This window comes from uncultured Methanobrevibacter sp. (genome assembly GCF_902801725.1).
Classification (GTDB): Archaea; Methanobacteriota; Methanobacteria; order Methanobacteriales; family Methanobacteriaceae; genus Methanocatella.
Window position 1 is genome coordinate 1 of record NZ_CADCJB010000002.1, and the last position, 57,671, is coordinate 57,671.

55 protein-coding genes, 1 tRNA gene and 1 pseudogene (1 of these 57 running past the window's edge) are annotated in these 57,671 nt (G+C 34.5%); 24 read left to right on the forward strand and 33 right to left on the reverse strand.

Annotated elements, in window-relative coordinates; translation table 11 throughout:
* The 3 genes and pseudogenes from QZV68_RS00380 to QZV68_RS00390 form a co-directional block, all read left to right on the forward strand.
* Positions 1–1,019, forward strand: a pseudogene (locus tag QZV68_RS00380) (V-type ATP synthase subunit B); the annotation flags it as partial.
* 28 nt (positions 1,020–1,047) lie between these two features.
* On the forward strand, positions 1,048–1,734 hold the full coding sequence (locus tag QZV68_RS00385; protein ID WP_296877488.1) for a V-type ATP synthase subunit D: 687 nt from the start codon (positions 1,048–1,050) through the stop codon (positions 1,732–1,734).
* Between the two features lie 147 nt (positions 1,735–1,881).
* On the forward strand, positions 1,882–2,031 hold the full coding sequence (locus QZV68_RS00390) for a hypothetical protein (RefSeq protein WP_296877489.1): 150 nt from the start codon (positions 1,882–1,884) through the stop codon (positions 2,029–2,031).
* Here the strand turns inward: QZV68_RS00390 and QZV68_RS00395 are convergent.
* From QZV68_RS00395 to dnaG, 5 genes are all read right to left on the reverse strand, one after another.
* A complete protein-coding gene (locus QZV68_RS00395) occupies positions 2,015–3,187 on the reverse strand; it encodes an ATP-grasp domain-containing protein (protein ID WP_296877491.1) in 1,173 nt (390 codons plus the stop codon). The genes QZV68_RS00390 and QZV68_RS00395 overlap by 17 nt on opposite strands.
* A 29-nt stretch (positions 3,188–3,216) precedes the next feature.
* Positions 3,217–3,288, reverse strand: a tRNA-Gln gene (locus QZV68_RS00400).
* Positions 3,289–3,348: 60 nt separating this feature from the next.
* Positions 3,349–3,735 carry a DUF1284 domain-containing protein gene (locus tag QZV68_RS00405; RefSeq protein ID WP_296877493.1) on the reverse strand — a complete coding sequence of 129 codons (387 nt, stop codon included), beginning with the start codon at positions 3,733–3,735 and terminating at the stop codon, positions 3,349–3,351.
* Positions 3,736–3,782: 47 nt separating this feature from the next.
* On the reverse strand, positions 3,783–4,385 hold the full coding sequence (locus QZV68_RS00410; protein ID WP_363136734.1) for a biotin transporter BioY: 603 nt from the start codon (positions 4,383–4,385) through the stop codon (positions 3,783–3,785).
* A gap of 224 nt (positions 4,386–4,609) precedes the next feature.
* On the reverse strand, positions 4,610–5,851 hold the full coding sequence (gene dnaG, locus QZV68_RS00415; RefSeq protein ID WP_296877498.1) for a DNA primase DnaG: 1,242 nt from the start codon (positions 5,849–5,851) through the stop codon (positions 4,610–4,612).
* A 446-nt stretch (positions 5,852–6,297) separates the two neighbouring features.
* Between dnaG and QZV68_RS00420 the strand changes: the two genes are divergently transcribed.
* From QZV68_RS00420 to QZV68_RS00430, 3 genes are all read left to right on the forward strand, one after another.
* The gene (locus QZV68_RS00420) at positions 6,298–7,041 is read left to right on the forward strand and encodes an RraA family protein (protein ID WP_296877500.1); all 744 of its coding nucleotides are present in this window, start codon (positions 6,298–6,300) and stop codon (positions 7,039–7,041) included.
* A 111-nt stretch (positions 7,042–7,152) separates the two neighbouring features.
* Positions 7,153–7,440 carry a Gar1/Naf1 family protein gene (locus QZV68_RS00425; protein ID WP_296877502.1) on the forward strand — a complete coding sequence of 96 codons (288 nt, stop codon included), beginning with the start codon at positions 7,153–7,155 and terminating at the stop codon, positions 7,438–7,440.
* 17 nt (positions 7,441–7,457) lie between these two features.
* Positions 7,458–8,417: a transcription initiation factor IIB gene (locus QZV68_RS00430; RefSeq protein WP_296877504.1), complete on the forward strand. Its 960-nt coding sequence runs from the start codon at positions 7,458–7,460 to the stop codon at positions 8,415–8,417.
* 46 nt (positions 8,418–8,463) lie between these two features.
* Here QZV68_RS00430 and QZV68_RS00435 read toward each other — a convergent pair whose 3' ends face one another.
* Genes QZV68_RS00435 through QZV68_RS00445 form a run of 3 tightly spaced genes read right to left on the reverse strand, consistent with a single transcriptional unit; the run spans position 8,464 to position 12,375 of the window.
* Positions 8,464–10,362 carry an MJ1255/VC2487 family glycosyltransferase gene (locus QZV68_RS00435; RefSeq protein WP_296877506.1) on the reverse strand — a complete coding sequence of 633 codons (1,899 nt, stop codon included), beginning with the start codon at positions 10,360–10,362 and terminating at the stop codon, positions 8,464–8,466.
* Positions 10,363–10,411: 49 nt separating this feature from the next.
* Entirely contained in the window at positions 10,412–11,299 is an 888-nt protein-coding gene (locus QZV68_RS00440; RefSeq protein ID WP_296877508.1) for a DMT family transporter, read from the reverse strand.
* Positions 11,296–12,375, reverse strand: coding sequence for a hypothetical protein (locus tag QZV68_RS00445; RefSeq protein WP_296877510.1), 1,080 nt, complete (start codon positions 12,373–12,375; stop codon positions 11,296–11,298). The genes QZV68_RS00440 and QZV68_RS00445 overlap by 4 nt, the downstream gene beginning before the upstream one ends.
* Before the next feature lie 42 nt (positions 12,376–12,417).
* On the opposite strand from QZV68_RS00445, the gene QZV68_RS00450 reads away from it, so the two are divergent.
* Positions 12,418–13,227 carry a sulfite exporter TauE/SafE family protein gene (locus tag QZV68_RS00450; RefSeq protein WP_296877512.1) on the forward strand — a complete coding sequence of 270 codons (810 nt, stop codon included), beginning with the start codon at positions 12,418–12,420 and terminating at the stop codon, positions 13,225–13,227.
* Positions 13,228–13,312: 85 nt separating this feature from the next.
* A complete protein-coding gene (locus QZV68_RS00455) occupies positions 13,313–14,602 on the forward strand; it encodes a TIGR02710 family CRISPR-associated CARF protein (RefSeq protein ID WP_296877514.1) in 1,290 nt (429 codons plus the stop codon).
* Between the two features lie 44 nt (positions 14,603–14,646).
* Here QZV68_RS00455 and QZV68_RS00460 read toward each other — a convergent pair whose 3' ends face one another.
* From QZV68_RS00460 to QZV68_RS00495, 8 genes are all read right to left on the reverse strand, one after another.
* Complete coding sequence (locus QZV68_RS00460; RefSeq protein ID WP_296877516.1) at positions 14,647–14,853, reverse strand: hypothetical protein; 207 nt, start codon at positions 14,851–14,853, stop codon at positions 14,647–14,649.
* A 27-nt stretch (positions 14,854–14,880) separates the two neighbouring features.
* A complete protein-coding gene (locus QZV68_RS00465) occupies positions 14,881–15,726 on the reverse strand; it encodes a hypothetical protein (protein ID WP_296877518.1) in 846 nt (281 codons plus the stop codon).
* Position 15,727: 1 nt separating this feature from the next.
* A complete protein-coding gene (locus QZV68_RS00470; RefSeq protein WP_296877520.1) occupies positions 15,728–16,051 on the reverse strand; it encodes a YbjQ family protein in 324 nt (107 codons plus the stop codon).
* Between the two features lie 8 nt (positions 16,052–16,059).
* Complete coding sequence (locus tag QZV68_RS00475) at positions 16,060–16,251, reverse strand: DUF2116 family Zn-ribbon domain-containing protein (RefSeq protein WP_296877522.1); 192 nt, start codon at positions 16,249–16,251, stop codon at positions 16,060–16,062.
* 14 nt (positions 16,252–16,265) lie between these two features.
* Positions 16,266–17,054, reverse strand: coding sequence for a TatD family hydrolase (locus QZV68_RS00480; RefSeq protein ID WP_296877524.1), 789 nt, complete (start codon positions 17,052–17,054; stop codon positions 16,266–16,268).
* 8 nt (positions 17,055–17,062) lie between these two features.
* Positions 17,063–17,740 (reverse strand): UMP kinase, encoded by a 678-nt coding sequence (pyrH, locus tag QZV68_RS00485; protein ID WP_296877527.1) that lies wholly within the window; start codon positions 17,738–17,740, stop codon positions 17,063–17,065.
* A gap of 127 nt (positions 17,741–17,867) precedes the next feature.
* Positions 17,868–18,551 (reverse strand): MIP family channel protein, encoded by a 684-nt coding sequence (locus QZV68_RS00490; protein WP_296877529.1) that lies wholly within the window; start codon positions 18,549–18,551, stop codon positions 17,868–17,870.
* A gap of 62 nt (positions 18,552–18,613) precedes the next feature.
* A complete protein-coding gene (locus QZV68_RS00495; protein WP_296877531.1) occupies positions 18,614–19,744 on the reverse strand; it encodes an adhesin in 1,131 nt (376 codons plus the stop codon).
* Positions 19,745–20,206: 462 nt separating this feature from the next.
* Between QZV68_RS00495 and QZV68_RS00500 the strand changes: the two genes are divergently transcribed.
* Both QZV68_RS00500 and QZV68_RS00505 read left to right on the forward strand, forming a co-directional pair.
* Positions 20,207–25,183, forward strand: a complete 4,977-nt coding sequence (locus QZV68_RS00500; protein ID WP_296877533.1) for a hypothetical protein — start codon at positions 20,207–20,209, stop codon at positions 25,181–25,183.
* Between the two features lie 267 nt (positions 25,184–25,450).
* Complete coding sequence (locus tag QZV68_RS00505) at positions 25,451–25,891, forward strand: hypothetical protein (RefSeq protein WP_296877535.1); 441 nt, start codon at positions 25,451–25,453, stop codon at positions 25,889–25,891.
* A gap of 9 nt (positions 25,892–25,900) precedes the next feature.
* On the opposite strand, the gene QZV68_RS00510 is transcribed toward QZV68_RS00505, so the two are convergent.
* A complete protein-coding gene (locus QZV68_RS00510) occupies positions 25,901–26,482 on the reverse strand; it encodes a ZPR1 zinc finger domain-containing protein (RefSeq protein WP_296877537.1) in 582 nt (193 codons plus the stop codon).
* Entirely contained in the window at positions 26,475–27,419 is a 945-nt protein-coding gene (locus tag QZV68_RS00515; protein ID WP_296877539.1) for a 3H domain-containing protein, read from the reverse strand. Before QZV68_RS00515 ends, QZV68_RS00510 begins: the two co-directional genes overlap by 8 nt.
* Positions 27,420–27,604: 185 nt before the next feature.
* On the opposite strand from QZV68_RS00515, the gene QZV68_RS00520 reads away from it, so the two are divergent.
* The gene (locus QZV68_RS00520) at positions 27,605–28,657 is read left to right on the forward strand and encodes a DUF1611 domain-containing protein (RefSeq protein WP_296877541.1); all 1,053 of its coding nucleotides are present in this window, start codon (positions 27,605–27,607) and stop codon (positions 28,655–28,657) included.
* A 5-nt stretch (positions 28,658–28,662) separates the two neighbouring features.
* Positions 28,663–29,244 (forward strand): cell division protein SepF, encoded by a 582-nt coding sequence (sepF, locus tag QZV68_RS00525; protein WP_296877543.1) that lies wholly within the window; start codon positions 28,663–28,665, stop codon positions 29,242–29,244.
* 1 nt (position 29,245) lies between these two features.
* Here the strand turns inward: sepF and QZV68_RS00530 are convergent, their stop codons facing one another.
* Positions 29,246–30,142, reverse strand: a complete 897-nt coding sequence (locus QZV68_RS00530; protein ID WP_296877545.1) for a TDT family transporter — start codon at positions 30,140–30,142, stop codon at positions 29,246–29,248.
* A gap of 51 nt (positions 30,143–30,193) precedes the next feature.
* Entirely contained in the window at positions 30,194–30,949 is a 756-nt protein-coding gene (locus QZV68_RS00535; protein ID WP_296877547.1) for a TatD family hydrolase, read from the reverse strand.
* 185 nt (positions 30,950–31,134) lie between these two features.
* On the opposite strand from QZV68_RS00535, the gene QZV68_RS00540 reads away from it, so the two are divergent.
* The gene (locus QZV68_RS00540) at positions 31,135–31,911 is read left to right on the forward strand and encodes a winged helix-turn-helix domain-containing protein (protein ID WP_296877548.1); all 777 of its coding nucleotides are present in this window, start codon (positions 31,135–31,137) and stop codon (positions 31,909–31,911) included.
* 9 nt (positions 31,912–31,920) lie between these two features.
* Here QZV68_RS00540 and glyS read toward each other — a convergent pair whose 3' ends face one another.
* The 5 genes from glyS to tfrB are packed head-to-tail and all read right to left on the reverse strand — an operon-like array spanning position 31,921 to position 37,450.
* Positions 31,921–33,615, reverse strand: coding sequence for a glycine--tRNA ligase (gene glyS, locus QZV68_RS00545; RefSeq protein WP_296877550.1), 1,695 nt, complete (start codon positions 33,613–33,615; stop codon positions 31,921–31,923).
* A 12-nt stretch (positions 33,616–33,627) separates the two neighbouring features.
* On the reverse strand, positions 33,628–34,215 hold the full coding sequence (gene dcd / locus QZV68_RS00550; protein ID WP_296877552.1) for a dCTP deaminase: 588 nt from the start codon (positions 34,213–34,215) through the stop codon (positions 33,628–33,630).
* Between the two features lie 13 nt (positions 34,216–34,228).
* Positions 34,229–35,056, reverse strand: a complete 828-nt coding sequence (locus QZV68_RS00555; protein WP_296877554.1) for a DUF362 domain-containing protein — start codon at positions 35,054–35,056, stop codon at positions 34,229–34,231.
* The gene (locus tag QZV68_RS00560) at positions 35,053–35,961 is read right to left on the reverse strand and encodes a TrmJ/YjtD family RNA methyltransferase (RefSeq protein WP_296877556.1); all 909 of its coding nucleotides are present in this window, start codon (positions 35,959–35,961) and stop codon (positions 35,053–35,055) included. The genes QZV68_RS00555 and QZV68_RS00560 overlap by 4 nt, the downstream gene beginning before the upstream one ends.
* A gap of 13 nt (positions 35,962–35,974) precedes the next feature.
* A complete protein-coding gene (gene tfrB / locus QZV68_RS00565) occupies positions 35,975–37,450 on the reverse strand; it encodes a fumarate reductase (CoM/CoB) subunit TfrB (protein ID WP_296877603.1) in 1,476 nt (491 codons plus the stop codon).
* A gap of 108 nt (positions 37,451–37,558) precedes the next feature.
* On the opposite strand from tfrB, the gene iorA reads away from it, so the two are divergent.
* The 5 genes from iorA to QZV68_RS00590 all read left to right on the forward strand — a co-directional run bounded on the left by iorA (position 37,559) and on the right by QZV68_RS00590 (position 41,304).
* Positions 37,559–39,454 (forward strand): indolepyruvate ferredoxin oxidoreductase subunit alpha, encoded by a 1,896-nt coding sequence (gene iorA, locus QZV68_RS00570; RefSeq protein ID WP_296877558.1) that lies wholly within the window; start codon positions 37,559–37,561, stop codon positions 39,452–39,454.
* Positions 39,455–39,458: 4 nt separating this feature from the next.
* Positions 39,459–40,043, forward strand: coding sequence for an indolepyruvate oxidoreductase subunit beta (locus tag QZV68_RS00575; protein ID WP_296877560.1), 585 nt, complete (start codon positions 39,459–39,461; stop codon positions 40,041–40,043).
* 54 nt (positions 40,044–40,097) lie between these two features.
* A complete protein-coding gene (locus QZV68_RS00580; RefSeq protein WP_296877562.1) occupies positions 40,098–40,376 on the forward strand; it encodes a hypothetical protein in 279 nt (92 codons plus the stop codon).
* A 233-nt stretch (positions 40,377–40,609) separates the two neighbouring features.
* Positions 40,610–40,780 carry a hypothetical protein gene (locus QZV68_RS00585; protein ID WP_296877564.1) on the forward strand — a complete coding sequence of 57 codons (171 nt, stop codon included), beginning with the start codon at positions 40,610–40,612 and terminating at the stop codon, positions 40,778–40,780.
* Positions 40,781–40,896: 116 nt separating this feature from the next.
* Positions 40,897–41,304 (forward strand): hypothetical protein, encoded by a 408-nt coding sequence (locus QZV68_RS00590; RefSeq protein WP_296877565.1) that lies wholly within the window; start codon positions 40,897–40,899, stop codon positions 41,302–41,304.
* 18 nt (positions 41,305–41,322) lie between these two features.
* Here QZV68_RS00590 and QZV68_RS00595 read toward each other — a convergent pair whose 3' ends face one another.
* Positions 41,323–41,754, reverse strand: coding sequence for an amino acid-binding protein (locus tag QZV68_RS00595; RefSeq protein ID WP_296877567.1), 432 nt, complete (start codon positions 41,752–41,754; stop codon positions 41,323–41,325).
* Positions 41,755–41,762: 8 nt separating this feature from the next.
* The gene (locus QZV68_RS00600; protein ID WP_296877570.1) at positions 41,763–43,064 is read right to left on the reverse strand and encodes a phenylacetate--CoA ligase family protein; all 1,302 of its coding nucleotides are present in this window, start codon (positions 43,062–43,064) and stop codon (positions 41,763–41,765) included.
* Between the two features lie 209 nt (positions 43,065–43,273).
* Here QZV68_RS00600 and QZV68_RS00605 point away from each other — a divergent pair, with 209 nt between their 5' ends.
* Together QZV68_RS00605 and QZV68_RS10235 are read left to right on the forward strand one after the other, a co-directional pair.
* Positions 43,274–44,884: a sodium:solute symporter gene (locus QZV68_RS00605; RefSeq protein ID WP_296877572.1), complete on the forward strand. Its 1,611-nt coding sequence runs from the start codon at positions 43,274–43,276 to the stop codon at positions 44,882–44,884.
* Complete coding sequence (locus QZV68_RS10235) at positions 44,884–44,997, forward strand: symporter small accessory protein (RefSeq protein ID WP_363136729.1); 114 nt, start codon at positions 44,884–44,886, stop codon at positions 44,995–44,997. The genes QZV68_RS00605 and QZV68_RS10235 overlap by 1 nt, the downstream gene beginning before the upstream one ends.
* A 184-nt stretch (positions 44,998–45,181) precedes the next feature.
* Here the strand turns inward: QZV68_RS10235 and QZV68_RS00610 are convergent, their stop codons facing one another.
* Entirely contained in the window at positions 45,182–46,924 is a 1,743-nt protein-coding gene (locus tag QZV68_RS00610) for a hypothetical protein (RefSeq protein ID WP_296877573.1), read from the reverse strand.
* Positions 46,925–47,149: 225 nt separating this feature from the next.
* On the opposite strand from QZV68_RS00610, the gene QZV68_RS00615 reads away from it, so the two are divergent.
* Complete coding sequence (locus tag QZV68_RS00615; RefSeq protein WP_296877575.1) at positions 47,150–47,332, forward strand: hypothetical protein; 183 nt, start codon at positions 47,150–47,152, stop codon at positions 47,330–47,332.
* A 94-nt stretch (positions 47,333–47,426) separates the two neighbouring features.
* Here the strand turns inward: QZV68_RS00615 and QZV68_RS00620 are convergent, their stop codons facing one another.
* Both QZV68_RS00620 and QZV68_RS00625 read right to left on the reverse strand, forming a co-directional pair.
* Complete coding sequence (locus QZV68_RS00620; RefSeq protein WP_296877576.1) at positions 47,427–48,947, reverse strand: hypothetical protein; 1,521 nt, start codon at positions 48,945–48,947, stop codon at positions 47,427–47,429.
* Between the two features lie 242 nt (positions 48,948–49,189).
* Positions 49,190–50,629, reverse strand: a complete 1,440-nt coding sequence (locus QZV68_RS00625) for an ATP-binding protein (RefSeq protein WP_296877578.1) — start codon at positions 50,627–50,629, stop codon at positions 49,190–49,192.
* A 763-nt stretch (positions 50,630–51,392) separates the two neighbouring features.
* Here QZV68_RS00625 and QZV68_RS00630 point away from each other — a divergent pair.
* Positions 51,393–51,698: a transposase gene (locus QZV68_RS00630; RefSeq protein ID WP_363136736.1), complete on the forward strand. Its 306-nt coding sequence runs from the start codon at positions 51,393–51,395 to the stop codon at positions 51,696–51,698.
* 159 nt (positions 51,699–51,857) lie between these two features.
* On the opposite strand, the gene QZV68_RS00635 is transcribed toward QZV68_RS00630, so the two are convergent.
* A complete protein-coding gene (locus QZV68_RS00635) occupies positions 51,858–51,998 on the reverse strand; it encodes a hypothetical protein (RefSeq protein WP_296877581.1) in 141 nt (46 codons plus the stop codon).
* A 10-nt stretch (positions 51,999–52,008) separates the two neighbouring features.
* Between QZV68_RS00635 and QZV68_RS00640 the strand changes: the two genes are divergently transcribed.
* Positions 52,009–54,198, forward strand: coding sequence for an Ig-like domain-containing protein (locus QZV68_RS00640; protein WP_296877582.1), 2,190 nt, complete (start codon positions 52,009–52,011; stop codon positions 54,196–54,198).
* A gap of 224 nt (positions 54,199–54,422) precedes the next feature.
* Positions 54,423–55,625 carry a DUF3427 domain-containing protein gene (locus QZV68_RS00645; RefSeq protein ID WP_296877584.1) on the forward strand — a complete coding sequence of 401 codons (1,203 nt, stop codon included), beginning with the start codon at positions 54,423–54,425 and terminating at the stop codon, positions 55,623–55,625.
* A 60-nt stretch (positions 55,626–55,685) separates the two neighbouring features.
* On the opposite strand, the gene QZV68_RS00650 is transcribed toward QZV68_RS00645, so the two are convergent.
* Positions 55,686–56,318 carry a hypothetical protein gene (locus tag QZV68_RS00650; RefSeq protein WP_296877586.1) on the reverse strand — a complete coding sequence of 211 codons (633 nt, stop codon included), beginning with the start codon at positions 56,316–56,318 and terminating at the stop codon, positions 55,686–55,688.
* 106 nt (positions 56,319–56,424) lie between these two features.
* Positions 56,425–57,671 carry the 3' portion of a hypothetical protein gene (locus tag QZV68_RS00655; protein WP_296877587.1) on the reverse strand. 682 nt of this gene lie beyond the right edge of the window, so 1,247 of the gene's 1,929 nt are visible here — the last part of the coding sequence; its start codon lies beyond the right edge, outside the window — the gene reads right to left on this strand; the stop codon is at positions 56,425–56,427.

Here is a 57,671-nt window from a genome sequence, read left to right on the forward strand (position 1 = left end):
ACTGGTATCTCTACCATTGACGGAATGAACACATTAGTAAGAGGACAAAAACTTCCTATTTTCTCAGGATCTGGTTTACCTCACAACGATTTAGCTGTACAAATTGCAAGACAAGCTAAAGTATTAGGTGCAGACGATGAGTTTGCAGTAATTTTTGCTGCTATGGGTATTACAAACGAAGAAGCAAACTTCTTTATGAGAGATTTCGAACGTACTGGAGCTTTAGAAAAATTAACAGTATTCATGAACTTAGCAGACGACCCTGCTATTGAAAGAATCTTGACTCCAAAAATGGCTTTGACTACTGCTGAATACTATGCATTTACATTAGGTATGCAAGTATTAGTTATCTTAACTGATATGACCAACTACTGTGAAGCATTAAGGGAAATTTCAGCAGCAAGGGAAGAAGTACCTGGAAGAAGAGGTTATCCTGGATACATGTACACTGACCTTGCAGGTATTTATGAAAGAGCAGGACGTATCGACGGTAAAGAAGGTTCCATTACTCAAATGCCTATCTTAGTTATGCCTCAAGACGATATTACTCACCCAATTCCTGATTTAACCGGTTATATTACCGAAGGACAAATTGTATTAAGTAGGGAAATCTCAAGGAAAGGTATTTATCCTCCTGTAGACGTACTTCCTTCACTTTCTCGTTTGATGAGTGGTGGTATCGGTGGAGACAAAACTAGGGATGACCACAGTGGTGTATCTGACCAACTTTATTCCACAGTGGTGTATCTGACCAACTTTATTCTGCATATGCAGAAGGTCGTGAATTAAGAGACCTCGTTGCGGTTGTAGGGGAAGAAGCACTTACTGAAAGGGATCAAAAATTCTTAGAATTTGCTCAAGCATTCGAAGACCAATTCATTACCCAAAGTAAAGATGAAGACAGAACTATCTTTGAAACTTTAGATCTTGGTTGGAGTTTACTTAAAATCTTACCTAAAACTGAACTCAAAAGGGTTAAAGAAGAATTTGTTGAACAATACCTTCCAAAAGATGACTAGTCTCATTACAGTATATGTAGGTGATTAAATGGCACAAGATATTATAGATGGAATTAATCCAACTCGTATGGAATTATTGTCCCTTAAAAATAGGACAAAACTTGCTGTTAAAGGGCATGGTTTGCTTAAAGAGAAAAGGGATGCTTTAATTAAAGAGTTTTTTGATATCTTGGATCGTGTCAAAGGTATTCGTGAAAATGCAGAAAAAAGTCTAAACGAAGCAAATGATGCTTTACTTGAAGCTCAAATTGCAATGGGTGATTTAGCTGTTAGAAAAGCAGCTTTATCTGTAAAAGAATCCATTGATGTTGATATTACTTCAAGAAGTGTTATGGGTGTTGCAGTACCTGTTACAAATGTCAAAATGGAAGAAAGGTCTATTATTGACAGAGGTTATGGATTCTCTGACACCACTATTCAATTAGACGAAGCTGCTAAAAAATTCGAGGAATCTGTTAAGTACTTAATCGAACTCGGTGAAGTGGAAAAAACAATTTTCTTACTGGCTGAAGAAATCGAAGCTACTAAACGTAGGGTTAATGCTTTGGAACATATTATGATTCCAAGATTCCAAAATACTGAAAAGTATATTGATATGAGACTCCAAGAAATGGAAAGGGAAAACTTCGTAAGATTGAAAATGATTAGATCCACTATTGAGAAGAATGAAAAAGCGGCTGCTGAAGCTGAAGCAGCTAAAAATGTAGAAGCTTAAATTTTTCTTAATACTTCTCATTTTCTTCTATTTTTTTATTATTTTTTAATTGAAGCTTTAAAATTAGTTTATTTTTAAAAAAAGTTTATTTGTTTAATTTATTGTAAAATTTTTTTTTACTAGAAATTTCGAGAAATCGGTGTTAAAATGAAAAGAAATCCAATTGACCAATATATGAAAGACCCAGATAATAAAGCTAATGTATTTATTTGGATTACTCGTGCAATGATTATTACTACTTTAATGATAACAATCGGAGCAATTTTATTTATTATGCATCTTATTGGTCTTTTTTAGCTATGCTATTTACTTTTTCACTGGTGAATTCTACTTTTTCATATAATTTTTCAAAACTTTCATCTGCATCGATGATTGTCAGCAGAGGTTCTGATTTTTCGGTGATTGAGCCTATGTGAGGCAGGTCATAAATGTTGTCCAGGTCAATTTTTTCATATTTCATTCTGGCTGGTGAATAGATTATTTTTTTGTAGGCATATCGTTTTGCCTTTGGAATTTCAACAATTTCTCCTTGACATGCCCTGATATGTGCATCAAGCATATTGATTCCCAATGATTTTTCAATGCATTCAAATGTTCCCTGAAGTCTTGGATTTATTTCAATGACATATAGTCCATTCTCATTAAGGATGTAGTCAACACCATTTGATCCTGTCAGTTTGAATTTTTGAGCTAGATTTTCGGATGTGGCAATCATGTCTTTATTTATTTTGCCGATGTCTTTGACTTTGCTCATTATTGACTCTTTTGTTAATGGCAGAATATTCCCAACATATACGAAACTACTGTTTTTTTCAAAGTCGTTTATTGTCAGCAATCTTGAGTTCATTATTGTTTTTGCACTTTTTTCATTTGCAAGAACCGATGAACTCAAGCTGATGCCGTCTACATATTCTTGAAGGATGAATTCATTGGTGTTAAATTGAATATCTCTATCATTATCCAATACATTAATACCATACCCTCCACTTCCTTGCACAGGTTTTAAAATAAATTGGGTGTCCGGGTAATTCCTACATATCTCATCAGCTTCACCTATATCATTTATACTAAAAGTCATAGGAGTTAAAAATTCATCTTTGATTTTTTTGTAAAATTTGTATTTGTCCTCAATATTTCCCACATCATGGTTTCCCAAAATCTTTCTTTGATCCTTTTTTGAAAACTCTGATGGGGAAATGCCTGAAATGGGTATGATGTAGTCTACCTCATCAATATAATCTCTTGAAATTTCTAAAATGCTTTGGCTATCGAATCGGTCTTCAAAAATTCCACAGCTTTCTCCATCTTCCTCCTTTAGAATGATTTTCTGATTTTTGATGGTTGGAGTATCTGAAGTTGAAAAATAACTTGTGGAATAAATCGTATAATCTAGCTTTAAAGCACTGTTAAGCATACTTCTTGTATCAATTCCAATAAGTAATAGCTTTTCCATAAAATATCAATAAAAATAGTTAATTGAAATAGTCCCGAGCGGAGTCGAACCGCCGTCTCCGGGTCCAAAGCCTAGAAGGATTACCACTACCCTACGGGACTATATTTGTTGTATTACAACATTTAATATATATTTATCATGTAGTATTTAAAAGTATCGGTTCATAGATTTTGATAAAACAAACATTCATCATGCCACATGCAGTTATAACATATTTCTCTCACGCTTTCCTTTGAATTAAAAATATTTTCAACCTGGTTAAATAAATCCAAGCTATTATATTCTTTTGTTGTATCTAAATGAGTCAATACTTCATTATCCATTGAGATAATTCTTTCATTTGCCGATTTGTCTTGACATAAATTATTTTTTAAATTGGGACATGACCTGCAGATGTCATCAGGGGAGTTTGTAAGCAAAACTGTGGTGCCTTCTGATTTTCTTTCATTGTTAATTTTTGTCATGTTTTTGACAAAATTTTCATCATATCCATATCCTTGAAAGCCCTGGAGGCATAGTAGATGATGGCCTCTTAAAACTAGTTTCATAATATCAAATATAAAATAAATAAAAAAAGAAAAGGTGTATAACCTTTTTAGTCTTTTGGTAAAAATATCTTGGATACTGAAGCAGCACCTAATATTTTAACAATATCTCCAGCAATGAATGGAACAAGACCCATCATCAAAAGGTCATAAATACCTAATGGGGTTCCTGCAAAACTGGACCATAATGCAAGACCTGCAAGTCCTGGAATGTAAATTAATGCGAAGTTTGCAACGCCAATTACAACAACCATTTTTTTGAAACTGCGTGCATCAGCATATTTGTCCCTAATTGCTCCGATGAAGTAGGATGCAATTATGAATCCAATTAAAAATCCACATGTGGATCCTAAGAATGTTTCAAGACCTCCGGTCATTCCTCCAAACCATGGAACAAATGCAATACCTAAAACAACATATAATACTTGGCTTAAACATCCATATTTTTTACCTAAAAGTAAACCAGAACACAACACTGCGAAAGTTTGTGCAGTTATAGGAACTGGAGTCCATGGGAGTGGAATAATAAGCTGAGCCATTATACCGGTTAAGCATGCCATCATTAATGACATAAGTATTTTAGTTGCAGTACTAGCATCGTCAATTCTTTCGAAAATATTTTTTCTAGTACTATAATAATTATCCATATTGATATTCATTTTTATCCTCCAATTTCTAAATCCTATAGTATATTTGTTAATTGTATTATATATTATTTTTGAAATTCAAATTATTTTATTGTATTAAAATTAGTGAAGGTAATATAAAATTGCTTAATTGCCATGTTTTGAATTTTTAACAATTAATTTAGAAAAAAAAGTTTTTTTAAAATAAGTAAATGTGGAAATAGAAAGTCTATTTCCTTAAATATTAATGATTAGTCTATAGTTATTAATTTCACGTCTTGTGGTTTTTTAACTATATTCATTGATTTGAAAGCAACCAATTTTTTAATTCCTTTTTGGGAAGCCACATCAACTAATCTTTGGCTGATTACTCCATCGAATATGACACTGTCGGCAGTTCCTTCAATTCCTTTGATTTCTTCGTAGATATTTTCTACTTCTACCTCTTTTGTCATGTTCAATGCTTCATCCAATATGGCTCCACTGCCGGTTCCTTCAAATTCTTTTAACATATCTTTCATTAAGCTGACTTCATCATCTTCGACAGCCGGCTCTTCAACAACTTCTTCACGAGGAGTGAATTTTTGATGTTTTTTGGAATTTTTATTTTGATATTTCTTATGGTTGTCCTTTTTGGAACCGTGTGAATCGTTCAAAATGTTGTAGGTTGCTAAAAACTGTGCTGTAGGAACTTTATCTCTAAGTGCGACCAGAACTTCATCTTTTTCCAGGTCTTCAACTTCTTTTCCTTTTGGAGCACGTGTAATGTAGTCAACATCACCAATCTGCAAAAGTTCTTTTAGGATGAGTTCTCCGCCTCTGTCACCGTCTACAAATGCAGTGGTGGTTCTTTTTTTACTTAATTCTCCAATTGATTTAGGAACGCTAACACCTTCAACAGCTACGGTGTTTTTAATTCCATATTTAAGTAAATTTAAGACATCACTACGTCCTTCAACTACGATGATTGCATCGGATGTGTGGATACTAGGACCAGCAGGTAAACGATCATCTCCATATTCAGAGATTTCGTGAACTCTCATTGCTTCCCTTACCTCTTCAATCATTTTCATGCTGGCAGGACCAACGCTTTCAACCATGTTTTTGTAAATTTCTTTTGCACGGTTTACGACTTGTTCCCTTTTAACTGCTCTTACGTCTTCAACCTTTAAGGTTTGGATTTCAGCTTCACAAGGTCCAACACGATTGATTGTTTCAAGAGATGCAGCGAGTATGGCTGTTTCAACTCTATCCAAACTGGATGGAATAACAATTTCACCTTTTGCTCTTCCGCTATTGGAATGGATGTTAACTTGAATCCTTCCAATTCTTCCAGTTCTTTGAAGTTCTCTTAAATCTAAATCATTACTTAGTAAACCTTCAGTTTGCCCGAAAACTGCACCAACAACATCAGGTTTTTCAACAATACCGTTGGCGGTAATTTGGGCATGAATTAAATATTTTGTTGTAGTTAATTCTTCACCTTTTCCCATTTTTAAGCCTCCTAAGCTTAATTTAATCGGGATAATTTATGTAATAACTAAAAATTTTTAATTATTTTTAGGCAATAAACTTGCATAAATTATACGATAAACATATTTTTACCTATTATACACTAAAAAAAGAGCCAATACATTTGGAGTGTCACACAATTAAGGGTTTATTAATTCATTCCATATGATTTAATTTGAACGTTTATAAAACTCGCCAATCTTTGATTCCTTAATATTTGATTTTCTCCTTTCTTTGAATTAATTAATAATAATCTGTAATAATGAATAATGTAATAAACTCTATGAGTATATAATAATTTCAAGTATTTTTTCCAATACTTCACTTATTATCTATGGTTAAACTAATATATAAAATATGTTATGTTGGAAAAAATATTTTAACGTAGTCAACAATATATTAGTTATACAAAGAAAATGGTGAGCTGATGTCTGTAACTCCGAAAAATGTGTTAAATAAAAATAAAAATTTAGATAAAAGGGTTAATGTAGAGGATATTAATTTAGATAATGTTACTGTTGATGATTTAAAATTTAATGGAGACAATTATAAGGAACATATCAATTTGTTGTCTTTGCTTGAAAATATTTCAGCATGTCAAATTTCTGATGCTTATAAAGGAATTTCACATCGTTCCGGTACAATCAAATCCATAAAACCAATTAATAATTTGAAGGTGTGGGGAAGCATTTATACGGCTGAAACTACAAGCGATGATTGGGGCACTTCAGCTTTGGCGATTGATGGTGCCGGTGAAGGTGATGTTTTATTTTTCAAAGTCGATAATGAGGATAAGGCTATCTGGGGTGAATTGGCTTCCACCTCTGCAAAAAACAATGGCATTAAGGCAACTGTAATTTATGGATCTGTCCGTGATTTGGACGCATTGCTGTATATGGATTACCCTATTTTTGCATCCAATTTTGTTCCTAATGCAGGTATGGCTCTTGGTTTGGGTACCTTGAATCAACCGATTGAAGTTGAAGGCAATGAAATAAATCCTGGCGATTTCTTCTTTGGAGATGAAAGTGGGATTATTGTAATTCCTAAGGACTTGTTCAATAAGGTCATGGTTTCAGCGCTTGAAGTGAAATTAACCGAGTCACTCATTGTAGATAAATTGGCAAGTGGCATGACTTTAGCACAGATTACAGGCCTCAGTAAAAAATAGTAAAACATTTAAATATAAAACTGAATTTATATATAAATATTACCGATAAGTTTATATATTACATATTTTATAATATATAAACGATACAGATTTGATTTTAAGTTTGATTATATGAAATTCTTAGGAAATAGTTTGCATATTGCAAATTCTGGAAAACTAATAGCTAGGTCTTCTAAAACACCATCGCCTGGTGGAATTGTTTTTGACAGTAATAAAAATAAGATAGGGAAGGTCAGCTATGTTTTTGGACCAACAAAACAACCATACGTTTCTATCCGTTTATTTAAATCAGCAGATAAGAATCGTATTGCGAAAAATTGTGGTGAAAAACTATTTGTATCAAAACCAAAATCCAAAAAACCTAAAAAAAGGAGGATGAAAGCACGACACAAGAAATAACAGAAACTCCTGATCCAATGAGTAGGAGAGCTAGGAGAGAACCAAGGAGAGAAAGAGTTTTTGATGATAATAAACAATCAGTATGTCCTGAATGTGGTTCTGAAGAATTAATTGGAGATTATGAAAGAGCAGAGGTAGTTTGTGCTCGTTGTGGTTTGGTTATTGATGAAAACCTTGTAGACATGGGTCCTGAATGGAGGGCATTCGACCATGAACAAAGGGATAAACGTACAAGGGTAGGTGCTCCAATTACTTACACTATTCACGATAAAGGTTTAAGTACCATGATAGACTGGAGGAACAAGGATATCTACGGTCGTGATATTCCTGCCAGAAACCGTGCCCAATGGTATAGGTTAAGAAAATGGCAAAGGAAAATCCGGATTTCCGGTGCTACCGAAAGAAACTTGGCTTTTGCATTAAGTGAACTTGACCGTGACTCTTCAAGATTAGGTCTTCCAAGAAGTGTAAGGGAAGCAGCATCAGTTGTTTACAGAAGTGCTGTAGATAACAAATTAATTAGGGGAAGAAGTATTGAAGGCGTAGTTGCAGCTTCTTTGTATGCTGCATGCAGACGTTGTAACGTACCTCGTACCTTGGATGAAATTGCAGAAGTATCAAGAGTTACCAAAAAAGAAGTAGGTCGTACTTACAGATTTTTGACTCGTGAGTTAAACATTAAGTTGCCGCCAACTTCTCCGGTAGATTATGTTCCAAGATTTGCATCTGAACTTGGACTTTCTGGTGAAGCACAATCTAAAGCTATTGAAATCATAGAAAAAGCTATGGAAAAAGGTTTAACTTCTGGAAGAGGTCCTACTGGTGTTGCGGCTGCGGCATTGTACATCGCATCAGTTTTACTTGGTGAGAGAAAAACCCAAAGGGATGTTGCAGATATTGCAGGAGTAACTGAAGTTACCATTCGTAACAGATACAAAGAATTAACAGAACAATTAGAAATGGGCGTAACCTTATAATTGCCCAAATGATTAATTAAGATTTTGTCTTGATTAATCTACATTTTTATTTTTTTGAATATTTTTCGATTCTATAAATTAGTTCCTTAATGATTCCATCATTATTGTAATTTTTAACTTTTTCAAGCCTATTTTGATATTTTGGAAGTCGTTTAAGGAATCTTTTGATTTTTGAAGCATTCATTACTTCATGATATTCTCCATAGCCTAGTTTTTGAACATAGAATCCGTTCAATGTTTGCTCAAAGTTTCCTGAGGCTGGAATTGAAAATATCGGTTTTTTAAGATATATTGCTTCAGAAATGAATGTGAATCCTCCATTGCAGATTACAGCTTTTGATGAAGCCAAATCTTCGTAGAATTCATCTTCATTAAATTCTTTAAATGTTAGGTTTCTGTCTTTTTTATTTATGTTGAATCCATAGATAATGAATTTTTCATTTTTCAGTGCTTTCAATTTACCGACAAGTCTTCCACTTTCTTTACTTGTCTGATAAACAATGATATGATCTCCTTTGCTAGGCTTTAATTTTAAGATATCCTCACGTATGACCGGAGGATAAATTACGGCATGTTTTCTGGATTTAATCTTTGGAAAGAAGAAACTTGTTAAAATATGTATTTTTGGTTTTACGACATATGTCTTTATAACTCCCTTTGCCTTAATCATTTCCATAAAATGGTGTTTTGGATAGTCAATTTTTGTTTGTGTCATCATATGGATATTGTCTAAGCTGATTAATGGAATATCCAGGAGTTTTGAAACGGATGTTGCATAAATTTCAAAGTCAGTTACAATCACGTCTGGATGTAGTTGCCTTGCTTTCTTGTATAATATTTCATATCCTGCCCGGATATTTTTAGGATTTCTTTTTAGAGCATTAGCCAGTGTTTTCAGATTATTTACCTTATTGTTGATGTATACTGTATTGAAACCACCAATTTTGTAAACATTATCAAACTTCGAACTTAAATAATTGTAGGCTCTGTCGCTTGAAAAGATATGCACATCATATTTGTCTTTAATTCTGTCAACGATTACGGATGTCCTTATAGCATGACCCATTCCCTCTCCGCAGACACAATAGAACACTACCTTTTTGTTTCGTTTCGCAGTAGTTCTAATTAAATGTCTTCTGGTTGTTTGAATTCTTTGAATTGAATTATCGTAATGTCCTTTAATCCGGTTTATCTGGTCTGCACGATCTTCCAATTTGGATAGTCTTGATGTTGAATCCCTCTCTTTTCCATGGTCAAAAGTATAGTTAAGTTCTTCGGCATCGGTTCTTTTTCCTAAAAAATCATTGACGGTGCTTTTACCATATTGTTTTATGAGTGTTTCAAGACCGTCCTCTTCAAGACGTCTTGTTGAAACTCCAATTTTTGCACTTCTCAATACTTTAAATTTCTCTTTTTTGGATAATCTTTCAATATAATCGGTATCCTCGCCAAATGTTAATGATTCGTCAAAACCACCACATTCGTCGTGCAGTTCTTTTCTTGAAATGATTCCGTAACATCCGGCACCATGAGGTTTTATTTTTTCAGCGCTGATCATGAAATAATTGGCAAAATCATGAAACAGTTTGTCTTCAATCTTTTCTGAAAGAGGCAGCATTTGGGTAATTGCTATTCCAAGCCTTTCCATTCTAAATTCATACAAAACATTTCTCAGGTAATCCTCCGTAAGCTCCAAATCGGAATCTAAAAACAGCAGATAATCACCTTTCGCCACTTCAGCACCTCTATTCCTGCCTATTCCAGGAAGTCCTCCTTCAACTACTACACAACCGTATTCTTCAGCAATTTCCCTTGTTCTGTCAGTAGAATTAGCATCAGCAACTATAATTTCATAATCACTAAAACATTGGCGTTTAATGCTATCCAATAGATTTGGAAGATATTCCTCTTCATTATAGGTAGGTATGATAATGCTAAAAATCATATGTTAAGATTTATTTTTTAAAGTAATAAGTTTTTTTGATTTGCTTATTTCAGTTAATTTTTTCATTTTTTGTCAGCATCATCATTGCAATCATCGTCAGGATAAATCCGCAAAGCATAATTGGTGTTGGAATTTCAGAGTATATTAACAATCCAAATATTAAAGCGGCAACAGGTTCGGCTCCAGAAAGCAATATTGAGGATACTCCTGAATCCATATAATTTAAACTGATGGTTGATAGAATATATGGAAGTGCAAATGAGAATGTTGAATGCAATATCAGAAATATGATTGTTGATGTGGGATTGATTGAAACAAAAGCTGTAATCTGATTAAAATTTGTAAATGGTATTAAAGCAATTGAAATGAAGATTATTGAATAAAATAGGATTGTGTATGTATGTTTTCCTGATTCGATAGACTTTTTTGAGCTCATCAAATAAATGGCCCAGAATACTGCAGCACCAATGCCAGAAATTATTCCGAATAATGAAAAGCTTGCTATATTGTCTTCCAAAATTCCTGTCATAAGAAAACATCCAAAAATGGCCAGAAACATGCAAACCAACTTTTTTTGAGTAATTTTCTCTTTAAATAATACATACGCAAAAATCAATACAAAAATAGGTGCAGTAGAAAGCAGCACTGCAGCAAGAGACAGTGGAATGGTATTCATGGAATTGTTATAGCATAGATTAAGTCCTGTAATACATATGGAACATAATAAAATCAATGGGATGTCTGTTAAGCTGATTTTGAACAGGTCTCTGTTTGATAGGGCTATTGCAATAACTATTGGAATTATTGCTATTGTAAACCTTAGGAAAAGCAGGGTTGTTGAATCTATTCCATTTTGGGTTAATGTTCGAACAAACAGTCCGCTTGACCCAAACATGAATCCTGCTAAAATGGGTAAAAGTGTGTATATTCTTCTCATTGTAATCTTAAGTATGAATAAATGTTCCAGCTAACGGTATAATACTCGCACGAATTGTTCAGGGGTACTTTCAAATCGTTGAGCAGTTCCATTTCATTGTATTGTGAAGTTACATGATAGATTGTCCGGTCATTCTTTTGGCCGATTTTTTCCATCGGAATCTCTCCGAAGGTAATGTTGTCATCCATGTCTGCAATTTCGACGGTATAATGGTCTGTTTCAGCTCCTGCAAAGGCTACTGTAAATCCCATGATGATTATTGCAGCAACGAAAAATGCCCATAAAAATCTGTTGAAAAGGTATCTGCGTTCACTTAGCCCTGCATTTCTGTACGGTGGCTGTATTTCCTCATTTTTATCTAGCATACTTTTATCCTTTAATAGGGTTCCGATAACGTAGGTTGGGTAATAACCATTTCTATAAATATAGTAAAGTCCGGTTATCCCTACAGTTGCAGGAATTCCAAATATTCCACCGTCAATAGCGCCGATTAATAGACAACTTGAGCATAATGCTATCAGAAAGTTTGTGGGCCATGTTCTATTTTGAATTGCCAAAACAAGAGTTACAAATAGGATTGGAATTAGCAAAATTACTAATTTGGCTACATCAGGAACATAAGTATACAATCCCACGCCAGTATTGATGTCAGATTGGATAAATGGTCCCATAATGTTTACTAAAACTTCACCTAATATTGATTTTAACAAATGGGTATGCAGTATGCTTGTTGAACTCATGCCGTGTGTCATTGATGCGAAAATAGTATTCCATCCAATGCCCAATTGCATTCTAAAAATAAGTTCTAAGATTATTCCTAAAGTTAATAAAATAGATCCGAGGGCTATTGATATTTTCAGGTATTTTGTATTGTCAATTTCTTTATTGATGACTTGAGACAATATTAAGAACAATCCCATAAGGCCAAAAAATAGTATGTCCTTTCCTTTTGACGAACCCATTAAAAATAAATGGGTAATAGGTCTTACAATGGGATTAAATATGTTCGTTGCAAAAAGTACTCCTGCAAATATTATAAATAGAAATCCGACTAGGATAGTTTTATTAACTTTCATTACAATAATTTAAGTATTAATAGTTTAAATAAATTGATGTTTATGTTTCCCATAGAATATTTCCTAGGTTTAATGTTAATAGGTATTTGCGCAGGATTTGCATCAGGCCTTTTGGGTGTTGGCGGCGGATTTTTAATTGTTCCTCTGCAATATTTTCTTTTAAAATACATTGGCGTTGAGCCGGATTTGGCAATTTTGATTTCTTTTGGAACAAGTCTGGCTATTATTATTCCAACATCTCTCAGTGGTGCATACAGGCACACAAGAACAATGGACAATATTGTTAAGCCAGGAATCCGATTGGGTATTTTCGGAATAATTGGGGGTGCTATAGGTGGATTTGTTGCTTCAAGCCTGCCGTCTAGAGTGCTGGAGATAATATTCGGTCTTTTACTTTTGTTTGTAACTGTAAATAATGTCATTAACATTAACAAGGAAAGAGAAGAAGCTAGAATACCATTTAATTTAATCACTGCAGGCATAATTGGTCTTTTAGTTGGATTTTCATCAGGTCTTCTGGGTGTTGGTGGAGGAATATTCCTAATAGCTATCCTAACTGCTTTTCTTGGCTTTTCATTGATTGAGGCTATTGGAACCTCTTCGGTATTTATTTGTCTGACGGCAATAGGCGGATTTTTGTCATATATGATTTCAGGTTGGGGAGTAAGTACCTTTCCGTATTCTATTGGTTATGTTAGTATCATTAATTTTGTATTGATTGCAATGTTTTCCGTTCCTTTTGCATCTATAGGGGCTAAAATGGCGCATAAAGTTCCTCAAAAGAAATTGAAAATCATTTTTTCAATTTTGGTATTCTATATGGCATTGAAGATGTTGGGCATTTTGCCATGATTTGTTATTTTTTTCAATATTCCATAACTTTTTTTAATAAAAATACTAAAAATTACATTAGGTTTAATATAATTAATGTGATATTATGAAAAGAAAAGATGTAGTTTTATTCATGATTGTCGGAACAGGTTTCAATGCGGACTCTGAAGATGCCGGATTTAAATTGCTTGCTCAAAAGTTATACTCAACAATTAATAAAATATATCCAAATTACGTGGTATTTTTCGCATCTGATAGGTCTAAAAATACAATCAAATACATTGAGGAATTATTTAAACATGAAAACGATGAATTTGTGGTTGGTGAAGATTATGAGGTTGTCCCTATTAATGCTATTGATGATTTCAACACCTGTTTTGAAGTATTCGAATCAAAATTATGGGAATTGGATATGGATATCACCAAGGAATATCAAATCATAATGGATTATACTTCAGGAACTAAAACAATGTCTGCGGCCATGGCATGCTGCGGAATGTTTTACACTAAAGATTTGATTTCAGTTGGTGGAGACCGCTCTACTGGTGAAGTTTCTGCAGGAACTGAAATCATTAATTACCAGAATCTGTATAAAATTTATGACCGATTGTCATTGATGAGAATCAGGAACTATTTTAACGCAAATCGTTTCATGCCTTGTATTGATATTCTAAATCAGATTGTGGATTTGAGCATTCATAAGGAATCACTTTTGAATCTGTGTAAATCTTATTATTATTGGGATAATATGGATTTGGAGAAGGCTTACTCCTATTTGACAAAAGTCGATATCAATCAGTGGGAATTCCTTGAACTTAAAGTCAAGTTAGAGAAAAATTTAAATGCATTGGGCATCATTGTCAACTCAAGATCTGAAAATCTGAAAAAATGTTATGTCCTTGCAAGTTTGATTAACAATTCTAAAAGAAAAGCAGCAGACTATAAATATGATGATGCCATAGCCCGTTTATATAGGTCCTTTGAATTAATTGCCCAAATTAAATTGCTTAAATATGGCATTGTAAGTTCAGATATAGATGTTTCAGCACTTTTGGAAAAGAATGTGTCTCAAGATTTCATAGCTTATCTGGAAAAAATGCGCGAAGATAACAAAATTAGAATAGGTTTGACAGCAGATTTTCTGCTTCTTAATGAATTGGGCGATGATTTGGGAAAATATTACATGGCGAATGAAAATAAAATCAAAAATTTAACTCAAAAGAGAAATAACTCCATTTTGGCTCATGGTCTGGATTCTCAGTCAAAAGAGGATTTTGATAATTTTTTAGCCATTGTAGTTGATTTGGCTTTAAAATTAGATAAGGATATGAAAAGATTCTTAAATGAAACTGAATTTGCTAAATTTGATTTGAAACTAAAATTCAATCAATTTTAAGTTGAATATTGCCTTATTGATTAATTCAATAAGGCTTTTTTCATTTAAATCAGATGCATTAGTCTGATTATCCAGCTGATTACAAATACTGCAATTGAAAAGAATATCAGGAGCCTGCCATGTTTTTGATATAGTGCTACATCTTTTTTCAAGAAGAATAGTGCTCCTCCATAAATCAAACCAATTAGCGGAGAGATTATTGCGATGATATATCCTATTATTGGAATAATAATTGTTCCTTCGTTTTCCATTTTTTTCCACCTTTTTTCTATTGGGCATTACTGTTCATAATATTCTACATAGATTCCCATTCCTCTTGCGGTAATTTGGATGTTGTCTCCTCCAATACCTATTAAATTATAAGTCATTTCCAAGTCTACAATTCCATTTCCACCGTCATTTTTAATATTTTCGGCCAATTGAATTAAACATTCATCCTTTCCTTCCTTAATATTTGTTAAACATTGTTTTTCATTTAATTCCGGTTCGGGATGAATTATTTTGAGATCTCTTTCTATAAGGATATATGACTGATAAATTCCTACAATCTTATGTTTTCTAGTTTTCATATCTGTGTTTGTTAAGAAGAAAAAATCTAAGCTATTTATTCTCTTGTTGCTTAAGTCTTCATCAAAATTTGGAACTGGTTTAGGTTCTATGTCTGGTCCGTTCCATTTAATGAACTGCTGGTGTCTAATTCTATGTATAATTTTGTGAAATAAATCTTTTATTTTTTTAATTAAATTTGAAATGGCTCCGCCGATTACAACTAAAAAGATATAATTGATTAATGTGGGAAACGCTGCCTGGAGAATAACAACTATTGCTCCTGCGGTAATAAAATTAAATCCTAAAGTTGGATTTTTCAATATAAAACTGTAAAATGTAGTATAGATGAAAAGAATAAAAGCACTTATTGCACCTATATTTCTACCAATGGTCCTGTTAGCAAATATGGTTTCCACATAACCTGCAGCTAATGGTGCAAAAATCAATCCTAAATTCCATCCTACAATCGCTATGTTGTAATATAGAAAGGTTCCATAAACAATGAGTCCCACACTAGTGCCGATGAAAATGCAGAAAATTGAATCAATTATTTTTTTTTTATCTTTACTTTCCATGTTATTCATATTTAATGGCAGTACCGTAAGCGGTTACAAGTATTGTGTTTCCCATGGTACCGCCAAGATTATCGTAAGAAATTTTAAGGCCGATAATTGCATTGGCATCTAAATTTTCGGCTTTTTCAATCATACTGTTCAGGGAGATATCGCGCGCTTTTTTAATTTCTTCTTCATACCGGGATGTTGTTCCACCAACAACATCGCGAACACCTGAAAATAAGTCTTTATAGATATTTGAACCAATCAATGCTTCTCCAGTAACCAATCCTTTGTATTCTATTTTTTCTATATTTTCAAGTGTATTTGAAGATGTTAAAATCATATATATCCCTATTTTACAAAGTTAATTATTGCCCAGACTATTAAAAAGATTGCAATAACAATGTATAAAATAATTCTTGTTCTTCTAGTTTGTTTTAATCTCGCATCCCAGACTTTTTGACAGTCAGGGGAGCATACAAGTTCGTTTAATGGTATTGGGGTCCCACAGATAGGACAATGTTTATGAGGTTCTACTGCCATTTTTTCATCTCCTTTTAAATTTTAAAAAATTCTTTAGTATTTTTAGTAACTTGAACTGCAAGTTCTTCAGCATCAAGACCCATGCATGTTGCAATTGTTTCGAGGATGTGCGGTAAGTATTTTGGTTCATTTCTATTTTTTTTAGGCTTTTTATCAAAGTTTTTAGGTATTAAAAATGGTGCATCTGTTTCAATCATCAATTTTTCAGGAGGAATTACGCTCACTGCTTCTTGCAGGCCTCTTCCTCTTTTCATATCACAGATCCATCCGGTAACACCTATGTAACAACCCAAATCAATGTAGTTTTGTGCTTCTTGTTTTGTTCCAGTAAAACAATGGACAACTGCTTTTTCACTAATGCCGTCATGTTTTTTTAATATTTTAAATAAATCTTCATGAGCTTCTCTTTCATGTAAAAATAAAGGCATATTTAAAGTTTCAGCTAATTCAACTTGTGCTTCAAACCATTTTCTTTGTATGTCTTGTGGTGAAAAATTCCTATTATAGTCGAGACCGCATTCTCCAATGGCTACAACACTTTTGTTTTTAGCAGTTTTTTCTAATTCGTGGATTGTATGGCCATTACAGGTTTTTGCATCATGAGGATGAACACCGGAAGTTGAAAACAATGTTCCGGGGTATTTTGATGCATATTCAGCAGCTATTTGGCTTGAATGCACATTGGTTCCAGTAATTATAAATTGATTTACTCCAACCTTTTTGGCTTCTTCAATTATTTCCTCCTTGTCTTTTCTAAAAGAGGAATGCATAAGATTCAAACCAATGTCGATGAGATTTTCCACAAAATCACCTATTTGTTGATAACTTTTGTACCTACTTCTTCACCATTGACTGCTTTGATGAGATTTTCAGGTTCAAAACCGTTGGTTATGACTGTTTCCAGGTTTGACCTTTTAATCATTTGGACTGCAGTTGTGTCAAAAAATTCATAGGTTCCAGCTTTCACATCTTTTCCACTTAAAAATTCAAGCAGATCGGTTGCTGTAATTTCAGGAACAAGTTCAGCATCATCAAATTTGTTTGGATCCTTGGTATACATTCCATCAACTGAAGTTAAGTTAATTAATTTGTCAGCATTGATGTATTCCGCAAGGATTGCTGATACTGCATCGGTACTGTGGGCAGGTTCTGTTCCGCCCATAACAATGATTTTTCCAGAAGCTGAGAATTCTAAAGCTTCTTGGAAGTTATGTGGAACTCTCTGATATGCTGCATCTCCAAGTGCAGACAATAACAATTTTGCATTAATTCTTGTAACTTCTATTCCAATATCATCGCATTGCGCTTCTCCAGCACCCAAGTCACGAACTACTCCAATATATTCTCTAGCAGGTTTTCCTCCACCTACAACAACAAATAATTCGTGTTCTTTAGATAAATCTTTTAAGATTGCGCTATACTCTTGGAATTTTTTACAATCATATTCTTTCAATAATATTGATCCTCCAATTGCAACAACAATTTTCATAAATTCACCTTATATATAATGTATCAATTCAATATTATTTAAATTTTATAATTCTTGAAAAATTGATGTGAATTTGTGGTGGTGTTTAAATAAAATATAGAATAAAAAAATAGAAAAGTCAGAGGATTTAAGCATCCTCTGAAATTAAGCCTTTGTATAGTAAACCCGCAATTACAGCACCTACGATAGGAGCCAATATGAATACCCAAACTTGTTGGAGTGCTTGGCCTCCTAAGAATAATGCAGGAGCTAAACTACGTGCAGGGTTTACGGAAGTTCCTGTTAATGGAATTCCCATAATATGTACAAATGCTAAGGTCAAACCGATCACGATACCGGCAATTGTTGCATTTTCTGTTTTTTTAGTAACACCGAGAACGGTGAAAACAAATACGAAAGTTAAGATAATTTCCACTATGATTGCACCAACAACATTAAGTCCAACGCTTGATGCTGTTCCGAATCCGTTTTGACCTAATCCTGTTGCAGCATATCCTCCGAGACTTGGGGCGGAGTTAATGATTGCTACGAGGAGGGCAATACCAATAATTGCACCGATACATTGGAAGACAATATACAAGATTAAGTCTTTTGCTTCTAATCTTCCATCAATCCACATACCTATTGATACTGCCGGATTGATGTGACATCCTGAAATGTCTCCTATTACATAAGCCATAGCCACAATAGATAAACCAAAAGCCATTGCAATACCTAAGTTACCTAAAACTGAACCTGCTATGGCAGCACTTCCACATCCAAATAAGACAAGAACCATTGTTCCTATTAATTCTGCGATATATCTTTTCATAAATTTCCCTCTATTTATTGTATTATTGACATTACAATTTTGTTTTTTATTATATTTAATATCTACCTTCTTATCCTTTTATAAACTAGATATATGAGGAATAATGCGAATAAGATTAGTATGAATGGGAACGCATCTAGTAAGATTGAACCATTTACTTTATCGAATTGATATTCTTTTTCAAAGCCCATGTGTGGGGTGTCCGTATGGTTTTGACATATTTTTGCGAAATTGTATAGTAGGTCATAATAACCAATCTTAGCGCCTTCGTAATCAATTGAATCTGGGGCTTGTCCATGTTCATCCATATAATTTCTAACTATTCCTCCCATTTTAAAGTAATCTGAAACAGAATATGATCCTTTTGCTAAAAATGAAACTCCCATAGGGTTTTCAGGTTCATTGTAAGTTTTAGGAACATCCAGACCGTTACCATTTAAGTAGGAACTGGTTTGATATAATAATTGGGGTCCGGTGTATGCTCCAAATTTTCCTTTAAATTCTTTGTCGTCACTGTTTACTAATTCTTTACAAGCGTCTGCCATTCCTTTTGGTGAAATCTTATTTTTAACAACTAACTCATCGCTGAATACTTTTGTGTCATTATCGTGAGTATTAATGATATCTACAATTTCACGGGCAATTTGCTTTGCCATTTCATCATCATAACTGTCCAAAATGCCATCACGGTATTTGTCCGGGAATTCTTTTGCAGGCTGGACATAAAATATTCCTGAATTTCTAAGAAGTTTTCCAGGATCGTGAACACCTGCAAGGTTTTCACTTGTGTAATTGTCATCCCATGCTCTTCTAAGATAATTTGATGAATTGTCTAAGTCATAATCCCCAATATTGACGAAAACAATTTGTTTATTGGAATTTGCACTATAATTTGCTAATTGGATATAGTTTCCTGCATCGGAGGCTGCCAAATCTATACTCACATCACTTGTTACAGCTATTGACCGATAACCCTCACCTGCAGCTGGGGCTTGATTATCAATTACTACTTGAAGTTCTCCACCGCTAAGTTCCTGTACATAGTTTTTGATGGCTGTTATTAATCCTACATCAAAATCGTGGTCAACAATATTGTCTGTTGTAATGAAAACAGTTTTTGTTGCGCTCACGTCCTGTATGACTGGTGCAATAATTAATAATGCCATTATTAGTATTGCAATTTTTCTTTTCATATCTCTTACCTTAACTTTTATTATATTTTTATATCTTTCTTATCAGTAAAATATTTTTTTTCATGAGACCTTTTCATATGTATTTTTGAATCAAATATTTTATTGAAATAATAAATTGTAGTCGTTTTTAAGAAAAAATTTAAATAATTTGGTGTTTAATAATCATTTTGAGGATTTAAAGGAGGTTATCTTTTATTTTAAGGTAAATTTAGCAAGATTTTAAAAAAGTTTATTTTAAGTTATAAAATTATTTTAATTCTAAACTTTGGGCAGATATTTGTTAAAAATGTATTGTGTTAGAAAACTAATGCATAGTTTTTCTAATGATTTTGGAATTATTGTTTAAATTTTATATGGATATTATATTCTTTTTAGGATTTTAATTAAGGTAAAAAGTTTAATTGCTGGTTAATAGCTTTTGTTAATTAATAGTGTTTATCATCGTCCTCATTAGGTGATTAAATGTTGAAAAAAATTCAAAAGATAGCTATTAGCAAAAATTTCTTAATTTCAATGCTGGTTATTTGTTTGATGTGCGGGATATTCATATTGGATAGCAATGATTTATATGCTGCTGAATTAAATGAAACTAGTGATGAAATGGAAATTGGATTAGATGTTGAAGATAAACTGGAAAATTCTCAAAATGAAATGCTCAGTGCAGTAAGTAATCAGGAAAATGAAATTTTAACTGCAAAATCATATACGTTAAACGGAGGCAGTTTTACAGATATTCAAACAGTGGTTGATAAGGCAAGTTCTGGTGATAAGATAATTTTAAAGGGCGATTTTGCATATGCGAATGGTGATGAGGGAGTTGTTATAAATAAGAAACTGACTATAACCTCTTCATCTACGGCTACCCTCAACGGAAAAAACTCAGTAGGAATCTTTTCAATTGAAACTGGGGGTGCAGGCTCAGTTATTAGTAATCTGAAATTCATTAATGGTGATCGATTTAGAGGTGGAGGAATCTTAATTTACGGTAATAATGTTGTTGTGGATAACTGCATCTTTCAAAAAAATCATGCTTCGATTGGCGGTGCTGGAGTAAGTAGTTATTATAACTCCTCAAATGGGGTTAATACAATTGTTAAAAATTGTAAATTTATGTCTAACACTGCAAACATGGCAGGTGGTGCTTTAGGACTATTTGGAAAAAATTCAAAGGTAATAAACTGTTCATTCAATTCCAATTGTGTCATTGATGATGTTGGAAGAGACTGCTATGGCGGTGCAATTCAAATTGGTATGGATGAGCCGAATTGCCTAGGATATGTTATAAACTGTAATTTTACCAACAACTATGTGTCTTCCAAAGTGGGACATACCCACGGTGGTGCAGGATGCATCCGTGATGGTATTGAATATGATGGATGCATTTTCATCGGCAATTCCGCTGATGAGGGAGGCGCATTGACCTATCATGCTTCAGGTAAATTAAACAATTGCATATTCATATCAAACGAAGCTTCAGAATTTGGAGGAGCTTTATCCACTGGACTTGGTTTGTTTCCATCAATGATTTTAAAAATCAACAATTGTTCTTTCCGCGAAAATGAAGCTCCATTGGGCGGTGCAGTTCAATTGCACGGATATAACATTGAAATTGATAACTGTAAATTTGACGATAATTATGCATCCACTTATGGTGGTGCAATAAATATGGAAGCGGCTACTGTCGTTTTAAAAAATTCAAAGTTAACAGGCAACATTGCTGAGATAGATGGTGGTGCGGTTTTCACTAAAGGTAAAAATACTCTAATTACAAATTCATCCTTCAGAAATAACAGTGCAATTCCAGACGTCGACAAGTACATGGAAGGTTTGGGAGGAGCAATTTACGTAAACAGTACCAATACTCACATTGAAAATAATGACTTCTATTACAATACTGCAAGGAATGGCAGTGCTGTTTATTTGGATAAAGCCAGTGAAAAATCAATATTGCTAAAAAATACAATGTTTCAAAATCAGGCATGGGTTTATGCATTGCCTATTTTTGCAAAAAACATTTATTACGGTGATAGCGAAATCATCAAATCCGTTATCCACGGTGGAAACAATATAGCAAGATATAACAATTTGGCTGTTTCAAATGCTATTTACAATGCAGCCAGCTATTCCAAAATTTCAATCGATAACCAAAACCCTGTCAATGGCGCAACCAACGATGGAAGATTATATCAGGATGATCGTGAATACCATATGGAAATTGAACTAACTGTCCAGAAGGATGACGGCACTTTGGTTTATAACAAGATTTTGAAGTCCAATTATCTTGGGGAAGTTTCCGCTGAACTAAGGAATCTGCAGCCTGGAAAATATTATGTGACTGCAAGACACTATGAGGACACATACTATAAGCCAATCCTCAATAGGACAACTTTCACAGTTTCCCCTAAAATAGACAGTAAAATTAGAAAGACTCCTTCCCAGGACAGCTATAATTATGAAGATGTTGTCATGTGGACTTTAAATATTACCAATGCAGGTCCAAATAAGGCAACCGGTGTTGTGGTAAAAGATGTTCTGCCTGATGGATTAATTTATATTCGCGATGACAGTGGCGGAAAATATGATGCAAAAACTGGTGTGTTGACTATCGGCGAATTAGGTGTAGGTCAAGTAAAGATTGTTAATATTTTCACTGTAATAAACAAGACTGGAAAAATATCAAATAAAGCTAGTGTTACATCCAATGAATTTGATATTAATTTAACCAATAATCATGATGAATCCAGTATTGAGGTACCTCCAACATCTGATTTGGAAGTTAAAAAGGTGGTTAATAATACATTTCCAAACTATAATGATCTGGTCAAATGGACTGTAACCGTCAGAAATAACGGGCCTGATGTTGCACACAATGTTGTGGCCAGGGATATTCTTCCTAAATCTCTGATTTGGGTCAGCAATGATGGTAATTACAATCACAATACTGGAATTTGGAATATAGGTAATCTCAACGTTAATCAAGAAATCAAGTTAAATATCATCTGCCGTGTAAACTCAACTGGATTAATCAGAAATGATGTGTCAGTTTCAGCAAAGGAATATGATTATGATTTGTCAAACAATAATGATTTTGAAGTGATTAAAGTTTCTCCTGCTTCAGATTTGTCAATCATAAAGTCTGTTAATGCTTCCAAAGCCAATTACAATGATTTGGTAAAATGGAGATTGGTCGTTTCCAATAATGGTCCAGATGTTGCAACAGGAGTTGTAGTGACTGACATATTGCCTGAAGGATTTGAATATGTAAATTCAATATTGCAAAAAGGCAGTTATGCCAATGGCATAATAAAGATTGATAAACTCTTGGTAGGTGAAAAAGCAACTTTGGATATAATTTGCAAAGTTAAAACTACTGGAAACTTTGTCAATGTTGCAAACATTACTGGAAAGGAATATGATCCTAACTTGTCCAATAATAAGGATAATGAACCTATATCAATTAATCCTGCATCTGATTTGGTAGTTGAAAAAACTGTCAATGAAAGTAATCCTAAGTATAGGGATTTAGTAACCTGGAGTGTTGTTGTCACAAACAACGGTCCTGATATTGCACATGATGTTGTGGCTTATGATGCTCTTCCGAAATCTTTAGTTTGGATTAAAGACAACGGCAAAGGTAAATATGATCCTAAAACAGGCTATTGGACAATAGGCCAATTAAATCCGGATACTTCGGTTCAGTTGGATATTGTCACTTTGGTAAATGGAACTGGCATAGCACAAAATAATGTTTCTGTTAAAGCCCGTGAATATGATTATAACTTGACAAACAATAATGACTCCGACATTATTGAAGTTAATAAATCTGCAGATGTTTCCATTGTTAAAATTGTTGATGATAAGAACCCATATTATGGTTACTTAATCACATGGACTCTAATTGCCAAAAACAATGGTCCGGACAAGGCTACTTCAGTATCCGTTAAAGACATATTGCCTGATGGATTGATATTGGTTGATGCGGTGGCATCTAAAGGATATTATGACAACGGAGTTTGGTATTTATGCTGTTTGGAAAATGGTGAAGAGCAATCACTGGATATCATTTGTGATGTCAATAAAACTGGTAAAATCACCAATTTTGCTTCAATCAGTGCTGAGGAGTATGATTATAATCCTTCAAACAATAATGATAAAGAAACAATAGATGTTCCTTTAACTGTTGATTTGGAAGTTATTAAAAATGTATCCAATAAGAAACCGTACTTTGGAGAAACAATAACATGGTTCATTTCCATTAAAAATTATGGTCCGGATAAAGCTACAAATGTGGTATTGTCAGATTTATTGGATAATGAATTGACTTTCATTAATTATTCCTCATCTGCAGGACAATTTAAGGACAATAGATGGACTATAAATCAATTAAACAGCAAGGAAACAGCATATCTGAATATTACTTGTGTCGTCAATGGTCTTGGTGTGATTTACAATCACGCATCTGCTAATTGCAGTGAATATGATTTGAATGAATCCAATAACAACGATTCTGAATTTATTGACGCGCTTCCGGTAGCTGATTTGTCTGTTATTAAAATTGTCAACATATCTGATCCAAACTATGGAGAACTTGTAAAATGGACAATAATCATTTCTAACAACGGTCCGAATAATGCAAGTGGAGTTCTTGTTAGGGATAGCATGCCTAAAGGATTGACATTAATTAGGGCCAGCGAGTTCATATATTCTGATGGAAGCTGGTATGTTGGTGATTTGCTTGTGGGTGAGCAAAAAGAATTGGATATTATTTGTAAGGTTTCTCAAACTGGAACCTTCAAAAATATTGTAAGCATTCAGGGCAATGAATTCGATCCTGATGTTGACAACAACAATGATGATGAGTCAATTTTTGTTCCTCCTGCCTGTGATTTGATTATAACAAAAACCGCTTCTAAATATAATTATAAAGTTGGTGAAGTTGTAAGATATTCCATTAGATTGACAAATAATGGACCTGATAAGGCTGAAAATATTGAAGTCGCTGAAGTTTCAGATGATTTCTTGGAATTGAAATCATTTAAAGCTTCAAAAGGAAGTTTCAATAAATTATCTCAGACTTGGTCAATCGATGAACTTGCTAAAGGTGAGACTGCTGAATTATTGATTGAAGCAGTAGCAAAAAGTAAAGGAATCCTTAAAAATACTGTTTCAGCAACTAGTGATACATTCGATTATAATCTGGAAAATAATGTGGATGTTGAAAAAGTTAATGTAACTGAAAAGAATAAGATTCCTAAAAAGCCTATTGACAAACATCATACACCGAATAATGATGGTAAAATCACTCATAATGGAGAAAAAATTGATGAAAATTTAAATATGCTTAAAAACAACGCAACTGGTAATCCATTTACATTTTTAGTAGTTGCTATTCTGTTTTCATTAATATTTGCAGGTAACAATTTCTCAAAGAAAAGATAATTTAAAGTAGCTTTTATGCTACTACTTTTTATTTTTTTCAAACGATTTTTCAAAATTTTGCAAGTATCAAAATTATTAATTTTTCCTATAATTATTTTATATTTTTGTTGGCTAAACCCTCGAATTATGCTCCATTTCTCTAAAATAATCAATACATTTATATAAAACTTCAGACAAATATTTGTTTAGATATTGATGTATTGATAATTTTTTTTGAAAAATTACATATAGACCAATATTTTTAATTAATCAAAATGAGGTGTAATTATGTCTGAAGAAGAAATGATTGATGAAGTTTCCGAAGAATATGTTGATGAAGACGAAGAAAAATTACCTTTCGCTAAAGCAGAAGTTGTTCGTTTAATGAAAGAAAATTTAGACGATGACAAAATGATCAGAGAAAGAGTAAAAGTTGAAATGAACAAATTCTTAGGTGATGTTTTAAAAAATGTATGTAAACAATTAAACGATTATCCATACACAACAATTGAATATGAAATGCTTAAAGAATCTACATATCCATACACCAACATCGAAAGGATTAATCAAGAAAAAGAAAGAATTTTATTACATTTAGAAGCTATTAAAGCAGATTGTAATGCATTGGCTATGGATGTTCAAAAAACTTTAAAATTAAAAGACGTAGTTGAAGAAGACTCATTCGCCAGCTTTTCAGCAAATGATGATGAAGAAGTTGAAGAAGAATAATCTTCTTCTCTATTTATTTTCTATATGGCTAAATCCTGTTTTTAATTCGTGCAATTCCTCTTCTGGAATTTCTAGGATTTCTACTTTTTCACTTACAATATTACTTTGACCAAATGGGTCAAGAATGATTAATGTGGCAGTTTCATTTCCTTTTTTTAACTCCTGAATATGTTCTAGTGTTTTTTTAGCATTTATTTGGGATTCCTCGTCATCAAACAAATTCAATGCTTTTTTGACTGCACTTTCAAAACGTGTGAGAATTCCTTCAATGTTGGTTACATATCCTTCTGATTTTGGTCCTGGTTCTACTTTAACACCGACTTCTGGTATTGAAACGGTTGCAGATTGTGATCTTACAATCCTTACGGATAAGTTATTCTTGTTTATTTCAATAACATATTTTGCAGGGTCATTCTGTTCCAGTGCGATGATGTCGCTGTGTTTGAATCCGCATGATGGGCATTGAATGGTTGTTTCTAAAACTTTGCCGAAATGAGGTATTTCAATTTCTTTCATTATGGATTTTGCAACCCCTTCTGCGGCACATGCTGGACATTTAATAATCATTTCATTAAGTTCTTCTTCATTCATTTAAAACATATCCTTTTGATTTTAATTCGTTTATTATTTTTTCAAGTTTTTCCTGGTTTGAAGCACAGATAACTGTAGATCTGTAATCCGACAGGTCATATAATTTATTCAGATAATCCTTCTTGTCTTCATTTTTGCTGATGTTGTTGATAAATTTGGCGGCAGATTTCATGTCTGAAACATTAATGTTTCTTACTAAAGGTTCCTTGAATCCGCTGATGTTGTATGTGATTTTTTCAATGGACCCATTGTTTTCGTTAATGATGATGTTTATAACATCCTCCAATTCATCCACTTCATTGACAAGCTTTACTGTAGTGCATGACTTGTTTATTACCGATAATATATTGTCTATGGACTTTTCGATTGTTTCTGTACTGATTACAACAACATTATTTTTTTCAGCCTGTGTTAATAGGTGATCATGGATAATTCTATTTTCCTTAAAGTAATCCAGCTGCTTACCTCCTCTTTGTATTTGAACAGCTCTTTTGACAAACCGTTCTTTATGGGATTCTTCATCGGAGCTCAATACGAAAAAGTAAATGTTCGCATATTCCTCAAACTGTTCGGTATCGATTAGTCCAGGAACCAGATGAACCCCTTCAATAATGATGTCGTCATAGTCGGTTATTGCTCTTTGGATGATTTTTTCAAGGGCAGGAATAACGTAAGCCGCATGCTCATCAAAACCTGCAGATACCAAATCGCCATAGCTTTCAAAACGATTCCTATTTCTCAAATGTTTATAAGCATCATAAGATGAGCTGTGAAGTGCAGGTGCATATTCTTTTCCAATAATTCCACGAACAACCGCTCTAATAAAATCGCTTTCAATTAAATGTTTGATTTCTAATTGTTTGGCCAATTCAGCAGCTATGGTTGATTTTCCAATCCCAGATGCACTTCCAATTAAAATTACATATGGTTTTCTCATCTAAAATTCCCCTTTAATTTTTTTAATTAATATTATATTTGGTAATTATTATTCTTAAAACATTTACATTTATTAATATGAAAAATTATATTTAATAATATAATATTATTTTTATGATTTTTTCAAAAATAGTAGATAATAAATTACTGGGATAAATTACAAATTAAAAATTAGGGGTGAAATTGTTGTATTCAATAAAATCAGTTAAAGATATTCAAGATTTAAATCCGTTCATTGTAGTAGGTTGTGGAGGCGGAGGTGAGAAATTCTCTAATCTTGAAGGAGTTGAAGCAGTAGGATTCATTGATGATAATGTTAATAAGCAAGGAAAAGAATTTTGCGGTTATACTGTTGCAGGTAGTCTGGAAGAATGTTTAAAACAGGCACCTGATGCAAAGTCTCTTGTCATAATGTTGCCGATTGGTGCTGAAGGTGCTGCTTTAAAATATGCTGTTCAAGCTATCGATGCGGGATTGAATGTGGTCACTTCATTCAGGTCTTTATCTGTTAGCGAAAACTTGTCTTTAAAGAAATTTGCAACTTCAAAAGGTGTTGTAATTAAAGAGATTGGTCCTAGATTGGATGTTGTTGAGATGGTGGCTGGTGTGGCTCCTGAAAGGTCATGTGAAGTTTTACCGAAAATTTCCTATACTCCTAAGGCTCCAGTAATTTTTGTTGGAGGATCTTCCCAGGAATGTGGAAAAAGAACAACCACTAAACAGTTAGGTATTGCCTGTATGGAAAGAGATTTAACTCCTGCAATCATATCCACTGATGAGATGGGATTGGAAGAACCGACTGATTTTAATTTTAGAGCAGGCAGTTTATCTGCAATGGATGTTCCTGCCGCTGTTTTATCTTCAATCAAATATGTTGAAGAAACCAAAAATCCGGATATTATTTTTGTTGAAGGTCAATCCAGCCTAACAGAAGATGGAAATCCTCACCCAAGAGGTTTGTCTGCAGCGATTTTAATAGGATGTGCTCCAGATGCTGTTATTGTTGGACATAGGCCAAATCACCCTTATAGGGAACCAAGAGGTATTGCAGAAGAAATCAAAGCTATTGAAGCTGTTGAACCTACAAAAGTTGTTGGTTTATCAATCAATCTTAGAAATGCAGACCCGGACATGACTCTTGAATCTTTTGAATCTGAATTTGGATTGCCTGCAGAGGATGTTTATAATAATGGGGCTGCTAAATTATTGGATGCTATTTTTAAATATTTAGAGGAGTAATTATAATGGGTTTTACAGATAATTTAAAAAGAAGTTTGGGATTCGAAGAAACAGAATCTCCTGACGGAAAAGATAATGATGAGCCTACTTTTTCCAGTATGTTTCATGATCTTACTGAAAATATCAAAAATGGAGTTTCCAATCTGCAAAATTCCGCCAGAGATTATTCTCAAAATTCTGGTTCAGCACAAGATTATGAACCTAATGTAAACCATAATCAAGATAATTATCATAATTACAATCCTACTCAGGAACCTATGCCGACATCTGCTCCGATTTTTAATGATGCTGACGATTATGTGATTGTTCCTGAACAGTCATATTATGAAATTGCTCTCATAAGACCAAAATCCATTGATGACGTTAATTATGTTGTTGACCAAGTGATTGAAGAGAAAAATCCGGTTATTTTGGATTTATCATTTTTGGAAAAAGAAAGTCCTGCTAATTTCAGATTGGCCGGAGACAAGATTAAAAAAATGAGGGAAAGATATGGAGCTCAAGCATTATTGCTTGCCCGTTCCGAAGAAAAGAATTTAATTATCGTATCCCCTAACAAAGTCAAATTGGTTAACAAAAATAAGTAGATTAATTTCTACTTAAAAATTTGATATATTTTATTGTCACATATACTACTATAGCTGTAGCTATAACTGTTTCTATACTTAAAACATTATTTAAAATAATATTGAATCCTGTTTTTGACATTACTCCCTTTGTTGCAAGTCCACTTATGACAAATGGGAAAGTAAATGCTGCAAAGCTTGGGTAAAATTCCAAGTTTCTGTATTCTATGAATTTTGCCAATGCAAATATGTAAAACATGCAGGCAAATGTATACATTCCAATTAAGAACTCTATTGATATATTATTGTATGAATTCAGATAACCTACAATCAATATGCTCATAACAGCTGTAAAAATACATATCAACGGTTTATTGGCATTTGGAATGTCTTTATGTTTGATGTATCTGTATATCACGAGAGGCAATGTCAATATCATCCCTATAAATCCAACCAAAAAGAAGATGAATCCTATTTCATCAAGATTGTGTGCATGTGCAGTAATTGCTCCCATGGTGATTCCTACAAACACTATCCAGTAGCTGGGATAGACTGTCGAAATATCAAAATTATGTATTATGAAATGATGGGTAAAGTAAACTATCAGCAAAATATGCAAGGCTACACCCAATATCCAAATACTATATGCAATATCAGGCATAAATGTTATGAGATATGTAGATAAAATCATCAAACTCATTGAAAAGGTACCTGAATTACTTGCAATTACTGGATTTTTAAAATCTTGTCTGATTTTTTCAGGGTATATGACTAGCTTTAAGAGTATTAAAATAAGAAATATCATACCTATTGTCCCGCAGATTGCCTTTAAGAGCGGATGAGTATCATTTAAAAGATTTCCAAGTGAGAAAAATGCTAGAATTAATCCGCATAGGGGAATAGGTATTTTTTCAATCATGTTATGATATTAGTTTTCAAAAAATAAAAATGATATTGGTTTTTGAAGGTATCATAATTTGAAGAAATCTTCTGCATTTTTATGGGATACCTTTTCAATATCATTTTTAGCATAACCAAGTCTTTCTAGCTCCCTAACTGTCTTTGGAACAGAAAGGGGATCTGATGGCTTGTTGCTGATGTCACTATTTAATAGGAACTTGTCAAATCCATATTCATCCAAAATTGATATTGCTTCAGTCTTGTCCATTTTCTGAGGCTGAACAGTTAAGCCAAGCATACAATCGGTATCTATGGCATCTTGCACAACATTTGGATTGACATGATCAATTACTGCCTGTTTTTCATCTAAATGTTGTGGTAAAATTTTTAAAATCTCTTTCAGAACTTCTTTTTTGTTCTTTCTTGGAGTATGGATAATTACATTGGATTTTGTTTCATCGGCAATGTCCAGTTGTCTTTTGAATATGTCGATTTCGGTGTCTGTCAAATCTTCAAGACCGATTTCTCCAATGGCTATTATTTGCTTGTTCTCTATCCATTTGTATATATTTTCAAAGATTTCATCAGGTTTAACGTTTGAATTTGTCGGATGTATTCCCAATGCTGCCTTCATATTGAGGCCGTGCTCTTTTGCCCTTTGAGTGTCCAATTCCAGAATCCTATTGAGATGGTTTAGGAGAATCATTTCATGCTCTATTTTGTAGGGATAGTAGCTGCATGTGATGGCAGTGTCGATTCCCGCAAGATACATCTGTTCAAAATCTTCGCCGCTTCTTGAATCTGCGTGCATGTGTGTGTCAATCATTTTTATCCCATTGTATTATTTTTTCCAATTTTAGTTTGTTGTTTATCTTTAAAAAAAATATCTAAAAAGTTCTATCTTTTTATACTTTTGGGAAGTGTTACTTCTTGCATTTGTTCACTTCAAGAGATTTTATATTTTTAGTAATAAAAATAATAGATTAAGTAATACTAATAGGTGGTCTTACATTGGTAGAAAACAAAAGTTATTTAGAAAGTTATAAATCAATATCTAATGAAGTAAAGCATATAACAAACTCCATATCTCGGTTAAAAGTGCTTGCTACGTTATATGAACATCCGAAAAACATGAAGGACTTGACTGTAGATACAGGATTGAGCTATAGTTCAGTATCAAGTACAATGCATAAGCTGGAATTGGAAGGTTACATTTACCGTGAATCCAGCAAATACTATCTGTCCAATTGCATGAGATTAAAAATAGAGAATATCTTGGAGCTTAATGATATTATCAATACATTAAATAAATTTTTTAATATATTGGATAAGCATTTGGTTGATGTTATTCCGAATGAGTCCGTTGCTGAATTGTATCTCATTGGCCGGGCCAGTCTGATTGAATCCAAAGAAATTGATGCATATAGAACTTATAATTATATTGTAAATGCTTTGAAAGAGGCTAGTGAAGTGAAATGCATTTTGCCGTTTTATTATGAAGAGTTTAATAGGGAATTGGAGATTTTGGTTGAAAACGAAAAGGATATAGAAGCTATTGTCAGTGAAAATATTTTAGGTATTATGGAAAAGAACTCAAAGATTAAAAAATTGTCTTCATATAATGGGGAAAATAACTTCCTATTGATTATTACTGATACTGTGATGGTATTCGGTCTGTTTAAGGAAGATGGTTATTTTGACCAGAACAGGTTGCTGATTTCTAAACATGATGATTCGATTAAATGGGCACTTGGTCTGTTTGAAAATTTTAAAAAGGAGAATAAATGAGTTTTGAACTCATTTATAATATTTTTCCAGATATTCATTCAGTTCATCGATAGCTATTCTTTCCTGAGCTTCGCTGTCTCTGTCTCTCACGGTAACTTGATTGTCATCAAGAGTATCAAAATCAATTGTAACTGCAAGAGGAATACCAATTTCATCAGCTCGGGCATATCTTTTTCCTATTGTTCCGGCGGCATCGTATTCAACTTTAAATCCTGACATTCTTAACTTTTCAGTTAATTGCTGAGCTATTTCACGAGGACCTTCCTTGTTAACAAGAGGGAATACTCCTACTTGAACTGGAGCTACTGACTTGTTAAATTTGAAGTAGTCTTTTTCCTCGGTTTCGGTAAATGAATGCAATAATACGGAGTAGAGTATACGGTCGATACCGAATGAAGGTTCAATTACGTGGGGGATGATTTTTTCACCGGTAATTTCCTCTTCAATGTCTTCAAAGATGAGCAAATCTTCATCAACTTCATAGACTTTGTCCAATTCCACACTAAATTTGCCGTCATTTTCAAGGGCGGCTTTTATTTCTTCAGGGTCAGCATCTTCAATGGCCTGTTTTACTTTAGGTGAATCTCCTTTGAACACGGGTCCGAATTTTGATAAATTAGGTTTTACAATAGTTCTTTGAACTTTTTTAGGTTCATCATATTCAACGAACACATTCAAATCGTCATTACTGAATTCTGAGTGGGAAGATAAGTCGTAATTTCCTCTGTCTGCGATTCCAATAATTTCAACCCAACCGTATTTGTCAGTTTTAACTTCAACATCCCAACAGTCAAGGGCATAGTGTGCCATTTCCCCTTTTAAATGCTGTCTGAATCTTAAAACATCATTAGGTATTCCAATTTCATTCAAAAATTTACGTGCTAAATATAATTGATAGATGAGCATTTCATTTGCAACAATTCCTTTGTCAAGAGCTTCACGTGCAGTGATTTTAATTGGCTCCGTATTGTTTTCCTGAACTTCCTGTGAATTCAAGGTCAATATCTCATTTTCGATTTGTGCGAATTTTGGATGGGTTTTATCTTTTGGATTTAAGAATATTTCAGCTTCAGCTTGTGTGAATTCTCTGAGCCTGATTACTCCTTGTCTTGGTGATATTTCATTTCTGTATGCTTTTCCAAGTTGAACTACTCCAAATGGAAGTTTTCCCCTGAAAAATCTTTCTAAACGTTTGAACAAAATAAATATTCCTTGGGCGGTTTCAGGTCTCATATAACCTACTTTGTCTCCTTTTGCTCCTATTTCGGTTTTGAACATTAGGTTATAGTTCCAGATATTTGACAATTTTCCGCCACACTCTGGACAGGTAATGTTATTGTCGATGACTATTTGGTCAAGCTCTTCATTTTCTAGGCTTTCTACATCTTCTCCTATTACTTCCTCAATGATGTGGTCTGCTCTGAATACTTCTCCGCATTCTTCACATTTGCACATTGGATCAGTGAAGTTATCAACGTGTCCTGATGCTTTTAAAACTTCTTTAGGCATTACTGTAGGACCTTCTATTTCATAAAAGCCTTCTCCTGAAACGTATTGCTTTCTCCACTTTTGCATGATGTTGTTTTTTAAACTTGCTCCAAGAGGTCCATAATCTGTAAAACCGGATACTCCGGAATAAATCTCAAAAGACGGCCATAAAAATCCTCTTTTGGCACTGATATTACTCATTTTATCATGATTCATAAATATTAACTCCTAATCTTTTTTTAATTCATAATCTAATTTTACCCTACTGCTTTCGGGACGGGTTTGGCCCATATATTTACTATTTCTTTCAGGGTGTCCGTAAGGAATTTCTGAAGGGGTTGTCATTGTTTCAAACACTATTTGGCATACCCTTTGGCCTGGATAAAGCGCTACAGGCATAGCTCCGATGTTGGATATTTCCAATGTGATTTTCCCTTCAAATCCAGGATCAATAAATCCTGCGGTAACGTGCATTGTAACACCTAACCTGCCCATACTTGAACGGCCTTCCACTCTTGCCACTAAGTCTTCAGGCACTTTAACATATTCTAGGGTTGTTGCAAGTGCGAATTCATTGGGGTGTATGATGAATGCTTCACCCTCTTCAACTGTAGTGTATTCCATATAGGAGGCAATGTCCTCTTCATCTTTAGGATCTATGTAAGGTTTTCTGATTACTTTAAATACTTTAAATTCATCTCCCAGTCTCATGTCGATAGAAGATGGCTGAATTTGTTTTTCATTTAAAAGGGGGTCAATAACTATTTTTCCCTCTTCCAAATATTCTTTTATAGTTTTATCGCTTAAGATTGCCATTTTTTCACAAACATTATAATTCTTTTTCAAATAAATTGTCAATTCTATTGATTACATTATCAATAGTCTTATCATCATAATCAATTGTAATTGCATCAAATTTGCAAGTATTAACGCAAAGGCCACAGCCTTTACAGTTGTCATAGTCAATAGTTATTTTATTGTCCTTTAAATCGATTGCCTGGAACATGCAGATTTCATTCAAACATTTTTTACATAGTCTGCAGCTTTCTTCATTAATCTTGACACTAATTCCGTCAAGCTTTTCCAATTTGCCGCTTATATCCTTATCCAGGTTTGGATATACTTTCCACAGACAGCAGCAAGGACAGCAGTGGCATATTGTCAGCAGCCCTTCTCCCGGATGCACGTTCATCCAAACGGTATCAATTTTATTTCTTCCGATAATATGACTCAAACCGGCTGCATCAGCTTTATCGACTTGAGCTAAAGCTTCTTCTACAGTTGCCTTTTTACCGATATGTTCCGGAATCTTTTTGGATGTGGGACCAAGAAAAATGCATCCTATGTCCTGGGGATAGTCCTTACAGCCATTAGATGATCTGCATAAACATGAATTCATAATTACAATGTCGTCGGTGCGCCTGATTACTTCTTTTATTATTGCAGTAGGTAAGAATTCGGAGCCTGAAGATTCTATTTTCTTGTTGATATTGATCGTATTTGGTATAACAACAATTTCATCATCTTCAAAAAGCATTTTGTCAATGATTTTTTTGTAGGTATTTGACTTTTTGGTAATCTCGGCTATCCAAAATCTCCAATTAAATATGTATTTGAGGGTGAATATGCTAATATCCACAAATCTAGGCCGTCTCATTGTTCACCAAGTTTATTCTTTAGTCGTCTTAATATTCCTTTAAATGTATGTGCTTCTCTGCTTGTTATGAATGCCCTTGAAATGATATTGTTAAAGGTTTTTAATCCGTTTTTCTTTTTGTGTTCCGGAATGTCGAGATAATCAATTAAATCTTTCATATCTTTTAATAAATAATCCTTTTCAAGTGCTGTACTTTCATTTAAACCTTCAACACCAAATTCGTGCTTATTTTTAAATAATTCATAAAAGATTATCGCAGCAGCATGTGAAATGTTCATGATAGGATAAGTTGGATCTGTTGGAATGGACACGCAGATATCGCAATCGCTTATCTCTTTATTTGTAAGTCCATCTCCCTCTCTTCCGAATAATATTGCTATTTTATTTGATACATTTAGTGATTTACCAAGCTCTTCGGGTTTAATCGGAATTCTTGAGAGATTGTAGCTTCCTCCAGCCATGCCTGTTGAACCAACCTTAAAGTCAATTCTTTGTGACTGGTAGAATTCATCCAAGGTTTTGTAGATTTTAGCATTCTCTACAATGTATCTCCCATGGGTGGCCTGGTAATAGGCTTCGTTAGTCAATTTTGGAGGATTTATTAACACCAGATTTTTCAATCCAAAGTTTGCCATTGTTCTTGCAAGAAAACCTATATTTCCGGGGGTTTCGCATTCTACAAATACGATGTAAATGTTGTCCTTGAAAAGGTTGATTTCTTTTTCTTCTCTATCTCTTATGAGCTTTGATCTTGCGGTTCCTCTGGATTGAGGCCTTGGCTTTGATTTCTTGCTGGAAGTTGATTTCTTTTCTGCTTTGCTTTCTTCCTCCTTTTCAGGTGAACTCATTGCAGTGGTCTCAACCACTTTCTGTTCACTTACAGCAGTGTCTCCTATATTAATCAACTCCTCATTAAGTTCATTCGTAAGCTTTGGTCAGTAATTCAAGTAAATGTAAAGTTTTTATATCTCCGCATCCGATTGCATCCAAACCGTCCTGGATGTTTAGTTTACAAAACGGACAGATTGATATCACCGCATCGGCATCGGTTTCTTTAATCATTTCTGCCTTTGATTTGGATAAGTCCATTGCAATTTCAGGTTTTCCGGATTTTATTCCTCCTCCGGCACCGCAGCATTGACATGGATATTTCATTTCATTGAATTTGATTCCTGGAATCATTTCAATAATTTCACGAGGAGCATCTTTAATTCCCTGACTTCTGCCTAAATGACAAGGATCATGATAGGTAACGGTCATGTCAACTTCTTTTAATTTGCTTGCATCTATCTTATCCACTAGGAATTCGCTGATGTCCATCACATGCAATTTTGAACCGAATTCAGGGTGATTGCTTTTTAGGGTAGCTCCACAACCGGAACAAATTGTAATTATTGTATCGTAATCCTTGAAAACTTCCTTATTTTTGTCTACAAGGTCTTGAACGATGTCAGTCTGTCCGGTTCTTAAAAGAGGGGATCCGCAGCAAACTTGGCCTTCCGGAACATCTATATCAATTCCATTTTCTTTAAAAACATCCACAAGCATTTGACCAAGTTCTGGAAATTTGTAATCAACCATACATCCGGTGAAAAATGCGATTTTTGAGTTTTTATAATTTTCAGCCTGTTCGATGAAAGGGGTATTGTCGGTTGTTACTGACCTTCCGCTTTTCAGGATATTTTCTTTAAATGCGACATGTTCAGGGAGAGGTCCTGAACCGTTTGCAACTGCAATTGCTCTCATTTTTTCAATTGCATCGCCGAATGTGTTGATGTTTTTAGGACAGACTGCTAAACATTTACCGCAGCTGGTACAATTGTACAAACCTTCGTCCAAAGCTTCTTTTAGTCTGTCAAAGTTCTCCCTTGGATCAGTTTCAAATTTATTTATGTATCTCATCAGGTAAGGGCCACCGAATTCTTCAGTTGCAATGTTGACAACAGGACATGTTGAAAGACAGGAGTAGCATTCAATACAGCTTCTTACTTTTTTGGTGTCCTTTGTGTCTTCCTTTGTGATTGAAGTATCAAGCCCATTGCATTTGTGGTCACATTGAAGGGATAATTCTAAATCTTTTACTTTTGCTTCGATACTGGATTTATCGACAATCAAGTCTTTAATTACCGGAAAGTTAAGCGGTTCAATTATTGCACCGTCTTTAATATCCTTTTGACATGCGAGAGCACCATTTCCTTTAAACAATATTCCGCATGATCCGCATTGTCCTGCCCTGCAGGATTTTCTAAAACTAATGTCTGCATCATATTTTTCATTAATGGCTTGAAGTGCATCCAATACTTTCATTTGGGGTGTTTCTTCAATTTCATAACACTCTAAATGGGGTTCATCATCCGTTTCAGGGTTGAACCTGGAAACATATACCTTTATCATCATTTTCCCTCCAATATATTATAAGTTTATAAAATATTATAATATAATATTTATATATTAAACTATTATATAATTATTGTATTAACAGATTATTTTGAGGAAAATATAATGAATTTAAAAGAATTAGTTACAGGAGTTGGCGGTGAAAAGCAATTTTTACTTGGTAATGAAGCTGCTGTAAGAGGAGTAATAGAGGCAGGCGTTTCTATTGCAGCTACTTATCCGGGAACTCCTTCATCAGAAATTGGAAATGTATTATCGGTATTGGCTAAAGATGCAAATATTTATTTTGAATTTTCCACAAACGAAAAAGTGGCAATGGAGGTTGCAGCTACTGCTGCTGCTTCTGGATTACGTTCATTTACATTTATGAAGCATGTAGGAATGAATGTCGCAAGCGATTCATTCATGACAACTGCATATTCTGGAGTTAGAGGAGGAATGGTGATATTGTCTGCTGATGACCCTTCACTTTTCTCATCTCAAAATGAACAGGACACACGTTACTATGCTAGATTGGCCAATGTTCCTGTTTTGGAACCGTCCAATTGTCAAGAAGTTAAAGACATGGTTAAATATGCATTTGATTTATCCGAACAATTTGAAATTCCGGTGATAGTTAGGACAACTACTCGCGTATCTCACATGAGAGGTGTTGTCGAATTTGGAGATGTTAAAGACAATTCCTCAAACAACGAGGATCACTGGAAAAGAGGTCACTTTAAAAAGGACCCTTCACAGTTTGTTCCGGTTCCTGCATTTGCAGGGGATATGCATGTCAGGCTATGGGATAAAGTTCATAAAATCGAAAAAATCACAAACCAAAGTGATTTAAATGTAGAAGTTGACTTTGCAGGTGATAAAAAATATGGTGTAATTTCATCAAGTAGTGCTTATAACTATGCTCATGATGTCGTCAAATTCAATGGTTTGGACATGGATATTTTGAAATTAGGATTCTCATATCCGTTTCCACAGGAAAAAGTCGCTGAATTCCTAAGTGGTTTGGATGAAGTATTCATAGTTGAGGAAGTCGATCCGATAATGGAGAAGGATACTTTGGCAACTATCGCTTCCAAAAAACTGGATGTTGTTGTTCATGGTAAATTGGATGGAACTTTCCCTCTTTTCCATGAATTCAATTCAGATGTTGTTGCAGAAGGATTTAATAAAATATTGAACTTCAGTGATGATGCTGATGTTGATTATTCATCAAGTTTGGAAAAACTGTCCCAGGATATCCCATCACGTGCACCGGTATTATGTGCAGGATGTCCTCACAGGGCAATGTATTATGGAATAAACAGAGCCATTGAAGAGTTAGGATTAAAACCGGAAGATGTTGTATTTGCAACAGATATTGGATGTTATACGTTAGGAATCAATCCACCATATAATGCCGCCGATTACTCTCTGTCAATGGGTTCAAGTGTTGGGGACGGTTGTGGATTTTCAGTTTCCACAGACCAGAAAGTTGCAGGTTTCATTGGAGACTCAACATTTTTCCACAGTGGAATTTCTCCATTAATCAATGCAGTTCACAATAAGCACAACTTCGTATTGTCTGTTTTGGACAATAGGATTACTGCAATGACTGGTGGTCAGCCAAACCCCGGTATTCCGATTGACGGTATGGGTGATGAGGCACCTGAAGTTTCTATACGTAAATTGGCTTTGGCCTGTGGCTGTGATTATGTACGTGTAATCAATCCGTTCAATTTGGAACAGGTTGTCAAAACTTACAAGGAAGCTTTTGAAAGAAAAGATGCTGCAGTAATTGTATCAAAGGCACCATGTACCTTAATTAAAGGTTTGACTAAAAAACCTCCTGTAAAACTGGTTGAAAGTAATTGTAATAACTGTGATAAATGTGTAAGTGAACTTGCATGTCCAGCTATTTCAAAAGTAAATGGAAAAATAGTTATTGATGAATCACAATGTGATGGATGTAATGTCTGTATACAAGTCTGTAGATATGGTGCTCTAGAAGCAGGTAGGATGTGAAAAAATGGATAATCATTATAGTATATATATTTGTGGTGTAGGTGGCCAAGGAATTATTAAAACTTCCACAATTATTGGTGAAGCCGCAATGAATCAAGGTCTGGATGTAGTGATGAGTGAAATTCACGGTATGTCTCAAAGGGGAGGATCTGTTTCTACAGAACTTAAAATTGGGGGATACAATTCTTCAATCATTCCTAATCAGGGTGCAGATATGTTGCTTTCTTTTGAACCAATTGAAACAATAAGAGGATTGGATAAGGTCAATTCAGAAACTAAAATTGTCTATAATACTCATCCAATCATTCCATCTTCATCCGATAAACCGTATCCTGATGTGGATAGCATAACAAAAACATTAAAAGAAAATTTCAAACATGTTCTTCCTATTGAAGGAACTAGACTGGCTAGGGAGGTGGGAAGCGTTTTGGCATTGAACATGGTTTTGCTTGGTGCCGTTACTGCTGACGATAATTTCCCATTGTCAAAAGATTCAGTCATTGATGCAATGAAAAATAATTTAAAACCGAAGTTCCATGATATGAATTTAAAAGCTATTGAGAGTGGATACAAATCAATTAAAGGTTAAAAATTTAAATACTATTTAAAATAAATCTTTTACTAGATAATGAGTTGTGGTATTATGGTTTACAAAATTGATAATGCGATTGTAAAAAAAGATGTAACTGGTAAACTTACCTTAATTGATCCAGATAATGTTTTTGCTGATGAAGATGCATTTATTGCTGTTAAAAGCGATGATTTGATTACCATTCAACTTTTAATCAACGGTATTTTAAAAAATGATTTTAAAAGTTGGAGGGAATTAGGCACAATCCCTGAAAATGAATCTCTCAAAAATCTTTTTGTCCGTTTAGGATATTCAAAAGAAGACGTAGCTAACATGATTAAAGAATTCTAGCTATTCTTTTATTTTTTTCATTTTTTTTCAATACTTTTTTTTAGTTTTTTTGGATTAATTTCATTTAGTAATATTGCTTTTATTTTTAAAAATTGAGGTTATATTGGATTATTTATATTATTCTTTAAAATTTATCCTTAAAAACCATTTTATTTAAATTATAATCATTTAAATTAAATATTAAACCTTTTTAATTATTTTTTACTAATTTATCTTTAGGAGGTGGATTTTTCATGGCAGATTTTCAAGAGGACATGCTTTTTAAAAATGTTTCTGATGAAGATGCCGGTATCCTTTTAGAGATTATTGGTAAAAAATCAAAAAGGACTAAAGTATGGACAAAAGAATTGCGACACATTGACCCGTCATATTATAAGCCTGATTTGATTTTAGATTTTGGGTGATGAAAATTTAATTATAGAATTTCAAAGCACTACTATAAATAATGACTTTTCAAGAAGAGCACATTCATATGTTGCTTTGACAGATCAAAATAAGAAAAATAACAAATGGGTTAATATTGTCGTTAGTTCCATTAAGTAAAAAAGGGGCCAATATTGTTGAGTATATTTATAAGGTTCTAAAAATTTTATTTAAATTAAAAAATTTAACAATATCCCAAAAAGATTTGGCGTATAGTATAATGTGGTTAACAACAGACAAGTTTGTTGAAGATTCATTGGAAAGGAATATTATTTGTGATTTGTTGGGTGGTAGAATGAGTTTAATCCATGAATATGGCGAAAATAAATTTAATGATGGTAAAACAGAAGGTATTGAACAGGGTATTGAACAGGGTATTGAACAGGGTATCGAACAAATTATTTTGAATTTGCTAAACTCTGGTGACCTACCTGAAGAAATAGCTAAAAAAACAGAAGTGCCTTTAGATAAAGTAATTGAAATAAAAAATAAAAATAATTTATAGAAAAGATTTTAATCTTTTCTAAATTTCTTTAATGTCTTCAATGTTTAAAATTTTGACATCACTATCTTCTAAAACTTCAATAGCTTTTTCCATATTTTCTAATCTCATAACTACAATAGCTTCATCAGTTTTGTTACTTACAAATGCGTATAAATATTCTAAATTGATTCCTTTTTCATCGAAGATTGCTAATGTGGAATTTAGGCCGTTTGGTTCATCTGGAACTGCTAAGATGATAACATCATTTTCTTTTACAACAAAACCATCTTTTTCAAGGGCATTAATTGCCTTTTCATTGTCAGAAACAATCAATCTTAAAATTCCATATTTTGTTGTATCTGCTATTGAAAGCGCACGAATGTTGATATTTTCCTTAGCTAGTGTGTCAATAGCTTTTTTAATTCTTCCTTCTTTGTTTTCGATAAATATTGAAATTTGTTGAACTACCATTATATCACCTATTCAAAATTTCTTTCATCTATTACACGAACAGCTTTACCTTCACTTCTTGGAAGTGAATCTGGTTCACATAATGTTACATCTACTCTTAAACCAGTTTCTGATCTAATTGATGCTTGGATTTGTTTTTCTACTCTTTCCATTTCTTTCATTTCATCGGAGAATAACTCTTTGGAAGCTTCTACCTTAACTTCGACCTCATCAAGAATGTCTGGTCTTGTTACATGAATCATGTAATTAGGACTGATTCCTTTAATTTTGAGCAATGCTTTTTCAATTTGTGATGGGAATACCATTACACCTTTGATTTTAAGCATGTCATCACTTCTTCCAGTGATTCTGGTCATTCTTACAGTTGTTCTTCCACATTCACATTTTTCACCAATCAATGAAGTCAGGTCTTTTGTTCTAAATCTTAAAATAGGCATTCCAGTTTTAGTTAGGGATGTTAAAACAAGTTCTCCTTTTTCACCGTAATTTAATGTTTCGCCGGTGTCTGAATCGATGATTTCTGGGTAGAAATGATCGTCTTGGATATGCATTCCGTTTTGTTCGCCACATTCCTGAGCAACTCCAGGTCCCATTACCTCGGTTAATCCATAAATGTTGTAAGCTTTAATTCCAAGAGATGTTTCAATTCTTTTTCTCATCTCGCCAGTCCACATTTCAGCCCCATGTATTCCTGCTTTAAGATTAATGTCTTCTAATGGAATTCCAGCTTTTTCTCTTGATTCACCAAGGTATGCCGCATATGAAGGGGTACAAGTTAGGATATCACTTTGGAAATCTACCATGGTGTCAAGCTGCCTTTTTGTATTTCCTGCTGAAATTGGTAGGGTTATGGCACCCATTTTATTTCCTCCGTGGTGAATACCGAAACCTCCTGTAAACAATCCGTATCCATAAGCATTTTGGATAATATATTCTTTTTCAGCACCAACCATCTTAAGGCCACGTGCAATACATTCACCCCAAATATCCAAGTCATCTTGTGTGTATGCAGTTACGGTCGGTTTTCCGGTTGTTCCTGAGGATGCGTGAACTTCAACAATTTCTTCGCGAGGTACTGCAAGTAATCCTAAAGGATAAGCTTCCCTTAAATCGCTTTTTGTTGTAAATGGAATTTTTTCGATATCCTTTAAAGTTTTGATGTCTTCCGGCTTTAATCCGATTTCATCAAATCTCTTTTTATAAAATTCAATATTTTCATATGCGTGCTTGACAGTTTTCTTAAGTCTTTCAAGCTGGAGCGCCTCTTTTTCATCTTTATTCATACATTCTGCTTTTTCGTTCCAAAACATAGTATCCCTATTTTAATATTTTTTTAATATGTTTAATTATTAGGTTGAAGTACTATAAAAATTTATAATGTTGTTTAATAATTGGGGGATTATTATGATAAAAATATGTGATGTACATTATAGTACATTGATGTATCTTTATGCTAATATTTATATATCTTTTATAATATATAACTAATTGTATTATTATTTTTAAGAGGTAATTATTTATGGATGTAATGATTTTGGCAATTGTATTTATAATCTACATTTTTGCTTTAGTTCTTGTAGGTTATTATGCATTCAAAAAAACTAATTCCTCTGAAGATTTTATGATAGCTGGTAAAGATACTCATCCATTTGTCATGGCAATGAGTTATGGTGCTACTTTTATTTCAACGGCGGCTATTGTTGGTTTTGGAGGTGTTGCTGGTCAATATGGTATGAGTGTTTTATGGCTGGCATTCTTGAATATTATTATTGGTGTGTTCATCGCTTTTGTATTTTTAGGAAAAAGAACTCGACGTATGGGTCATGCTTTGGAATCATTGACTTTTCCAGAGTTTTTAGGTAAACGTTTTGACAGTAAGTTTATTCAGTCAGTATCTGGATTAATTATTTTTTGTGCAATGCCGATTTATGCTGCTGTCGTATTGATTGGTGCTGCTAGATTTTTGGAATCATCTCTGTTGATTGATTTCAGTATTGCACTTTTAATTTTATCAATCATTATTACATTTTATGTTCTATTTGGAGGAATACGTGGTGTAATGTATACTGATGCACTTCAGGGAACAATTATGGTTTTAGCCATGGTTTTCCTGCTTGTATTTGTATATTGGTTGCTTGGCGGAATCGATACTGCAAATACTGCACTTACGAATATGAGTAACTTGTATCCTGCCGATGCTCTGGCTACGGGTGGAACCGGTTGGACTTCTTTTCCGGAATTTGGAACACCATTCTGGTGGTCTTTAGTTTCATCTACTTTAATTGGTGTGGGTATTGGGGTACTCGCACAGCCTTCATTAATTGTAAGGTTCATGACTGTTAAATCTGACAAGGAATTGAACAGGTCTGTTTTAATTGGAGGAATATTCATTGCAATCATGCCTACAACCGCTTACATTGTAGGTTCACTTTCAAATGTGTATTTCATGGATAAATTGGGTAAAATTGCAGTGGATGTTGTTGGAGGAAATATTGATAAGATTATTCCTACATTCATTACAATGGCACTGCCTGAATGGTTTGTATATATTTTCCTATTGTCATTGATTGCAGCTGCAATGTCAACCATATCCTCACAACTGCATACTCAGGGAACAGCATTTGGTGTAGATATATATCATACTTTAAGAGACAAATCAAAACAAAAATTGGATCAGGTGTCAATTTCCAGGGTGGGTATTTTAATAGCTATTATTTTGGCATTGATCATGGCATTTTCACTTCCGGGAAGTGTGGTTGCACTTGGAACAAGTCTGTTCTTTGAAATTTGTGCAGCGGCATTCCTGCCGGTATTTTTAGGTGCACTTTACTGGAAAGGAATTACAAGACTTGGAGCAATTGCAGGAATATTGTCCGGAACATTTGTAAGTCTGTTTTGGTTAATGTTTGTATTCAAAAAGACTGCAGTTGGTCTTGGAATTTGTAACTTCATATTTGGTGTTGATACGCTCTTGCCTGCAGCACCATGGCCGTTTATTGATGTAATGTTAATTGCTGTTCCAATTTCAGCAATATTCGTAATCGTTGTAAGTCTGCTTACCCAGCCTCCTGCACAAGAGACAATCGATAAAGCATTTTCAAAAATAGACACTAAGGGAAGTGATGCATAATGATGATTTTAGGAATTGAAGACCCTTTGATTTGGGGTGTTTATATTGGAATTATCTTATCCACACTTTTATGTATTGTTTATGGTGTTGTGAACTGGAATAAGGGAGATTAGAATACTTTTCATAATGAAAGATGTAATTTTAATTTCCTTTGTTTGTGAGTTATTGCTATAACTCATTTTTTCTTATTTTTTTTTTAATATTTTCGATTTTAACTTTTGTATTATTAAAATTCATGATATGATTCTACTAATGTGTGTTTAAAAAAGAAAAAAGTAAGGGTTCAGGATTCCCTTACTATGAAACGGTTATATAATGTGTGGTTGTTGCCGGTTTGTAGAGACTGTCTCCCGCATACCTGAAAGTGTATGCTTCGGAATAGCTTAACCTGATTGGGATTGTAGAACCTGATGTTTCAGTTGTTGTGCCATGGTTTAACGAATGAACTTTAATCGGTTTGAATAATTCTTTTCCGTTAATGTCTCGTAATGTCGCTATGGCACTAGTCACGACCCAACCGCTATTTCCAATGATGAAACGAATTCCTTGTGTCACTATTAGGTATGTTGTGATTTTTGAAGCCAGAACATTCATGGAACTTTTTGCACTTCCTGAAAGATAGTTTGCATTTGCTTTTGTAGAAATCTTTATTGCATGTTTGCCTTTTGAAAATCCTTTGGTTGAGAAAGTGGCAATTCCTTTGCTGTTTGTTTTGGCAGTAAGTGTTTTATATTTTGTTCCGGTGTAGATTTTAGCTGTTACAGTAATGCCGGCTACACTTTTTTTGGATGCCTTATTTTTAACGGTAACCTTAAATGAAGGGCCTTTATTAAACACAGCATACTGTGAAGGTGCAGATATGGCAACTCCTGACTTGGTAATTTTTATTGAACTGGATTTTGATGATCCTACACAGTTTTTGGTATCTTTAATACTTACTGCAATCTTATGTGTTCCAACACTTAATGAGGATGCTGAGTATTTTGCAACACCTTTGGAATCGGTAGTCACAGTCACGGTTTTATATTTGTTCCCGGTATATGCCTTTAGGGATAGTTTGACATTTGCAACAGCTTTTTTGGTGTTTGCATTAATAACATTTATCTTGAAGTATTTTCCTGATGCATAGGTGGTTGACAGTTTGGCAGCGCTGATGGTTACAGGCGCTTTGGAAATCACAATATTGTCTAATTTTGTTGAATTTGAAATGATTTTCTTTGAAACTGTTTTTGCTGTGGCTGAATAAGTTCCCACATCAAACGGTATTGTGTATGTCGCCATACCATTGGAATTGGTTATTATATTGACTTTTTTGCCGTTTGAAAATGTAACTTGGATTGTTTCATTCGGTATTGCTCTATTGTTGTTTGCAATGAGTGAAACTTTTAAAAGCACCTCACTGTAATATGTGCCCTCTTTTGAAAGTTTTAATGTTGCTTTAGCAATAACGGATGTCATATAGATATCAAAATAGTCGATATAGATGTCTTTTTTTACTCCATTGATGGTGGCTTCAGTATATGTGGAAACTCCATCATCAATATAAAATCCTGCATGCAGCCTAAAATCTTCTTTGAGCATGTCCGGAATTGTGTATACTGCAATACCATTTGAATTTGTTGTTATTTTGGTTAAGTTGTATATGTCGGGCATGAATGTCAGCGGTTTTGAATTCAATTCAGCACCTAATTTGTCATCGTTTGGGGCAGTGGTTTTCTTTTCGGGAAGATAGCTCATGATGCCTAAATCAATATTCGCTAAAGGTGTATTGTCCGTTTTGTCTGTTAATTTAAAAGTTACTTGATTTTCACCGTAATTTTTTGGATAATCGATTATTTCTGCGTTTATCTTGTCTCCATCGCTCAGGACGTCCTCATCGCTTTGGCCTATGGCCAAGGCATCATCTGAGGAGTCCATGTTTAATGTTGTCTCTTCGCTGGCAGTTTGCGTATCGTTGACATCACTTGCACAAACGCATGAGGCGCTAAGAATGATGCATAAAATCGCGCAGAATACCAGCAGGCTATTTTTGAAATTCATGTTAATCCTCACAATCAGTATATGCTAATAGTTTTATTTAATGTGGTATTTTAATAGGGTAAAGATTAGACTTTAATGGCATTGGTGTAAAGTCTTTTAACTATTGAAAAATTGATTTGATTATGTAAAATTGCATTTAAAAAACCATTTATTAAATGCTTTGCGATTTGTTTTAAAAAATAAGTTTTAAGGGGAAGTTCACATACAATTAATTAATGTGAGCATATGATAAACGATTCAAATATTGCACAGTACAATTGCAGAAAGCATATCACGGACCCTGATGCAATCAGGCTATTAAGGGAATTTGAAAACAGCCCATACACTCCAACGGGTAAGGAGATTATGTATAATTTCTACAAAAGCGTGGGAATGGATGTTGACTATGACGAAATTTTCTCTGATTAATGATTATCGTTTCATGATAGTATTGAGCCATCACAATACATTAAATCAAGGTAAAAAATAAAAAAAGCAAGGTGCAATAGCACCCGTTAAATTTTTAGACATGTATCCACGGGGAAACGTACTTGGTCGGTCCGTATACGCTGTTTCCCTTGTACTGGATTATCAGCTGCACATATTTCAGGTCATCGTCCAGCCTGACGCTTCCGGTAAATGATTTGGCATTGCCGAAATAGCCCTTGAATGTGTTCTTGTATTCGCTGTTTGCTCCACTGCTTGTCTCTGCATAACGCAGCACTGCAGTGTATGCGCCGTTAAGGTTCTTTCCGTTAGGCAGTTTGAGGACAGGTGTGAATTTTATAACGGCATAGGTGTAATACGCGTATTCCGGATATGCCCAGTCTCCCCTATCGGTTTGGGTAACTATCATTCTGACTACTTTTTCTTCGGTTACTGTAGAGACGCTGCGGGAAGTCAGCTTGACTGCTGTTTTCACCTTCTGACCGGGTGCGAGCTTGGTAATCTTAATTGTGCTTGATGCCTTTCCGGCAATCTTGCCTTTGGCTTTCAGGACAACCTTATGGGTTCCTGCAGCGAGCTTTGAGGTGCAATACTTGACGATTCCATTTGCATTGGATGAAAGTGAAACTGTATTCTTGCCGTCGATTGTCAGTGCCACTGGAACTCCGCCTACAAGCCTTTTGGTTTTTGAATTAATTATTTTTGCCTGGAAGTAGTCCTTTGTCTTGTATATTGCGGAAAGCTTGGAAGGCTTTATGATGACTGACATCTTACCTGCAATGTTGATGTAGGTTGTAATCTTGTTTCCAGTCACTTTATTTCCGTAAACGCTTATCACGACATTATGCTTGCCCGGAGTCAAATCCGCAACCCTGTTGAATGTTGCAACTCCCTTGGAGTTGGTTCTCAACTTGTATGAAACCCATTTCTTGCCGTTGTGGATTTTGAAGTTTAAAACCACATTTGCCGCAGCTCTTTTGTCGCTTTCCACAGCCTTTATTGCGAATTGGGTGGTGGATTGGCATTTGACTGACAGGGGCTTTGCGGTGATTTTTATGCTGTTTTTATATACTGTTATCGGGGCCTGGCTAGGGTTTATAAGAAGGCCGTGCCAGTAGTCGTCGTGCTCCACTTTCATCACGAAGTTGCCATCGCCCTGTGTGGTTTCCTTCCAGTTCAGGACTCCCTCTCCGTAATAGTCGATGTCCACGCCATGTATCCAGTCGCTCTTGGTTTTGGTGTTGATTACATGGATAAGAATCTGTTCGTTAATTCCTATCGGTTTGTTGGTTCCAGATTCTACCAACTTGACATATACCTTTGTATCGTCTGCGTATTTTCCGGTTCTTTTGACAAAAATGACATCCGCCACAGTGATGTCGTCATCGCCCAGAACATCATCACCGCTTTCATCGGCGGTTAAGGTGTCATCGGAAAGCTCATCGCTTGTCGTTTGCTCAATGTTTGAAATTACATTTTCTATTGTATCTTCGCTGGCTATTGCCGTATCATTGACGTCGCCGGCAGAAACGCCGGAAACTGTAAACAGGATGCACATGACAAGACAAATGACCAGCAAGCTCTTTTTGAAATTCATGCTTAACCTCATTATTTAAACTATGTTAATAGTTTTATTTGAGGTATTATTTAAATGAAGCAAATGTTTTCATTTAATCGGATGTTCTTGGTCGTCCGTTTAGTTGGCGGTCAGCCTTTTGCCTTGCAGACAATGGCGAGGTAAGTGACGGTTTTGGCATGCAGTCCGTTGTCCGATATATTGCTGACATTGCCTTCATTTCCAACATATCCAACCGAAGGGATTATTTGAAGCGAAAGAAACTACATTAAGGCAAATGTCAGGACAGGAACATATAGAATATTACGCTTGAATTCAATTTTTGAGGTTCTGTTGGAAACCAATATTCCATACTCTGCACCGTATTTGCTTTTTGCCCTTGTAAGTTGGCTTTTGGTTTTCTTGCCGATGCCAACTTCAATAGGTATGACCTCGTCCAGGTTCTTGACAATGAAATCAACACCTTTCCTGTTGGAGTCATAGAAGAGTCCCAATGACTGCAAGGATTCATCCGACAATCTGTTTAATGCGGATGCGACCATATTTTCAACAAGCACAGCATAACACTTCTCGTGATTCAGGTCATATCGGCCCACACGATAGTTCAATGCGGATTTGATGGAAGGCGCCAAAAAGAAATGCTGTTTCGGTTTGTTGAGTATTTTGCCTGCAGATCCGTATGCACTGATGCTGAATATCAGTTGAGATTTTTCCAATGCTTCCAAAATACTGTCGACTGTTCTGACATTCAGATTGAGGCTTTGAGCCAGAGATGAGGATGAAGTGGTTCCAGGCTTTTTGGTGGCCAAATATGAAATCAATCTCAAAATGCTTGCATTGGTGCCATTGTTGAATGAAGCAAAATGCTTCAAATCATCCAGGACAATCCTCTCCACCATATCATTTGTCAGCCTATGGGCTGAAATTTCTGAAATGTTCAGTGCAAACGGGAAGCTTTGCGAATGAATATATTTTTTAAATTCCAGTTCAGGGTCATTATCCAATTGAATCATGTCCTTTTTGATGATGTTTTCACATTCCATTGCCTCATCAACAGTATGAGGATTCAACTTTAAAATCAAATCCCTGAAATTGTTTTTTGTCAGGTTGACGTTGTGTTTTAAAAGGAGGTATTCCTGAAAGCTGCATGGCAACAGCTGTTCTTTTGTGATTCTTCTTGAGGCATCAACATTAAGTTCCAGTCCGAGGGCTGATGAACCTGTAAAAATCATGAATATATTGAATGTTTTATTAAAGAGCAATCGTGCGTAATCTGCCCAGTTTTCATCCAATTGCGCTTCATCAACAAAAAAGAAGATTTTTTTGTCCAGACCTGCGGGAATTGTTTGGTGAATGTCCTCTAAATATAGGTCAAATACTTCTTTGATGCCTGTATCATACACGCTTTTTAAATCATGCACGTCCAGATAGAATATGTTGTCCTCCGGAACGTTTTTCTGTTTTGTCAGATAATCGTATAACTGATACAATATTGTTGTTTTGCCTACGCCCCGCAAACCGGACATCATTATGAAACGATTATAGTACTCTAAATTGGTATTTAAGAAATTATCAGCATGTTCTTTAAGTTTAATGAATTTTAAACGTTTGTTATCGATTTCTTCCAAATGGTTGGCTGACAGGATTCTTGTTTCCCTTTGTTTTGCGTGAATGTAGTTGATCAATTCCTGTTTTGACGGCATGCTTTTTCCCTCACAATTATCTTTTTGATTTTGATTTATATAATGCTATGCATCATAATGCATAATTACTATATAAATAGTTATGTAGTATAATACATAATCAGTATATAAATAGCTATGTAGTGTAATACATAATATATAATTTCTATTTGAAAAATTTGGCTAATGCAAAAAATGATAATGGAAATTATCCAAACAGTTGTGAAAATACTCTATAGCTTCCAATATTTAAATTAAACGATTTTTAAATCTCAAAATTGATTTGAAAATATGAAATTCATTTCGCCGGGTAAAATTCAAAACAGGATTTAATTAAAAAAAGTTCTAAATGTTAAAAAAACAGTCAATAGTTACATGTCTGCCTGCCTGGCTATCTTTTCATGCCAAACAGGCAGCATTCGCGTGTCACTTTCAATTCGCATAATTTTCACCCCCAATGATAATCGTTTGCGAATGAATATTCTTCTTAATATATCCTAATATCAGGAATCATTTCAAGGATGTCGTCAATATCCATGTTTTCACCTCCAATCAGTTTACAGTTCAACAGCATTAATTGCCTAATGAATTAAATCTATAGTCCGGTGGTCAATCATAATAGTCACCTTGATTACTTTCTGGTTGGTGTTGTTTTTCACTTTCAACACATTAGACCTATTAATTAGTTTATATAAGGCCATATAAATAGTTTTGCGAATGTAAGTGCTCACTTACATCTTAAAAAAGAAAAATAACCTTAAATCTATTATAAAAAGAAGACATAATTACAAAAATGCAAACCGAACAAAGAATATGCTTAATCCTAGATAATTATAGTGTCCACAAGTCTGCATTTATCAAAAAAATAGCCCTGTACCTCAATATTGAACTAATATATCTTCCACCATACTCTCCTCACTTAAATCCAATCGAACAGATATGGAGACAAATAAAAATAGAAATAAAACATTATTATCTTGAATCAAAAGAATTTCTGCAAGAACTAACTACAGAAACGTATAACAAATCGATTTCAGGAACCAAAGTTTATGACAAATGGCTCGAAACATTTATACCAAAAGTTTGGTAATTAACTATATCACTTATTTGAGATAACATTCAGTGATGGCTTTTTCATATACTTCCATAAGATTTCAAATCCCCATTGATGAAAAACTCTAACATTACTCATTCATGACATTTATCTGTTGAAAAAATAGATATAAACCATTCGGCCTGCGCCAGTTCCCTAAGGAGTGGAATCTGCGAGATATTCATTGTTTCTGTCGGCCACACCGCCCGAAAAGACCGTCGCAATAGCCACAACCAATAGAAACAGAAGCAATATTTTTCTTGACAAACATGACTTATTTATATGACAATTTAACATAAACATTAACATGAATAAAAAAAGATTAACCATATCTTTATTAATATTATTAATTCTAATAATATGCACTGGAATTGTTTCAGCACAAGATAACAGAACACAGAGCATTGAACTTGATGAGATTAATGAAGATATGAAAATTGACGGAAATGAAGAAATATCATTAAGTTCCAATGAAAGCGAACAGACAATTGATGATAAAAAAGACCCTGATTTCGATATTGAATTTGAGAGCACATTTATACAACACTGCTGGGAATCATCTGAAGGTGGACCTTCTCTTATTATTAATCCAAAATTCGAGAATATGACCGGTACATTCTCTGTTTCAATTGATGACAAGCATTATACTACTCAGGACGTAACGTATTTTTCAAATCCAATCTGTGAGATTTGGGGAATGGACTACAGTTTAGGTGAACATACCATAAAAGTACACTATTCAGGAGATAACAATTACAAAGAACTTACAAAAACACATATTTTCAGTGTCAAACTCATAGACATTAAAATGGGAAGCGAAGAATACGTAATTGGAAATAATTGGATTAGTATAGACATGGTTCCAAAAGCTTCAGGAACTGCAACTTTATATATCAATGGTGAAAAAAAGAAAACAATAAATATAAAACCTTTAGATGATGAAATGGCCGATTTTGGCTTTTCCAATTTTGTTTATATAAAGTTTGACGAGTTTGTTAAATTTGGTGAAACCTACAATGTTACCGTGAAATTTGATGGTAAAAACAATGGAAAAACCTTAAAAGCTTCCAAAAGTGGAAAAATTAGTTCAGTGACTTATCCTATGGAAATTTGCCTATTTGAGGATTATGAATATGGTGTTGACAATAGGATTACCATTACTACACCAAAAGATCTCATTAAAGAAAAAATTAATGTATTTATCGATAATGAAAAGGTTGAGGTTTATCAAAAAAACAATAAGGAATACAATCCATATAAATATAATTACAAACCGGATACTTATGATGACAACCCATATACATATTATGTAAAAATTAAGGATTATAAAGTCGGAACACACAGCATTAGAGTAAACTATGCCGGAGATAGCAAATATCCTTCAAAATCAGTGAATACTACTTTTAAAGTAACTGCTAAAATTAACATGAACTTCTACACCCTATTATATAATTCATCAAAACCTGTTTCATTGAACCTGCCTAGTGATGCTGCAGGCAACTTAACAGTTTATATTGGTAAAGCCAATGAAAACTATGAATTATATGAAAGCTATGAATTATATGAAAGTAAAGCATTGATTAACGGATCTGCAAAAATTAATATTAACGGAGCCCATGTTGGATACTACCTTGTTAAAGTGACATATGACGGAAACTATGAAATTGAAAACATTACAGATTACAGAATAGAAGTTAAACCAATCATATCATTTCCGAAATCAATGATTTGGGGTGAAAATAAATACATTACAATCCAAGCAGATAGTCAGGATAACGGAACATTATATTTCTACGTATCCTGGGGAAAACTCTACAAACAGGTAAAGCTTGTTAATGGAAGTGCAAAAATTTCACTTAAGGACATGCCTATCGGAAATCACTATGAGGGAGAAACCAACATTATATACAACAATAGCAACTATGAAATTGTACTTTGGGAGTATTGTTTATTTGTAAAACCGAAAATGATATTATCCGGACCCGATAGCATATACTATAGTAATAACGCATATTATGCCATGAAAGTTTATGGAACTAACGGAAAAGTAGTTTCAAATAAATATGTGACAATTAAAATTGGCAGGCAAAGCTTTAAAGTAAAAACCAATACCCAAGGAGTAGCTAAGATTAAAATACCATATACAAAAGTTACAGTTGGAAAATTCACAGTCAGGTTAATCTATAATGACTTTTCCATTTCCAAAATATTAACAGTAAAACAAGTGTTAACACTTAAAAGAGTAAACGTTAAAAAATCTGCTAAAAGACTAGTATTGACTGCAACGCTTAAAAAAGGAAATACTGCCATTAAATCAAAAGTGATAACCTTCAAATTTAATGGAAAAACCTACAATAAAAGAACCAACTCAAGAGGAATAGCAAAAATAATCATTAACTCCAACATGCTTAAAAAACTTAAAGTAGGAAAGAACTTTACCTATCAAGCAACATACCTAAAAAATACTGTAAAACAAACCGTTAAGATTAAAAAATAAGGATTAACAATCTTTATTATTTAATTTTTTAAAACAGATTCCACTTTAAAATAAATCTCAAATCAAAAAGAATGAAAACTGAAATACGTTTTATTAATATGGAATCGGAAATCTGGAAATTGCCCTGAAGGTAAATACAAAAAAATACACTGATATGCTAAGAATAACAATGGAAAGGCCGTCAGCAAGGTCAGGGATGCAAGGACAAGTACAGGAAGTATGTGATGGAGGGAAACAAGATCATTCCCGGCGCATCTTCAATCAACTTTGATGAGATTTCCAAAAAGCGTATATATGATTCAATTAATAACTCTTCATTTTCAAAGGTCGCATTGTTTAAGGAAAAGTACAATCAATTAAAATATAAGTTGGGAAGAATCCCTTCATTATATGACTTCGCAATTAAAGGAGAATTCAATCCTGAAATAATCCTCAATCACAACAAGTTCGACACCTACCACACCTTCCTTGAATATGTCGAGGACGGCTACTCCTCACAGCTTTCAGAAGCCGAACTTGCACCGCTGAGATTCATAACCAAAAAGCTCATCAAGGGAATAAGGCCCCACGAGCTTGTGATATTGAGTTGCCTTTTATATAATAAGTGTTTCACAATCAATCAGGTTGAAAGGTACCTCTATGAAACATATGGCCTTGAAGACCAGTTCGAATCGATTAAAAGCGCAGTCAATGTCCTGAGCATGAACTTCTACCGGAAAGAAACAAGCGACGACTATCAGGCAAACACCATACAGTTCATCACTGATGATGACATCGATATCGAAAGGCTCTACTTCAACTTCGATAAAGACGTTTACGATGACCTGAAAAGCAATGGGGATTACAGGTTTGAAATGTCCGATTCATTCAGGGCAGCAACAGCAAATCCCGTCTGCTTAAATCATATCAGGGATGCAATCAGATACGGATTCTACAAGTATGCCAATGTCTACGGTGATGAAAAGCCCTTCAAATGGTATGAGAAATACTCAAGGGAAGACGTCCTGAGGATTCTCAACTGGGAAAGGTTCATGAACGGACAGAACATTGGGGGATACAAGATAAAATACGACACCTGTCCGATTTTCGTAACCTACAACAAGGCAGAAGACATTTCACAGACCATCAACTACGAGGATCACTTCATAACAAAGGACACCTTCAACTGGATGAGCAGAAACAACAGGAAAACATCTTCGCCTGAACTGGAACCGTTAATAAACTACAATGGTGTAAACACACAGCTCTTTATTCAAAAAAGCAACGACGAGGGAATTGAGTTCTACTACATCGGCAAGCTGACTCCATTGAAGTATAAACAGGTCTACAGAAACATAAACGGCAAGGACCAGCCTATAGTCAACTTCAAGTTCAGGATTGACCATGAGGTTAAGGATGAGCTGTACTCTTATTTTGTAAACGATTAAAAAAAGAAATCAAAAATGCTTGGTTAAACCAAACATTCCATTTTGCGCAACTCGAATGCGCTATGCACTAAATCCCTTGACAAGCCTATATGTCCCGTAACCCAAAGGAATCAGTGAAACCAACGTCAATGCTTCGCTGCTGTTTGTGAATCTCAATACGTAATGTCCGCTGAGTCCCATAATCAAAAGCAATGAGCCGATTATAATATAATAAACTCCAGCATATTTTGACTGCTTTTTTACGTATCGGTTTTTCTTTTTTCCGTATTCCTTGCTGTCATAGATGTCAACGGAATCGCTTTTAACGGATTCGTATGATGCAGATCTTGTGTATTCCTTTTCAAGGATGTCTGTGAGTTCATTGAAAAGCTCCTGCAGAGCCTGATCGGATCGTATCACCTTGACGTACATATAAATTAGGGTTCCGTTATCCTGGTCGGATTCAAGCGTTGAATATCCTTTGAATGTCGGACCTCCTGTCCAGATTGATTTCTTAGCTCCGAATAGCACAGATTTTGAATCGGGGTCTTTCTCAAAAAGAATTCCGTGGTTAATTCTTTCATGCAGCCTTAGCAGTGCTCCATACACGTCGTCAATTCTGTATGGAACCAGCAGGCTGTTTTCAGAAACCGTTCCCTTGTGTTCGTCTATTCTTTTCATCCAATCGTCTTTCAATTCCTGTGTGATGACCATAATTGACACTCCTTTAATGTGATATATGTCTGTATAGGTTAATAAGTCGATTAAATGAAATCATTTAAAAAAAAGAAATTGAAATGTCCGGATTTGAACCGAACATTTATACTCTGAATTCTGCTGTGCAAGGCTTGTGGGTGCTGTCTCCGGCATATGTCACCACAACCACCATTGATGAGTAGTCTGAGCTGTGGGATGTTGGGGATATGGTAAATTCCGTATTGGCATCGCCTGTCTCGACACCGCTGCATTTCACTCCGTTGGATAGTTTAAGCTGCACTTCGAGTTTTCCGTTCACTTGATTGCCGTTTGAGTCAAGCAGATTGAATGTTGCGCTTAATGATGAGAGCGCCCCTCCAATGACTTTTCTCATGGAATTTTTGCCGGTGATGTGTGTTTCAACCTGTTTTTGCTCGATTTTTATTGAACTTTTTGCGGTTGCACCGGTGTATTTTGCAGTTTTGCCAACATTGACAACGACATTATGGACTCCTTTGGCCAGTGAGGCTGTGGAGATGCTTGCAACTCCGGCAGAGTTTGTCTTGACGTTGTAAGTCTTATAGCCGTTTCCGGTATAGACTTTCACGCTCACTTTAACTCCGGCCATTCCCTTTCCGGACTCCTTGTTTTGAACGGTGGCCTTGAATGTTCCTGTATTTGGGCTGTTTGTCACTTCAGGTGCAACGATTCTTAGGGCTGCCTTTGAAACCTTAACTGAACTTGCCTTTTGAGTGGCTGTAACAAATTTCTTGTCTTTTACGCTTGCGACAATCTTGTGGGTTCCCAAAGAAAGTGCTGATGCGGAGTATCTTGCAATTCCTTTGGCGTCACTTGTCACTGTAACGGTCTTGCATTTCTTGCCTGTGTAGACCTTCAGTGTCAGCCTGACGTTAGGCATGACCTTTTTGGTCTTTGCATTTAAAACCTTCACCTGGAATTGCTTTCCTGATGCGTAGGTGGTTGAAAGCTTGTAAGGGGTTAAAACCGCTGAAGCCTTTGTGATCTTTATGCCAGTCCCCTTGGCGGGTGTTGACTTTGCTGAAACGGCACTGGCGCTTGCCCAGTATGTTCCCGGTGCGAAAGGCACTGTATAGGTGGCAATTCCCTTGGCGTTGGTGGTAACTGTGGCGGACTTGCCGTTTGAGAACGTGATTTTCACTTTCTGATTTGCCATGGCCTCATTTTTAGGTGTTGTCATTAAAACCTTGAGGACAACGCCCTGATAATATGTTCCGCTTTTTGTAAGCTTAAGCAATGCTGTGCTCTTGGGCATTGTCACCGGTATCTTGTAGATGCTGCAGGACTTCGCATTGGCACCGTCAATTATCCTGACGGTTGTATTCAATGTTG

Bases quoted from the DNA above. Each gene is read 5' to 3' on its own strand.
- QZV68_RS00395 (WP_296877491.1), bottom strand. From the start codon at position 3,187: ATGGAAAAGCTATTACTTATTGGAATTGATACAAGAAGTATGCTTAAC.
- QZV68_RS00645 (WP_296877584.1), top strand. From the start codon at position 54,423: ATGGAGGGAAACAAGATCATTCCCGGCGCATCTTCAATCAACTTTGAT.
- QZV68_RS00470 (WP_296877520.1), bottom strand. From the start codon at position 16,051: ATGATTTTAACATCTTCAAATACACTTGAAAATATAGAAAAAATAGAA.
- QZV68_RS00390 (WP_296877489.1), top strand. From the start codon at position 1,882: ATGAAAAGAAATCCAATTGACCAATATATGAAAGACCCAGATAATAAA.
- QZV68_RS00605 (WP_296877572.1), top strand. From the start codon at position 43,274: ATGGATGTAATGATTTTGGCAATTGTATTTATAATCTACATTTTTGCT.
- QZV68_RS00385 (WP_296877488.1), top strand. From the start codon at position 1,048: ATGGCACAAGATATTATAGATGGAATTAATCCAACTCGTATGGAATTA.
- QZV68_RS00610 (WP_296877573.1), bottom strand. From the start codon at position 46,924: ATGAATTTCAAAAATAGCCTGCTGGTATTCTGCGCGATTTTATGCATC.
- QZV68_RS00575 (WP_296877560.1), top strand. From the start codon at position 39,459: ATGGATAATCATTATAGTATATATATTTGTGGTGTAGGTGGCCAAGGA.
- QZV68_RS00430 (WP_296877504.1), top strand. From the start codon at position 7,458: ATGAGTAGGAGAGCTAGGAGAGAACCAAGGAGAGAAAGAGTTTTTGAT.
- QZV68_RS00650 (WP_296877586.1), bottom strand. From the start codon at position 56,318: ATGGTCATCACACAGGAATTGAAAGACGATTGGATGAAAAGAATAGAC.
- QZV68_RS00580 (WP_296877562.1), top strand. From the start codon at position 40,098: ATGGTTTACAAAATTGATAATGCGATTGTAAAAAAAGATGTAACTGGT.
- QZV68_RS00600 (WP_296877570.1), bottom strand. From the start codon at position 43,064: ATGTTTTGGAACGAAAAAGCAGAATGTATGAATAAAGATGAAAAAGAG.
- QZV68_RS00555 (WP_296877554.1), bottom strand. From the start codon at position 35,056: ATGAGACGGCCTAGATTTGTGGATATTAGCATATTCACCCTCAAATAC.
- glyS (WP_296877550.1), bottom strand. From the start codon at position 33,615: ATGAATCATGATAAAATGAGTAATATCAGTGCCAAAAGAGGATTTTTA.
- QZV68_RS00505 (WP_296877535.1), top strand. From the start codon at position 25,451: ATGTCTGAAGAAGAAATGATTGATGAAGTTTCCGAAGAATATGTTGAT.
- QZV68_RS00585 (WP_296877564.1), top strand. From the start codon at position 40,610: ATGGCAGATTTTCAAGAGGACATGCTTTTTAAAAATGTTTCTGATGAA.
- QZV68_RS00535 (WP_296877547.1), bottom strand. From the start codon at position 30,949: ATGATTGACACACACATGCACGCAGATTCAAGAAGCGGCGAAGATTTT.
- tfrB (WP_296877603.1), bottom strand. From the start codon at position 37,450: ATGATAAAGGTATATGTTTCCAGGTTCAACCCTGAAACGGATGATGAA.
- dnaG (WP_296877498.1), bottom strand. From the start codon at position 5,851: ATGGGAAAAGGTGAAGAATTAACTACAACAAAATATTTAATTCATGCC.
- QZV68_RS00635 (WP_296877581.1), bottom strand. From the start codon at position 51,998: ATGTTAAATTGTCATATAAATAAGTCATGTTTGTCAAGAAAAATATTG.
- QZV68_RS00620 (WP_296877576.1), bottom strand. From the start codon at position 48,947: ATGAATTTCAAAAAGAGCTTGCTGGTCATTTGTCTTGTCATGTGCATC.
- QZV68_RS00510 (WP_296877537.1), bottom strand. From the start codon at position 26,482: ATGAATGAAGAAGAACTTAATGAAATGATTATTAAATGTCCAGCATGT.
- QZV68_RS00465 (WP_296877518.1), bottom strand. From the start codon at position 15,726: ATGGAAAGTAAAGATAAAAAAAAAATAATTGATTCAATTTTCTGCATT.
- sepF (WP_296877543.1), top strand. From the start codon at position 28,663: ATGGGTTTTACAGATAATTTAAAAAGAAGTTTGGGATTCGAAGAAACA.
- QZV68_RS00425 (WP_296877502.1), top strand. From the start codon at position 7,153: ATGAAATTCTTAGGAAATAGTTTGCATATTGCAAATTCTGGAAAACTA.
- QZV68_RS00455 (WP_296877514.1), top strand. From the start codon at position 13,313: ATGAAAAGAAAAGATGTAGTTTTATTCATGATTGTCGGAACAGGTTTC.
- QZV68_RS00490 (WP_296877529.1), bottom strand. From the start codon at position 18,551: ATGAAAAGATATATCGCAGAATTAATAGGAACAATGGTTCTTGTCTTA.
- QZV68_RS00420 (WP_296877500.1), top strand. From the start codon at position 6,298: ATGTCTGTAACTCCGAAAAATGTGTTAAATAAAAATAAAAATTTAGAT.
- QZV68_RS00445 (WP_296877510.1), bottom strand. From the start codon at position 12,375: ATGAAAGTTAATAAAACTATCCTAGTCGGATTTCTATTTATAATATTT.
- QZV68_RS00475 (WP_296877522.1), bottom strand. From the start codon at position 16,251: ATGGCAGTAGAACCTCATAAACATTGTCCTATCTGTGGGACCCCAATA.
- QZV68_RS00495 (WP_296877531.1), bottom strand. From the start codon at position 19,744: ATGAAAAGAAAAATTGCAATACTAATAATGGCATTATTAATTATTGCA.
- dcd (WP_296877552.1), bottom strand. From the start codon at position 34,215: ATGGCAATCTTAAGCGATAAAACTATAAAAGAATATTTGGAAGAGGGA.
- QZV68_RS00440 (WP_296877508.1), bottom strand. From the start codon at position 11,299: ATGAGAAGAATATACACACTTTTACCCATTTTAGCAGGATTCATGTTT.
- QZV68_RS00615 (WP_296877575.1), top strand. From the start codon at position 47,150: ATGATAAACGATTCAAATATTGCACAGTACAATTGCAGAAAGCATATC.
- iorA (WP_296877558.1), top strand. From the start codon at position 37,559: ATGAATTTAAAAGAATTAGTTACAGGAGTTGGCGGTGAAAAGCAATTT.
- QZV68_RS00450 (WP_296877512.1), top strand. From the start codon at position 12,418: ATGTTTCCCATAGAATATTTCCTAGGTTTAATGTTAATAGGTATTTGC.
- QZV68_RS00625 (WP_296877578.1), bottom strand. From the start codon at position 50,629: ATGCCGTCAAAACAGGAATTGATCAACTACATTCACGCAAAACAAAGG.
- QZV68_RS00530 (WP_296877545.1), bottom strand. From the start codon at position 30,142: ATGATTGAAAAAATACCTATTCCCCTATGCGGATTAATTCTAGCATTT.
- QZV68_RS00405 (WP_296877493.1), bottom strand. From the start codon at position 3,735: ATGAAACTAGTTTTAAGAGGCCATCATCTACTATGCCTCCAGGGCTTT.
- QZV68_RS00435 (WP_296877506.1), bottom strand. From the start codon at position 10,362: ATGATTTTTAGCATTATCATACCTACCTATAATGAAGAGGAATATCTT.
- pyrH (WP_296877527.1), bottom strand. From the start codon at position 17,740: ATGAAAATTGTTGTTGCAATTGGAGGATCAATATTATTGAAAGAATAT.
- QZV68_RS00460 (WP_296877516.1), bottom strand. From the start codon at position 14,853: ATGGAAAACGAAGGAACAATTATTATTCCAATAATAGGATATATCATC.
- QZV68_RS00515 (WP_296877539.1), bottom strand. From the start codon at position 27,419: ATGAGAAAACCATATGTAATTTTAATTGGAAGTGCATCTGGGATTGGA.
- QZV68_RS00640 (WP_296877582.1), top strand. From the start codon at position 52,009: ATGAATAAAAAAAGATTAACCATATCTTTATTAATATTATTAATTCTA.
- QZV68_RS10235 (WP_363136729.1), top strand. From the start codon at position 44,884: ATGATGATTTTAGGAATTGAAGACCCTTTGATTTGGGGTGTTTATATT.
- QZV68_RS00595 (WP_296877567.1), bottom strand. From the start codon at position 41,754: ATGGTAGTTCAACAAATTTCAATATTTATCGAAAACAAAGAAGGAAGA.
- QZV68_RS00500 (WP_296877533.1), top strand. From the start codon at position 20,207: ATGTTGAAAAAAATTCAAAAGATAGCTATTAGCAAAAATTTCTTAATT.